Raw genomic sequence first — 57,671 nt, forward strand, 5'->3', positions numbered from 1 at the left:
TCGAGCAGCCCGTCGACGGCATCGTCCAGGTCGGTCAGGTGTGCTGCCACCTGACCGACCTCTCGAACCCCGCCTGTCGAATGCATGTTCGAATTATAGTGCGGGGCACCGACAAGGAATCGCGCAACACATCATCCGAGGTCGCGGGCGGTCCGAACGACACTGCGCGGACTAGCCTCGATCACAGGAGGCCGCGCGACGATGCTGCACGTCTCCCTGCTGGGAGAACAGGCGATCACCGACGACGCGACCGGCACCGAACCGGTCCGGTCGCCGCGTACCCTTGCGCTGCTCGGGTACCTCGCCGTCCACGCGGGCGTTCCGCAGGCACGTCCCCACCTTGCCGCCGTGTTCTGGCCGGACTCGGCGGACGGACAGGCACTGACGAACCTGCGCCGCGAGTTGCACCACCTCCGCCGAGCCCTCGGCGACGACAGCGGCCTGCTCGTCAGCCCCCGGGATCTGTGCTGGCACGACAGCCCGAGTTGCCTGGTCGACGTGTGCACGTTCGAGAACGAACGTGCCGCGGCCTTCGCGGCGGAGGCGGGCGGGGACGAGGCTGCGGCGCTCGAGCATGCGGACCGCGCCCTGGCCGCGTATCGGGGACCGCTGCTGCCGGGGCTGTACGAGGACTGGGTCCTCGAGCTGCGCGCCGATCTCGAGGAGCGGTGTGTGAACCTGTGCGACCTCGTCTGTCACCAACGCGTGCACCGCGGCGACGGCACGCAGGCGACTGCCGCCGTCCGGCGTCGGATTGCGTTGCGGCCGTTGGAGGAGTCCGGCTACCGCACCTTGATGGAACTGCAGGCCGACCTCGGCGATCGGGGCAGCGCCGTCAGCACCTACCACCGCTGCGCGTCCGTCCTCGAGCGCGAACTCGGGGTCGGTCCGGACCCGGCCACCCGAGCGACCCTGCAGCGCGTGCTCTCGTCCGGCTCCGCTGCGGTACCGGTAGGCGGAGCGGGCGAGGTGCGCGCCGGCCACGCCGCGACCGCCCTGGTCGGACGGTCCCGGGAACTCGCCACGCTTCGGGCGCTGTGGCACGCGTGCATGACGGACGGGCCGCGCCTGGCCGTGATCCGTGGCGCAGCCGGTGTGGGCAAGACCCGACTGCTCACGGAGACAGCCGGGTTCGTCCGGACCCTGGGCGCGACGGTCGCAGGAACGCAGTGCTTCGGGACGTCGAGGCGGCTGGCACTCGCACCGGTTGCGGACTGGCTCCGGAACCCGGCGCTGCGTTCGAACTCGCTCGAGCCGCTGTGGGCCGCGGAGGTCAACCGACTGGTGCCTGCCGACGGCCGTCCGGCCGCGGCGACGCGGACCGGCACCAGCGGTGTCGCCGACGCCTGGCAGCGACAGCGGTTCTTCGAGGGGCTGGCCCGCGCACTGACCGCACGGGGCCGCCCGACGCTGCTGACCGTCGACAACCTGCAATGGTGCGATCCGGAGACGCTCGCCTTCCTCGCCTACTGCCTCGCGCTGGTCCCCGACGCTCCCCTGCTGGTACTCGGGACGATGCGCGACGAGTTGTCCGGCGGCGCCGGCGAGGCCGCGCAGTGGGCGACCGGCCTGCGGAACGCCGGCCTGCTCACCGACATCACGCTCTCCCCCTTGGAGATCGACGACACCGCACGGCTCGGCGAGTCCGTCTCCGGGCGCGAGTTCGGCGCGGACGACCGCCTCCTGCTGCAGTCGACCACCGGCGGCTTCCCGCTGTACGTCGTGGAGGCCGTGCGGGCCTCGGCCGACCACGACGAGCCTGCGCTGCCGGCCCGCGACCTCACGGCGGTACTGCGGCGGCGACTCGACCAGTGCGGTCCCTTCGCCCACGAGGTCGCGGGGCTGGCGGCCGCGGTGGGCCGGAACTTCACCCTCGAACTGCTCACCGAGGCCAGCGACCTCGACCCGGGTGAGGTCGTGCGGGCGGTGGACGAACTGTGGCGCCGACGCATCGTCCAGGAGACCGGCACCGGCTACGACTTCTCCCACGACCTGCTCCGCGACGCGGCGTACGCGCAGGTCAGCCCGCCGAAACGGTGGCTGCTGCACCGTCGCCTCGCCCAGGGGCTCGAGTTGCTGCACGCCGGCGACACGGACGCGGTCTCGGTGCAGCTCGCCGAGCAGTACGACCGCGGCGGTCGACCGGACCGCGCGGTGGTGTTCTACCGCCGGGCCGCCGTCGTCGCGTCCGAACGGTACGCCCACGAGGAGGCCATCCGGCTGCACCGGGCGGCACTGTCGATCGTGCGCACCCGCCTCGACGGCAACGAGGGCGAGCGACAGGAACTCGACCTGCTCGAGTCGATGGCGGCGCCGCTCAACGCCCGACTCGGGTACGCCTCGCAGGAACTGCAGCAGACCCTGGAACGCTCGCTCGAGCTGTCGGAACGCCTCGGACGCCCCGAGTCCGAACTGACCGCACTGGTCGGACTCTGGGCCTCCCGTTTCGTCCAGGGCCGGATCGCCGACGCCCACCGCGCGGCGAGCCGGGCGCTCGCCAAGGTCGGCCCCGATTCCGAGCTGGGCAGTTCCGCGCACTTCGCCTACGGCGGCTCCGCCCTGAGCCTGGGCCGACCCGACGAGGCGTTGCGGCACTTCGAGATTGCCGCGAAACTCGCGGGAGGGACACACACCTGGACCATCGGCACCCGGCCCGACGTGCACGGCAGTGCCTGGGCCGCACACGCCGACTGGCTGGTGGGCCGCGACGAGCAGGCGCTGGCGAGTTGCCGACGCGCGGTCGAGGTGGCCCGCACCATCCACCACCCGTACAACCTCGCGGTCGCGCTGGCCTACGCGGGGATCACCCACCAGCTTCGCGGGGACCTGCCCGCGCTCCGCGCCACCGTCGAGGAGTTGCGCGGGCTCTGCGACCGGTACGACTTCGCGTACTACCGCGAGTGGGGGCTCGTCCTGGACGGCTGGTCGAGTCCGGGCGGGTCCGGAGTGGACCTGGCCCGCGCGGGCATCGACAACCTCAAGGCCGAGGGGGCGTTCGCCCGCATGCCCTACTGGCTGTCCCTGCTGGCGGACGTGTGGGTGCGGGTCGGCCGGCCCGACGCGGCCCGAGGAGTGCTCGACGCGGCCCTGGTGGCCGCGCACTCCCGGAGCGATCTGTGGTGGCTGCCCGAGGTGATGCGGTTGCGGGCGGCATCGGACGAGCCGACGGTCGCGGCCGAACGACTCCGCTCGGCCGCCGCGCTGGCGGACACCCAGGGCGCTGTCGCGTTGCTGCGGCGCTGCGCGCGTGACCTCGCCGATCGAGGCCTCCCCGGGCCCGGTCCGACCCGAACGCCGCGGCCGAACGCTGCGCGAACGCCGCGTTCCTAGCGTTGACGGTGCGGACGTTCGACAGCCGGGCGCCGCGCCCGAAGGAGGGTTCGCCATGACCACCACACCAACCCGCGCGGACACCGCGCCGTTCGAGGCGCTCGGCGGCGTGCTGCGCGGCGACCTGATCACCCCGGACCAGGACGACTACGGCCAGGCCCGCGCCGTCTACAACGCCATGATCGACCGCAGACCCGCCGCCGTCGCGCGTTGCCGCGACGCCGCGGACGTCGTGGCATGCGTGCGTTTCGCGCGCGAGCACGGACTCGAGGTCGCGGTTCGCGGCGGCGGACACAATGCGGGCGGGCTAGGCGTGTGGGACGGCGCCCTGGTGATCGACCTGTCGGCGATGCACAGCGTCACCGTCGACCCCGGCGGCCACACCGTTCGCGTCGACGGCGGCTGCACGTGGGCCGACGTCGATCACGCGACGGTCGCATTCGGGATGGCGACGCCGTCGGGCTTCCTCTCGTCCACCGGGGTCGGTGGGCTCACCCTCGGCGGCGGCATCGGCTATCTGTCCCGGCGATTCGGACTGACCGTCGACAATCTGCTCGGTGCAGACGTCGTGCTGGCCAACGGCAGTCTGGTCCGGGCGGACGAACACTCGAATCCCGACCTGTACTGGGCACTGCGCGGCGGCGGCGGCAACTTCGGGGTGGTCACCTCGTTCACGTTCCGCTGTCACGACATCGGCGAGAACGGAGTCGTCGTCGCCGGTCCGGTGCTCTACGACCTCGCCGACGCCGCCGAGGTGATGCGGTGGTACCGGGAGCTGCTGCCGTCGCTGCCGGAGGAGCTGAGCGGATGGATCTCGCTGATGACGGTGCCTCCGGCCCCGCCCTTCCCGGAAGAGATCTGGGGCCGCAAGGCGTGCGGCATCATCTGGTGTTACACCGGCCCGCACGACGGTGCCGACGCGGCACTCGAACCGATTCGCACGCACGGTTCCCCGCTCCTGGTCGGGATCGGACCGATGCCGTTCAATGCGCTGCAGGGAGCCTTCGACGCCTTCTATCCGGCCGGGCTGCAATGGTATTGGCGGGCAGACTTCTTCAACGAGATCTCCGACGCCGCCATCGAGGTGCACGAGCGGTTCGGGGCGCGGCTGCCGACAGGGCACTCCACCATGCACCTGTACCCCATCGACGGTGCCGCTGCCCGGGTGCCGGACGACGCGACGGCATTCGCCTATCGCGACGGCGGTTGGGCAGGCGTGATCGTCGGAGTCGACCCGGACCCGGCGAATGCGGAGGCGATCACCGTCTGGGCCAAGGACTACTGGGAACACCTGCACCCGACGTCTGCGGGCGGGGCGTACGTCAACTTCCTGATGGACGAGGGCTCCGGTCGCGTCCGCGCCGCGTATCGCGACAACTACGACCGGCTCACACAGGTCAAACGCCGTTACGACCCGGACAACTTCTTCCACGTCAACCAGAACATCGACCCGGCGGCCGCGGAAGCCTAGTCGCCTCCTACGACCCCGAGTGGTGACCGAAGGCGTTCCGGCAGTACATGTTCGGCGCAGGGCGGCGGTACCCACCGACATCGATCGGTGCCTCGTCGTCCCCCGAGGCGAGTGGCGCGAGGGTCTCGCAATCCCCATGTCGGCGGCGGGATCTCGTGCGACCATGGCCGTCATGCCCTTTTCCGTCACACCCCGGCGCAGCGCCCCGACCGCCACCACCCCGGCCGCGAACGTCGAGACCCTCCCCCGCGTGTGCGTGATCGGTGCGGGATCGTCGGGCATCGCCGCGGCCAAGGCGCTGCATGTGGCCGGAATCCCGTTCGACTGCTTCGAGCAGGGCAGCGTGATCGGCGGCAACTGGGTCTACGACAACCCGAACGGGGTGTCCGCCTGCTACGAGACCCTGGAGATCAACACCTCCTGCCCGCGGATGGCGTTCTCGGACTTCCCGATGCCCGCCGACTATCCGCCGTACGCGCGGCACGACCAGGTCCGCGCCTACTTCGAGTCCTACGTAGAGCATTTCGGGTTCCGGCACACCATCACCTTCGGCACCACCGTCGAGCACGTCGAGCAGGCCCCGGACGGCACGTGGTCGGTGCGTACGACCGGCGCCGCCGGCGAGCGCGTGGAGAGCTACGACGCGGTGCTGGTCGCGAACGGGCACCACTGGGATCCCCGCTGGCCGGACCCCACTCCGGGGAGCTTCACCGGTGAGCAGATCCACTCCCACGACTACCGGTCCGCCGAGCAGCTCGACGGCCGCGACGTGGTGGTCGTCGGCATGGGCAACTCGGGTCTCGACATCGCGGTCGAGGCGTCCGAGGTCGCGCGCAGCACGTCGCTGTCGGTGCGGCGCAGCCACTGGGTGATGCGCAAGATGCTGCTCGGCAAGCCCGCCGACCGGTTCGTGATGCCGGGCTGGCTGCCGGGCTGGGTGATCTCGGCCGGGCTCCGCGTCAGCGCCCTCACGGCCGGTGACCTGACCCGCTACGGACTCCCGCGGCCGACACATCGGCCCGGTCAGGCGCACCCGGTGCAGTCCGAGCAGATCCGCGCGCGGCTGCGTGCCGGCGCGATCAGCCCGCGCCCGAAGATCGACCGGTTCGAGGGCGACACGGTCGTTTTCGCGGACGGGACCCGGTCCAGGGCCGATCTGATCGTGTGGGCCACCGGCTACCGGGTGAGCTTTCCGTTCTTCGACCCAGAGCTGGTCGCCGCCCCCGAGAACGACCTGCCGCTGTGGAAGCGAACGGTGCACCCGGACCTTCCCGGCCTGTACTTCGTCGGGCTGCTGCAGCCACTCGGCGCGGTGATGCCGCTCGCCGAGGCGCAGGGCGCGTGGATCGCCGAGACCCTCGCCGGCCGGTACCGGCCTCCGTCCGATGCCGAGATCCGGTCGCAGATGACGGCGGAGCACGATCGCGCCAAGCGGCGGTTCTACAGCTCGCCGCGGCACACCATGGAGGTCGACTTCGAGCACTACCTGTGGAGTCTCGGGCGGGAGCGCAGACGAGGCGCCCGCCGCGCCCGCGTGGCGGGCTGACCGTGCTCGGCGGCCGGCACCGACCACGGTCGGCTCAGTCGACCCTGCAGCAGTTCGGGTCCAGGACCAGGCGGAGCGCATCGAGCGAGGCGACCCGGGCGCGATAGAAGACGTTCATCCCACGGCGGGTCGGTTCGACCATGCCCGCCTTCTTGAGCTGCCCGAGGTGGTGGCTGACCGTCGATTCGGCGAGGCCGACGCCGGTGGCCAGGTCGCAGGTGCAGACCTCGCCGCCGTCGGCCGTGAGCAGGATGGACATCAGCTTGATCCGGACCGGATCGGCCAGAGCCTTCAGGCGGAGCGCGACCTCCAGCGCCGCGTCGTCGCTCATCGGCGCGGCGGACACGGGCGCGCAGCAGATGGGAGCGCTCACGTCGACGATCGGCAGGGCCTTGGGCATGAACCCGACACTACCAACCTTCTTGACTTATGTCGAAATAGTGGGAGGCTGTAACCGTCCCAATTCGATATAAGTCACACACCTGGAGAGCCGTCATGTCACGCGCCCAGCTCGCTCTCAACGTCGACGACCTGCAGCAGGCCGTCACCTTCTACTCCAAGCTGTTCAACACGGAGCCGGCAAAGCTGAAGCCCGGCTATGCCAACTTCGCGATCGCCGAACCCCCACTGAAGCTCGTGCTGCTCGAGAACCCCGGTCAGGGCGGCACGATCAACCACCTCGGCGTCGAGGTCGAGTCGTCGACGAAGGTGCACGAGGAGATCGCCCGCCTGACCGGGGAAGGCCTGTTCACCGACGAGGAGATCGGCACCACCTGTTGCTTCGCCACCCAGGACAAGGTGTGGGTCACCGGTCCGGCGGGTGAGAAGTGGGAGGTCTACACCGTTCTCGGCGACTCCGAGACCTTCGGGTCGAGCCCGCAGCACCTCGACGTCGAGGCCGAAGGCGGCGTGTGCTGCGGAACCGCCGCGGCCGAGGAGGACGCCCCCGCGGGATCGTCCTGCTGCTGACACCTCTCGAGATTGCCGTCGAGGGCTCCCGCGTCAGGCGGTGGCGGGGACGAGTTCCGCGATCAGGGCTTCGACGCGGGAGCGGATCTCGTCCCGGATCGGCCGGACCGCCTCGACGCCCTTGCCCGCGGGGTCCTCGAGCGCCCAGTCGCGGTAGCTGACGCCGGGAAACACCGGACAGGCGTCGCCGCATCCCATGGTGATCACCATGGTCGACGATTCGACGGCATCGGGCGTGAGGATCTTCGGCGACTGCGCGGAGATGTCGATGCCGACCTCCGCCATCGCCTCGACAGCCGCGGAGTTGATCGTCTCCGCGGGCGCGCTGCCGGCCGAGCGCACCTCGACGGAGTCCCCGGCGAGGTGGGCGAGGAATCCGGCGGCCATCTGGGAGCGGCCGGCGTTGTGGATGCAGACGAACAACACGCTCGGTGTCGTGGACATGAACGGTCCTTTCGGAGAAAGACGAACTCGGTCAGGCGGACACGGGGGTGCTGGTGAAGCGTTTGCGCAGGGCGAGCGAGACGTACACGAGCCCGACGAGGACGGGCACCTCGATGAGCGGGCCGACCACCCCGGCCAGCGCCTGACCCGAGCTCGCGCCGTAGGTGGCGATCGCCACGGCGATGGCGAGCTCGAAGTTGTTGCCTGCCGCGGTGAACGCGAGGGTCGTGGTGCGCTCGTAGCCCAATCCGATTGCGGCGCCGAGGAGGTAGCCGCCACCCCACATGATCGCGAAGTACGCCAGCAGCGGGATCGCGATCCGCACCACGTCCACCGGGCGAGAGGTGATCTGGTCGCCCTGCAGCGCGAAGAGCACGACGATGGTGAACAGCAGCCCGTACAGCGCCCACGGCCCGATGCGCGGGAGGAACTTGCTCTCGTACCACTCACGGCCCCTGGACTTCTCCCCGTAGCGGCGGGTCAGGAAGCCGGCGAGCAGCGGGATGCCGAGGAAGATCGACACCGACTTCGCGATCTGCCACGGCGAGGTGTCGATGCTGGTCTGTTCCAGTCCGAGCCAGCCAGGCAGGACGGAGAGGTAGAACCAGCCGAGGACGGCGAACATGACCACCTGGAACACGGAGTTGATCGCCACCAGCACCGCGGCGGCCTCGCGGTCCCCGCAAGCGAGGTCGTTCCAGATGATCACCATCGCGATGCAGCGGGCCAGGCCGACGATGATCAGCCCGGTGCGGTATTCGGGCAGGTCGGGCAGGAAGATCCAGGCCAGGGCGAACATCAGCGCCGGGCCGAGCACCCAGTTCAGCAGCAACGAGCTCACCAGGAGCTTACGGTCGCCGGTGACGGTGTCGAGGCGGTCGTAGCGGACCTTCGCCAGCACCGGGTACATCATGATCAGCAGGCCGAGGGCGATCGGCAGCGAGATGCCGTCGATCTGCACCCCCTCGATCGCGGTGTTCAGTCCGGGGATCCACCGCCCGAGCAGCAGTCCCGCGACCATGGCCGCGCCGATCCAGGCCGGCAGGTAGCGGTCGAGAGTGGAGAGTTTGCCGATGACGGCGGGGCGTTCGGGTGTGGTCGTCTCGCTCACGCGGAAACCTCCGCACACGCCGAGGAGGCGGCGACCGGTGCGCGGTCGGTGAGCAGCACCGCCGACAACTGTTGCAGCGCCGAGGGAATCACCCAGTAGTAGACCCAGGTGCCCCGGCGTTCGCAGTCCAGCAGGCCCGCCTCGCGCAGCACCTTGAGGTGGTGCGAGATCGTCGGCTGCGACAGGTCGAACGCCGGCGAGATGTCGCACACGCACGCCTCGCCGCCGGCATGGCTGGCGATCAGGCTCAGCAGGCGCAGCCGCACCGGGTCGCCGAGCGCCTTGAACATCCTGGCCAGGTCACCGGCCCAGTGCTCGGTCAGTGGTTCGCGCACCAGCGGCGAGCAACACTGCTCGCCGCCGCCGGTCTGCTGATTCGACATGTGTCGATATTGACAGATATCGAAACACGAGTCCAGGACGAGGCATGCCGACCCCTTGCAGCCAATTACTCGTCGACGTATATTCGTAGACGAGTAATCGAGCTGAGGGGTCACCGTGCCGAAACCGCGCAAGGTCGCAAACCTGCTGGCCCTGGCCGTGCTGGCCACGGTCTACCAGCGGCCGATGCACCGCTACGAGATGGCCTCGATCATGCGCGAGCGCGGCAAAGACCAGGACATGGACATCAAGTGGGGCTCGCTCTACACCGTCGTCCAGAACATGGAGAAGCACGGATTCCTCGAGGCGGTCGGCGTCACCCGCGCGGGCTCACGGCCCGAGCGCACCGTCTACCAGATCACCGACGCGGGCCGCGAGGAACTGATCGACTGGGCGCGCGAGCTGATCTCGACACCCGAACCGGAACACCCGAGGTTCGCCGCGGGGCTGTCCGTGATGGCCTCCCTCGCACCCCAGGAGGCGATCGCCCTGTTGGCGTCCAGACTCGACCGCCTCGAACAGTCGATCAGCACGCAACAGGCGGCAATCGCCTTGCACGGCCAGGAGATCCCCCGCCTGTTCCTGGCGGAGAACGAGTACGGGCTCGCCATGACCGTGGCCGAGGCCCGGTGGGTGCGCGCGTTGCTCGCGGAACTCACCTCGGGCAGCTACCCCGATCTGGACGCCTGGCAGGCCTGGCACGCCACCGGCGACCTCCCGCCCGAACTGACCGAGATCGCCGAGAGGGGGTCGCTCCCGGACCAGTGACCAGACCTGGCCCCGGCGGGGTGCTGCAACACCGCCGCCGGGACCGTTTCCTCGAACCGACGCCTGGTGAGAGACGAATCCGGCCACGAGGTGGCAACCAAAGAATAGCCGGATTCACTCCCTCCGGGTGACCCGCGACGACCGTCGCGGCACACCACACAGGAGCAGAACCATGTCCGCAGCCAGAACCGCCCTCGTGATCGGCGGTGGCATCGCCGGCCCCGTCACCGCTACCGCCCTCCGGATGGCAGGCATCGACGCAACCGTCTGCGAGGCGTACCCCGCCGAGTCGAACGGAATCGGCGGCACTCTCGCCCTTGCGCCGAACGGCCTTGCCGCCCTTCGCATCCTCGGCGTCGACGATTCCGTACGCGCCATCGCGACCCCCATTCCGTCCACCGCGATGACCGTCGCCGGCCGCAGCCTCGGCGCCATGCCCGCCCTCGCCGACCTGCCACCGCTGCAGGTGGTCGAGCGCGGCGACCTGCACCGCGTCCTGCACGACCGCGCGGTGGCGGCCGGCGTCGGCTTCGAGTACGGCAAGCGGCTCGTCGGCGTCGAGGACACCGCCGCCGGCATCATCGCCCGGTTCGCCGACGGAAGTTCCGCGGCCGCGGACGTCCTGATCGGCGCCGACGGGGTCCGTTCCACCGTTCGCACCCTGATCGACCCGGACGCCCCCGGTGCGGGCCACACGGGGATGCTCGGCTTCGGTGGCGTCGCCGACGTCGACCTCGACACCGAGCCGGGCACCATCACCTTCGCGTTCGGCAGGCGGGCCTACTACCTGTACTGGCCGTTGCCCGGCGGAGGCGTCGCCTGGGGCGCGAATCTGCCGTCGCCGCAGTACCTCACCCTCAGCCAGGCACGGGGGATTCCCGCCGAGGACTGGCTGCGCACCCTGCGCGAGACCTACGCCGGCGACGAACCGGGCGGCGTGCTGGCCGAACGCACCAGTGCCGACTCGCTGCAGGTGGTCGGCGCGTTGCACATCATGCCGCCGGTCCCGCACTGGCATCGCGGCCGGATGGTGCTGGTCGGCGACTCCGTGCACGCGCCCTCGAACAGCACCGGTCAGGGTGCTTCGCTGGCGATCGAGAGCGCGATCCAGCTCGCCCGGTGCCTGCGTGACCTGCCCGACCCCGCGGCGGCGTTCGCCGCGTACGAGGGGCTGCGCCGGTCCCGGGTGGAGAAGATCGCGGCGCGAGGCGCCAAGATCAACCACTCCAAGACACCGGGGCCCGTGGGCCGACGGCTGATGCCCCTGCTGCTCCCTGTCCTGTTCAAGACCATGAACCTGGAGAAGACCCTGGGCGTCGAACAGCGCTATCGCATCGGCTGGGACGAGCCGGTGTCCTCCCCCGCGCTGGTTCCCTAGTCCGCGGCACCGGGTTCCGGTCGCACCGACTGCCGGGCCGCGCGGGCAAGCACCTGCGGCCCGGTGGTCAGCGCCCGCCGCCAGGGCGCGACCCCCTCGATCTCGACCTCTATCGACAGGCTCAGCACGGTCCGGATCAACACGATCATCCCGAGCACGGCAGCGTCCGTCAGCGACGGCGTGGACGTGACGGTCTTGACGATGTCGGCGGCGACCAGCAGTTCGAGGCCGAGCAGGATTGCTCCGCCGAGCGATTCACGCAAGGTCCGGAATGCCCGCGAGCCTTCACCAGTTCGCTTCCACGTCAGCCCGGCGAGCAGGAACGCGAACACGAACCCCACGACCATCGACAGGACACCGAGCACCTCGAAGGCCTGGGTCGCCCACTCGAAGAACCTGTTCGTCTCCATTCGGCGAGTATTCCTGCCGGGGTGCTGTCGTGCAGTACGGGGTCCCAACCCGCCGACAGTCGCCGATTACGGATGACGGTTGCGGCGGCGCCGGTGGTGTGCAGTTCAGTGCAGCGACACACCCAGCAGGGCGTCCACCGCATCCGCGAGCAGCCCGGGTGCCGCCGCGTCCGAACCGCCGTGCTCGACCGCGCGGGTGGCCCAGCCGTCGACCGCGTCGAGCGCCTTCGCGGTGTCCAGGTCGTCGGCCAGGTGCTGCCGCAGCCGGGCGACGGTGTCCTCGGCCGACTGCGCGGTCGGCCGCGCGGCCGCGCGACGCCACAGGTCGAGTCGTCGCTCCGCGGTGGCGAGCACCTCGCCGGTCCACGCCCGGTCGGTGCGGTAGTGGCCGGAGAGCAGGCCGAGGCGGATCGCCATCGGGTCCACGCCCTCGCCGCGCAGCTTCGAGACGAAGACCAGGTTGCCGCGACTCTTGGACATCTTCTCGCCGTCCAGGCCGATCATCCCGGTGTGCACGTAGTGCCGCGCGAAACGGCGTTCGAGCACAATCGATTCCGCGTGCGCGGCGGAGAACTCGTGGTGCGGGAAGATCAGGTCACTGCCGCCGCCCTGCACGTCGAACCCGGATCCGATGCGGTCCAACGCGATTGCCGAGCACTCGATGTGCCAGCCCGGCCTGCCGGCGCCGAACGGTGACGGCCACGACGGCTCGCCCGGCCGCTGCGCGCGCCACACCAGGGCGTCCAGGCGGTCCTGCTTGCCCGGCCGGTCCGGGTCTCCGCCGCGCTCGGCGAAGAAGCGCTCCATGGTCTCGCGGTCGTAGCCGGACTCGTAGCCGAACTGCTCGGTGGCGTCGGCGCGGAAGTAGACGTCCGGGTACTCGGCGTCGTCGACGATGTACGCCGCCCCGGCCGCGAGCAGCTTCTCGACCATCTCGACGACCTCGTTCACCGATTCCACCGCACCGATGTAGTCGCGCGGGGGCAGCACCCGTAGGGCCTCCATGTCCTCACGGAAGAGGGCGGTCTCGCGCATGCCGAGGACGACCCAGTCCTCGCCGTCCCGGTTCGCGCGCTCGAACAGCGGGTCGTCGACGTCGGTCACGTTCTGCACGTAGTGCACCGCGTGCCCGGCGTCGCGAAAGAGCCGGTTCACCAGATCGAAGGCCAGATAGGTTGCGGCGTGACCGAGGTGGGTGGCGTCGTACGGGGTGATCCCGCACACGTACATCGTGGCCGTCTCGCCTGGCGTCACCGGCCGGACCCGACGATCCGCCGTGTCGAACAGCCGCAACGGCGGCCCCTGACCGGGAACGGACGGAACGGCTACTTCGGACCAGGACTGCATGCCACCGAGCCTATCCGAGCGCTGAAACGGCGACCCGCAGGCGTCGGGTTGAGACCGATGGACTCCGAGCCGTCAGGTTCGACGCTCGAGGCGGGCGGCGAGCACGGGACCGATCACGGCCAGCGACGACGGCTCGATCATCTCGTTGTGCCCGCAGTCGACCGGGCACTCGTCGATCGCGCCGGTGACGAGGTGCCGCCACTCCTGTGCCGAGCGGTCGGCGCCTCCCTCCTGCCCGCGCTGCGCCGGGAACACCAGGATGTCGCCGTCGAACACGCCCGGCGCGAAGCGGTGCACCAGCACTCGCGAGTGCGCGTATCCGTCGTTGATCCGCTCGAGGTGCGCCGCGGTGATCCCCCCGCTACCGAGGAACTCGCCGAGCATGCGCGCCGCGGAGTCGTAGGTCAGGTCTCGATGCTCGTCGGGCGTACCGACGTCCAACCCGAGACCGCGCAGCAGGTCCGCGAGCTCGAGCCGTCCGAGCAGGGGGTCCGAGCCGTCGTCCGGGTAACTGTCCATCACCGCCAGGGTCGAGACGGACTCACCACGGCGCTGCAGCTCGACGGCCATCGCGTGCGCGAGGACGCCGCCGAGGGACCAGCCGAGCAGGTCGTACGGCCCCTCGGGGGCGATCGCGCGAATCTCGTCGACGTACCGACGCGCGAGCTCCTCGATCGATCCGTAACCCGGCCCGCCGGTGATCGCTGGCAACTGCAGGCCGAACACGGGGCGTTCGGCGGGTAGGTACCGGACCAGTCCGGCGTACCCCCAGGACAACCCGATTCCGGGATGGACGCAGAACAGGGGGCGGCCGGTTCCGGCGCGGCGCAGCGGAATCACGACGTCGAGGGCCTCCTCGACACCGGCTGCCGTCGCGCCGATCCGGCCTGCCATCCCGGCCGGCGTCGGATCCAGGAAGAGCATCTGGAGCGAGACGTCCCGTCCGAGGCGCTGGCGGAGGTCGGTGACGACGCGGGTCGCCAGCAGCGAGTTGCCGCCGTGGTCGAAGAAGCTGTCGTCGGCGCCGATCCGTTCCACCCCCAGCACCGCGGCGAACGCACCGGCGACGGCCGTCTCCACCGGACCGGCAGGTTCCCGGAACTCGGCCGACGTGAACGTCGGCGTCGGGAGGGCGTCCCGGTCGAGTTTGCCCGTCGGGGTGGACGGGATCCGGTCGAGCACCGTGACCGAGGCCGGGACCATGTGGCTCGGAAGTCGCTGCGCCGCAGCGCGTCGGAGCTCGTCGGGCTCGAGGTGCGCGTCCCCGGTCGCGTGCACGTACGAGCACAGCAGCGTGTCGCCCGCCGGTCCGGTGCGTGCGATCGTCACCGCGAACCCGACGCCCGGCTGCGCGGTGAGCACGGCGTCGATCTCGGCGGGTTCGACGCGGAAGCCGCGCACCTTCACCTGGAAGTCGCTGCGGCCGACGTACTCGAACGTGCCGTCGGTCCGTCGACGGACCAGGTCGCCGGTGCGGTAGATCCTCGCGCCGGGCAGGCCGAACGGGTCGGCGACGAAGCGGCCGGCGGTCAGCGCAGGCCGCCGGTGGTAGCCGCGGGCGAGGGCCGATCCCGCGATGTACAGCTCGCCCACCACACCGCAGGCCACCGGGTGCAGGCGCGCGTCGAGCACCAGCTCGGACACACCGCGGATCGGTCCGCCGAGCGTGATCGGCGCACCCGGCACCATCGGGGCGCTGATGTTCGACATGATCGTCGTCTCGGTGGGGCCGTACGCGTTGAGCATGGTGCGGCCGGGCGCCCACCGCGCCAGCAGGTCCGGGGGGCACGGTTCGCCGGCGACGACGAGGGTCCGGAGCGCGTCGAGCCCGTCGGGATCCATCGATGCCAACGCGGTCGGGGTCACGAATCCGTGTGTGACGCGACCGGTTTCGAAGGCGGCGGCCAGCTCGGCGCCCCCGAGGACGTGCGGCGGGACGACCACCATGGTCGCGCCGGCGCACAGCGCCATCACGATCTCGAACACCGATGCGTCGAAGCTCGGCGACGCGAAGTGCAGGGTGCGGGCATCGTCAGTGACGTCGAGGCGGGCACGTTCCTCGGCGGCGAGGTTCGCCAGACCCCGGTGGGTGAGCACGACGCCCTTCGGGATGCCGGTCGACCCGGACGTGTAGATCAGATACGCGGGGTGGTCGAGGTGCACGGGCCGGATCCGCTCGGCGTCGACGATCGCCGCGTCCGACATGACCGCGACCACCTCAGTCGTGTCGGGATCGTCGAGCACCACCCAGTCGACGTCGTCGGGCAGACGATGCCGCTCCTCGTCGACGGTCACCCCCAACACCGCGCCGGAATCGCCGAGCATGCGCTCGATCCGCCCGGCCGGGTAGCCCGGGTCGACCGGCAGGAACGCGGCACCGGTCTTCGCGACCGCCCACACCGCGAGCACGGACTCGAGCGACCGCGGCAACCCGAGCGCGACGTAGCGCTCCGGACCGGCGCCGCGGCCGATCAGCATCCGCGCCAGCCGGTTCGACCGCCGGTCCAGCTCCCCGTACGAGACCAGAGCGCCGTCGCAGGCGACCGCGATCGCATCGGGATCGTGTCCGGCCTGGGCCAGCAGTTCCGGCATCAACATCTCCGGGGCGTCGGGGCCGCCGTGCGCCGGGGCGAGGCCGCGCAGTTCGTCGTCGCGCAGGATCGCGATGTCGCCGACCGCGCAGTGCGGATCGGCGAGCGCGGATTCGAGGACCCGGAGGAATCGTTCGGCGACACGGCGCACCGTCGCGGCGTCGAACAGGTCCGTCGCGTACTCGATGCTCCCGGCGATGCCGGCCGGGGCGCCCGAGTCGTCGAACCGCTCGGCAAGCACGAACTCGAGATCCTCCTTCACCACACCGGAGGGCGCGGCGAGGCCCTCGACCGCCAGGCCCGGCAGATCGAGGCGCGCCCGCGTGTCGTTCTGGAACTCCAACGCCACCTGGAAGATCGGCGAGTACGCCGTCGAACGCGGCGGATCGAGCGCCTCGACCACCCGCTCGAACGGAATGTCGGCGTGCCCGAAGGCGCCGAGGTCCGCCTCCCGCACGACGGCCAGCAGATCGGCGAACGACTGCGCGGGATCGATCCGGGTGCGCAGCGCCAGCGTCCCGACGAGCATGCCGACCAGGTCGTCGAGCGCCGGTTCGCCCCGGCCCGCGACCGGGGTGCCGATCACGATGTCGTCGGTGTCGCCGAGGCGGCTCAGCAACACCGCGAGGGCGGCGTGCACCGTCATGAACACGCTCGTCTGCTGATGCCGGGCGAACTCCTCGAGCCTGCGGTGCAGCCGCGGCTCGATCGCGAAACCCGTTCGGGCGCCGCGGAACGACTGCTGGAGGGGGCGCGGGCGATCCGTCGGCAGGGCCAGCAGTTCCGGCGCTCCCCCGAGCGTCGACGTCCAGTAGTCGAGCTGCCGCGCGGCCACCGACCCGGGGTCGTCGGCGTCGCCGAGCAACCGGCGCTGCCACAGCGTGTAGTCGGCGTACTGGACCGCGAGCGGCGGCCACTCGGGCGCGCGGCCCGCCGCCCTCGCGGCGTACGCGCGGACCAGGTCCCGGGACAGCGGGCCCGTCGAGAACCCGTCGACAGAGATGTGGTGCGCCACCAGTACCAGGACGTGCTCCTCGACACCGAGCTCGAACAACGCGCCGCGGACCGGCACCCGGGCGGTGACGTCGAACCCGGCGGACACCTCGGCCTGGATGCGCCGGGCGAGCTCGTCCTCGTCCGGGACCGGTACCGGCCGCAGGTCGGGCGCCGCCTCGGCCGCCGGGCGAATCTCCTGCACCGGGCCGACGCGTCCGGTCGGGAAGACGGTCCGCAGCGACTCGTGCCGGTCGACGACGTCGGCCAGGGCCGCATCGAGGGCCGGGGCGTCGAGCGCGCCCGACAGGCGCACCGCCAGCGGGACGTTGTAGGCGGGCGAGGTCGGGTCGAACTGGTTGATGAACCACATCCGCTGCTGCGCCGCCGACAGCGGAATCTCGTCCAGCCGTTCGGCCGGCTCGAGGTCGGGGCGACCGGACGCGCCCCTCTCCGCGTGCTCGATGTGCTCGGCGAGGGCCGCCGCCGTCGGTGACGTGAAGAGCGCGCGCACCCCGAGATCGATGCCGAGTGTCTCCCGGAGCCGGGCGACCACGCGCGTCGCGGACAGCGAATTGCCGCCGAGTTCGAAGAAGTCGTCGGCGGTCCCCACGCGGTCCACCCCGAGCACGGTCGCGAACACCTCGGTCACCGCCTCCTCCACCGGGTTGGTCGGCGACCTGAACACCGTCGGGGTGTGGCCGAACCCGGGGTCGGGCAGCGCGCGGCGATCGAGCTTCCCGGTCGGGGTGAGCGGGATGTCTCCGAGCACCACGATCGACGTCGGCACCATGAATTCGGGGACCTGCGCGGACAACCGGGCCCTGAGGTCGTCGACGGAGACGTCCCGGCCGTCGGCCGCGGCCACGTAGGAGACCAGCATGGTGTCGCCGCCCGGACCGGGGCGGCCGAGTGTGGCCGCGAACCGCACGTCGGGATGCGCGGCGAGCACGGCGTCGATCTCACCGAGTTCGATACGGAAGCCCCGGACCTTCACCTGGAAGTCGCTGCGCCCGCGGTACTCGAGCTTCCCGTCCCGGGTCCACGCCCCGACGTCGCCGGTGCGGTACATCCGCTCGCCGGCCGCGCCGAACGGGTCGGCGACGAATCGTCCGGCGGTGAGGCCGGCCCGCCGGTGGTAGCCGCGCGCCAGTCCGGGACCGGCGATGTAGACCTCCCCCTCGACGCCCGCCGGCACCGGCCGCAGGCGCGCGTCGAGCACCAGCTCGGTGACGCCGCGGATCGGCCCGCCCAACGGGATCGGCACGACTCCCGGCACGCAGTCCTCGATGTTCACGACGATGGTGGTCTCCGTCGGCCCGTACACGTTGACCATGCGGTGTCCCGGCATCCAGTCCGCGATCAGTTCCGGCGGCCACGCCTCCCCGCCGACCATCACACACCGCAGGTCGTCGAGCCCGCTCGGATCGATCGAGGCGAGGGCGGCCGGCGTGATGAAGGCGTGGGTGACGCGCTGGTTCTTCAGCACCGCGGCCAGATCCGCGCCGCCGTAGACCGCGCGGGGCGCGATCACCATGGCCGCGCCCGCCGCGAAGCACAGCAGGTACTCGAGCAGCGAGACGTCGAAGCTGGGCGACGAGAAGTGCAGGGTTCGGGAGTCCGCGGTCACCGCGCACCGGTCCCGCTGCTCGTCGGCGTAGTTCCCCAGGCCCCGATGGGTCAGGGTGACCGCCTTGGGCCGTCCGGTGGAGCCGGACGTGTAGATCAGGTACGCCGGATTGTCGATCCGCAGGGGCGCCGTGCGCTCGGCGTCGGTCACCGGCGCCGCCGACCGGGACGCACAGTCCGCCGCGAATCCGGGGTCGTCGAGCGTCAGCCACGGCAGGGTGTCGGGCAGCCGGTGCCGGTGCGCCGCGACGGTGAGCCCCACGCCGGAGCCGGAGTCGGCGAGCATGTGCTCGACCCGCTCCGCGGGATAGTCCGGGTCCACCGGGACGAACGCGGCGCCGGTCCGGGCCACCGCCCACATCGCGAGCACCGACTCGACCGAACGCGGTATACCCAGCGCCACCGAGGTTTCCGGCCCCGCTCCCCGGTCGATCAGTGCGCGCGCCAGGCGATTGGACCGGGCGTCGAGGTCCGCGTATGTGACCTCGCGCCCGTCGGCGACGAGTGCGACCGCCTCCGGGTCGCGGGCGGCCGCCTCGGCCAGGATCGCCGGGAGCGTACGGGCGGCGCTGCGCGGGCCACCCCGCACCGGCGCCAGCGCCCGGCGTTCGTCCGCGGTCAACAGGTCGAGTCCGGCCAGGCGCCGCCGGGGATCGTCACCGATCGCACGCAGCACGTGCAGCAGCCGGCCGGCGGCATCGTCGACCACGGCCTCACCCAGGAGGTCCGGGCGGAACTTCATCGTCAGGCGCAGACGGTCGGTCGCGGACGCGACCACGCTCAGCGGGTAGTGGGCGGAGTCGCGGACCTCGATACCGATCAGCCGCATCCCCGAGATGTCGTCGTCCGGGGAGAGCTCACCGCGCACGGGATAGGACTCGAACACGGTCAGCGTGTCGAAGCCGGCGCCCGGTCCCACCGCGCGCTGGATGTCCGTGAGCCCGACGTGGTGGTGATCGAGCAGCGATGACTGCTCCGCCTGCACCCGATCCAGCAACGCGCCCAGGGTTTCCGCGGGATCGAGTCGGACCCGGACCGGCACCGTGTTGATGAACAGACCGATCATCGATTCGATACCGGGCACGTGCGGGGGCCGCCCGGACACGGTGGCGCCGAACACGACGTCGTCGCGTCCGGTGATCAGTCCGAGAACGATCGCCCACCCGACCGAGACGACGGTGTTGAGCGTCAGTCCGCGCTCCTGCGCGAGGGCCCGCAGGCGCTCGGTCGCCGCGACGTCCAACTCGTACGGCACGTCACTCGACGGGGTGTACTGCGCGGTCGTGGCGGATGCGTTTCGGACCAGCAGCGTCGGCTCGTCCTGCCCGTCGAGGGCATCGGTCCACGCGCGCAGCGCGGCCGACCCGTCCTGCCGCGCGAGCCATTCGAGATAGTCGCGGTGGGGGTGCACCCGAGGCAGCGCGGAGGCGTCGACGTCGGCCGCGTAGAGGATGACGAGCTCCTCGAGGAGCAGCGGCGTCGACCACCCGTCGAGCAGGATGTGGTGGGTGGTCAGGATCAGCCGGCTGGTGCCACCGGGCATGCGCACCAGCCGGATTCGCAGCAGTGGCGGCGATGCCATGTCGAACGGGTGGGTGCGGTCCTCGGCCAGGATCTCCCCGAGCCGCTCCGCTGCCGCCGGCTCGGTGGACGCGCGCAGGTCGGTCTCCGTCCACGGCACGACCACGTCGCCGGTGACGATCTGCACGGCCTCCCCGTCCGGCGCGCGCACGAACGCCGTGCGCAGGTTCGCGTGCCGGTCGAGCAGGGCCTGCACCGCGCGGTGCAGGCGCAGCGAGTCCACCTCGCCGCCCAGGGTGAGGATGAGCTGCACCAGGTACGCGTCCACCGAGGCATCGGCGAGTTCGGCGTGGAAGAACATGCCGCGCTGCATCGGAGTCAGCGGCCACACGTCGGACAGCGACGGGAACCGGTCCTCGAACCGCTCGACCGCCGGCTGGTCCAGGTGCACCAGAGCCAGATCCGACGGCGTCCGCCCGCCCGCACCCGGCGCGCTCGCCTGCGCGACCACCGCCCGCGCCGCGACGACCCACTCCCGCGCCAGCCGTTCCACGTCCGCGGTATCGAGCACGCGGCGCGGGTACGCCCAGGTCGTCTTGATCCGCGGCCCGTCCGGCCCGGGCACCGTCACCGCGTTGACGTCGATCGCGAATGCCACCGGCAGGTTCGCCGCGACGGCATCGTGGAGGCCGGAATCCGTTATCGGAAGCCAGCTTCCGTCACCGCCCGGATCGGAGCCGGCGTCGAGTCGACCGAGGTAGTTGAAGCTGATCTCCGGCCCGGGCAACCCGCTCAGCGCGGCGCGGGTCTCGCCGCCGAGGTACCGGAGCAGGCCGTACCCGATTCCGTGGTCGGGCGCCGCGCGCAGCTGCTCCTTGACCGCCTTCACCGCCGCGCCCGCGGCGGCGCCACCGCCGAGGGCCTCGTCGACGTCGACGCCCGACAGGTCCAGCCGCACCGGGTGGATCGAGGTGAACCACCCCACCGTGCGGGACAGGTCGGCGCCGGGCACCACCTGGGACTCCCGGCCGTGTCCCTCGAGCGCCACCACCACGTCGTCGGTGTCGACGCCGCGGCCGCGCCGCCAGGCCGCGAGCGCGAGGGCCAGCGCGGCGAGCAGTCCGTCCTCGACCACGCCGTGGAACACCCGCGGCACCGTCGTCGTCAGCCCCGAGGTCACGTCGGCAGGCAGCTCCACCTCGACGCGCTCGAGGGTGCCGGCGATGTCGACCGACGGATCGAGTTCTCCCGCGGCGCGTCCCACCGATGCTCGGGAGACCGTCGACCCCCACAGGTCCAGCTCGCCGGCGCGCTCCCGCGCCGCCCCCACGAGCCCGTCCGCCCACGTCCGCATCGAGGTGCCGATCGCCGGCAGATCCGGCTGCGCGCCGTCGGCGGCCTGCGCGGCGGCGAGCGCGAGGTCGGGGATCAGGATCCGCCACGAGACCCCGTCGACGACGAGGTGGTGGGCGACGACGAGCAACCGTGCCGCGTCTCCCCCGACCAGGTGCACGAACTGGATCATGGTGCCGGACTCCGGATCCAGCAGATCCGCGGCGGATTCCACTGCGTCGCGGGCGGCCGCGGTGAAGCCCCCTCCTGCGACGCTGTCGACCCGGACCCGGCGCACGATCGAGTCGGCCGGCACCGACCCGGGCGGTAGTACCTCGAGCCGCCACCCGGACTCGGAGCGGGCGACCGGGCGTAGCCGGGACCGCAGCATGTCGTGCCGGTCCAGGACCGCGCCCACCGCCCGGGTGAGGGTGTCGCCGTCGATTCCGGCGGGCATCGCGAGCAGGACCGACTGCGAGTAGCGACGGAAGTCGCTACCACCGTGTGCGCTCGACCGCTCGACCAGCCAGCGCATGATCGGGGTGAGGACGACGTCGCCGACGCCGCCGCCCGGCAGTTCCGGCAGCACGACGACGTCATCGGTGTCGGTGAGGTCGGCAACCTCGGCGAGACCGGCGACGGTGCGGCGCTCGAACACGTCGCGCGGCGTGAACGTCACCCCCGCGGCCTTCGCCCGCGACACCAGCTGGATGGACATGATCGAGTCGCCACCGAGCCCGAAGAACGAGTCGTCGACACCGACCGTATCGACACCGAGAAGCTCCGCGAACAGTCTCACCAGCAGGCGTTCGGTCCCGGTGCCGGGTGCCCTCCCGCCCCCGCCCCCGGGTCGCGGTTCGGGTAGCGCGGCGCGATCGAGCTTGCCGTGCGCGGTGATCGGGAACTCCGCGAGGACCGTGGTCACGGACGGCACCAGGTACGCGGGCAGCCGACTGGCGACGGCCTCGGTGACCGAGGCCGGATCGAGGGCGGCACCGGGCTCGGGGACCACGTAGGCGACCAGGCGGGCGCTGCCGTCGGCCGGCCCGGGCCGCGCGAGCACCACCGCGGACGCGACGCCAGGAACCGCGGTCAGCGCCGACTCGACCTCGCCCGGCTCCACTCGGAATCCGCGGATCTGGACCTGGGAGTCGCTGCGCCCCAGGAACTCGAGCTCACCGTCGGAGGTCCAGCGGGCCCGGTCGCCGGTGCGGTACATCCGACCGGCGGGCTCGAACGGGTCCGCGACGAAGCGTCCAGCGGTCAGTCCGGGCCGTCCCCGGTATCCCCGTGCCACCTGCGTGCCCGACACGTACATCTCGCCGGCCACCCGGAGCGGCGTGGGACGCAGTCGCTCGTCGAGCACCCACACCCGCACTCCCGGAAGTCCGTGACCGATCACCGATCCGGTGGGGCGCGGCCCGGTGACCGCCGCGACGTCGATCGTCCGCCACGTCACGTGCACGCAGGTCTCGGTGATACCGAACATGTTCACCAGAGCAGGTGCGGTGACGCCGTGCCGCTCGACCCATCCCGCGAGGCGGGAGACGTCGAGCGCCTCGCCGCCGAACACCACCCAGCGCAGCGCCAGGGTGCCGTCGTCCGCCGCGGCATCCGCCCGCGCGAACTGATGGAAGGCCGAGGGAGTCTGGCTCAACATCGTCACCGACTCCGCCACCAGGAGGCGCCGCAGCTCGTCGGGGGAACGCGCGGTGTCGTGCCCGACGACAACCAACCGGCCGCCGAACCCCAAGGCGCCCCACAGTTCCCACACCGCGAAGTCGAACGCGAACGAGTGGAACATCGTCCACACGTCGGCCGCGCCGAAGCCGAGCACGGCGCGGGCGCCGGTCAGCAGCGTCACCGCGTTCCGATGGGTCACCGCGACACCCTTGGGTCTTCCGGTCGAACCCGACGTATAGATCACGTAGGCAACGGAATCGGCGTGCAGCGGACCGGTACGGTGGGCGTCGGTGACCGGCGCGGGGCTCCGGGCGTCGAGCTGTGCACGCATGTCCGGGTCGTCGAGACGCACCACCGGCGCACCGGCGACCGGAACCTCCGGCACGCTCGCGTCGACCAGCACGCAGGCCGGTGCCGCGTCGCCCAGCAGGAACCCGATCCGCGCCGCCGGGTACGTCGGGTCCACCGGCAGGTAGGCCGCACCCGACCGTGCGACCCCGACGAGCGCGGCTACCAGGTCCGCGGAACGTTCCATCATCACGGCGACCACCGACTCCGGGCCGATGCCGCGGTCGATCAGCCAGCGCGCCAGCCGGTTCGAACGGTCGTCGAGCTCGCGATAAGTCACCGGCACGCCGGCGGCGACCACGGCGATCGTGTCCGGATCGGCGGCGACGGCCGCTGCGAACAGGTCCGGCAGTGTCTCGTAGGCCGTCACCGCCGGCAGGGTCCCGTCCGCCTCGGCTGCCGACAGCCTCAGATCCGCCGGCACCGGGCCGGATGCGCGCTCCGCCGCCTCCTCGCGCGCGTGGGGGCCGGCAACCTCGATGTCGCCGACCGGGACGGATGGATCGGCCGCGACGGCCTCGAGCACGCGGCCGAACATGTCCCCGAGCGCCGTCGCGGTGGATTCGTCGAACACGTCCGATGCGAACAGCAGCTCGCCCGCCAGTCCCGCCGGGGCCCCGGCTTCGTCGAGCCGCTCACCGATCCCGAACTGGAGGTCGAACTTCGCCTCGCCCGTCTCGACGTCGAGCACCTCGACCGTCAGTCCCGGCAGCCGGACGCGGGGGCGCTCGACGTTGCGGAACTCGAGCATCACCTGGAACAGCGGCGCGTGCGACGTCGACCGTGCCGACGCCGACCGCTCCACGAGCCGCTCGAACGGCACGTCGGCGTGCGCGAATGCGTCCACGTCCGCGTCCCGCGTCCCGGCGAGCACCGCGTCGAACGGTGCCCCCGGTTCGACCTCGGTGCGCAGTACCAGCGTGTTCACGAACATGCCGACCACGTCGTCCAGTTCGGCCTCGCCGCGCCCGGCGACCGGGGTACCGATCACGACGTCCCCACCGGCCCCCACTCGGGACAGCAGTGCCGCGAGCGCGGCGTGCACCACCATGAACACCGTCGAATCGTGCCGGCGGGCGAGCTCGACGAGCCCGCGGTGGACGCCGGCATCGACCGAGAGCCCCACCCGCCCGCCGCGCGTCGAGCGCCGGACCTCGCGCGGGCGGTCCAGCGGCAACCCGGTCACCGGCGGCGCCCCCGACAGTCGGTCCTCCCACCAGGCGAGTTCGCGGGAGACGCGCGAGTCCGGATCGTCCCGCGACCCCAGCGCCTCGTGCTGCCACACCGCGAAGTCCGCGAACTGGACGGGCAGCGGCTCCCAGTCCGGCGCGGCGCCGCCGACCCGAGCCGTGTACGCCGTCGCGACGTCCCGGGCCAGCGGGCCGATCGAGTAGCCGTCGGCGACGATGTGGTGGACCACCAGCACGAGCACGTGCTCGTCCGCTGCCGTGCGCAGCAGCCGCACCCGCACCGGAACCTCCTGCGCCACATCGAATCCCTCGCGCACGATCGCACCGACGCGGGCCGACACCCGGTCCGCCGCCACCGGTTCCGGCGTCAGGTCGCCGACCACGCCGGGCGCGGGCACCGCGACCTGGGCAGGCCCGGCGGCCGGCTGTGACGGGAACACCGTCCGCAGCGTTTCCTGACGCTCCACCACGTCGACCAGCGCCCCCCGCAGGGCCGACGCGTCGAGGCGCCCCGAGAGCCGCAGCACCAGCGGCACGTTGTAGGCGGCCGACGCCGGATCGAACTGGTTGACGAACCACATGCGTTCCTGGGCCGGGGACAGCGGGACGCGGTCCGGCCGGATGCCGGTGCGCAGCCCTTCCACGGGTGGTGCGGTGCTGCTCACACACCGAGGCGCGAGGGCGGCCGGGGTCCGGCACTCGAACAGGTCGCGCACCCCGATCCTGCAGTCCAGGGCGCGGTTGATGCGGGCCACGGCCCGGGTCGCGCTCAGGGAGTTGCCGCCCTGCGCGAAGAAGTCGTCGTCGGCTCCCACCCGGTCGATGCCGATCACCTCGCCGAACACGGCGACCAGACGCGCCTCGGTGGCATTGCCCGGTTCCCGGAACTGCGTGGTCAGCGAGTCGAAGTCCGGTGCGGGCAGCGCAGCGCGGTCCAGCTTGCCTACCGGGGTGAGCGGCACGGTACCCAGCACCGTCACCGTCGTCGGCACCATGTGTGTGGGCAGGAGCCGGCCCGCACGCTGCGTCAGGTCCGCGACGTCGACGCCGTCCGCGGAAGTCGGCACGACATACGTCACCAGCATCGGGTCGCCCGCTTCTCGTGGCCGGGCGACCGTGACGGCGAACCCGACCGCCGGGTGTGCGGCGAACACCGCGTCGATCTCCCCGAGCTCGACGCGCAGCCCCCGCACCTTCACCTGGAAGTCGCTGCGGCCCAGGTAGTCGAGCGTTCCGTCCGGCCACCAACGGACGACGTCACCGGTGCGGTACATCCGGTCGCCGGGCGCGCCGCGCGGGGCGGGCACGAATCGCGCCGCGGTCAACCCGGCCCGGCGATGGTATCCGCGGGCCAGCCCCGCTCCGGCGATGTACAGCTCTCCTGGCACGCCGGCCGGGACCGGGCGCAGGAAGCCGTCGAGGACGAACACGTCGGTGCCGCGCACCGGGCCACCGATCGGCACCTTCGCCCCGGGCACCAGGGGTGCGCTGATCGTCGTGAGGACCGTCGACTCGGTCGGCCCGTACCCGTTGAGCATCGTTCGTCCCGACGCCCAGTCGGCCACCAGTTCCGGACCGACGGCGTCGCCCGCGACGACCAGCACGTCGAGGGTGTCCAGACGCTCGGGCTCGACGGTGGCGAGGGCCGCAGGTGTGATGCAGGCGTGGGTTATCCGCTCGCGGCGCAGCAGTCCACCGAGGTCGGCCCCGCCGTACACCTGCGGCGGCGCGATCACCAGGCATGCGCCCTCGGTGGCGGCCTGCAGCAGCTCGAGGACCGAGACGTCGAAACTCGGTGAGCACACGTGCAGGCAGCGTGCCGTCGCGGGAATCGCGTAGCGGTCGCGTTGCGCGGCGAGCAGGCTCGACAGGCCGCGGTGGGTGACGCTCACGCCCTTCGGCCGGCCCGTCGATCCCGACGTGTAGATCAGGTACGCCACGTCGTCGACGCGCAGGGGACTCGGCCGCTCCGCATCGACGGCACCCGTCGGAAGCGCGGCCAGATCCGCCTTGCAACCGGGATCGTCCACCACCAGCCAGCGCACGCAATCGGGCAGGTGGTCGCGGTCGGCGCCCAGGGCGAGCCCGAGCTCGGCGTCCGAGTCGGTGAGCATGTGCTGCACGCGTTCGCGCGGGTAGGTCGGATCGACCGGGACGAAGGCCGCACCGGTCTTCGCCACCGCCCACACCGCCGTCACCGACCGCACCGACCGCGGCAGTGCGATCGCCACCGCCGCGCCCGGCCGCGCACCCGCTCCGATCAGATACCGCGCCAACCGATTCGACTCCGCGTCGAGGTCCCGGTACGACAGCCGCGTGTCCCCCGAGTCGACCGCGACACCGTCTGGCCCGACCGTGGCGCCGGCGGTGAGAATGTCCGGCAGCAGGCGCGGCGGGCTCGCCGCGCCGCCCCGAATCGGGGAGGCGGAGTCGTGCTCGGACGCGGACAGCAGGTCGACCCCGGCGACAGGTAGCGCCGCCCCCCGTGACACGGTCGCCAGCGCCCGCCGCAGCCGGTCGCCGATCGATTCCACCTCGACCGGGTCGAACCGGTCGGGCCGATACTTCAGGGTCAGTCGCAGGCGGTCGTCCACGCGCGCCAGCACGGTCAGCGGGTAGTGCGTGGCGTCGAAACCCTCGACACCGGTCACCCGTAGTCCGGCGATGTCGGTGTCGCGCGCCAGCGCCGATCGGTCGACGGGGTACGACTCGAAGACCGTCAGGGTGTCGAACCTCGCCGCCGAACCCACCTCCCGTTGGATCTCGGCGAGCCCGACGTGGTGGTGGTCGAGCATCGCCGCCTGCTCGGACTGCACGCGGCTGAGCAGCTCGCCGACGCTTTCGCGGGGGTCGAACGAGATCCGGACCGGCACGGTGTTGATGAACAGGCCGATCATCGACTCGATGCCGGGCACCTGCGGCGGACGACCCGACACCGTCGCACCGAACACCACATCGGTTCGTCCCGTCTGGGCGCCGAGCACCAGCGCCCAGGCAACCTGCACGGCGGTGTTGACCGTCACTCCGCGGTCGCGCGCCGCCACCACCAACGCCGCGGTCTCCTCGGCGGTCAGTGTCAGCCGGACCTCCCCCGGTTCGGCCGGACTCACGACGCCGTCGAGCGGAGCCTGCGGAGCGAGCACAGGCTCGTCCGGTGCCACCAGCAGCGTCGGTCCGTCGACGCCGGCCAGGCCCCGGCGCCACGCCGCGACGCCGGCTTCGCGGTCCTGCGCGATCAGCCACGCAAGGTAGTCGCGGTAGTCGCCTGCCGGCGCCGGCGGCAGCTCGCGGTCCGTGACGTCCGACGGCTCGCCGACGGCGGCGTACAGGGCGAGCAACTCCTCGAGCAGCAGCGGCGTCGACCAGCCGTCGAGCAGGATGTGGTGGTGGGTGAGCAGCAGTCGGTGCTCCAGCGCTCCCGTCCGGATCAGCCTGAAGCGCAGCAGCGGAGCGCTGTCCATCACGAACGGTGTCGACCGGTCCTCCGCGAGCAACGCCCGCCAGCGTTCGCGGATCTCCGGCCCGTCGAGGCCGGACAGGTCGATCTCGCTCCACGGCAACGAGACTCGGCCCGCCACCACCTGGTAGACCTCGCCCGCGTCGTCCTCCACGAAACTCGCCCGCAGGTTCGGGTGGCGATCGAGCAGAGTCCGCGCCGCCCGGCGCATCCGCTCCCGCGACGGTCGGCCGTGCAGCTCGACGACGAGCTGGACCGTGTACGCGTCCACGGAGCGCTCCGCGAGACGGGCATGGAACAGCAGTCCCGACTGCAGCGGGGTCAGCGGCCAGATGTCGGCCAGCCCGGGTCGGCGGGCCTCGAGTGCGTCGATCGCCGACTGGTCGAGCGGGACGAGATCGACGTCCGACGGGCTGAGCCCGCCGGCACCGGGGGTGTGGGCGTACGCGGCGAGCGCGCGCAGCGCACCATGCCACAGGTCGACGAGCCGCTGCACGTCGTCGGTGTCGAGCACCCCGGTCGGGAACGTCCAGGACGATTGCAGGACTGCACCTCCCGGCCGCGGCACGACCCCCGCCGCGACGTCGACCGCGGCCGTCACGGGCACCCGAGGATCGTGATCGCCGCCGAGCCCGTGCCCCGGGGTGGGCAGCCATGCCTGCGAATCCTCGCCCGCCCACGCGGTGACGCGCCCCAGGTAGTTGAAGACGATCTGGGGCTCGCGCCACCCGCGCACCCGCGCACCGGTCGGCCCGGCGACGCCGCGGAGCAGCCCGTACCCGATTCCCCGGTCCGGGATCGCCCGCAGTTGCTCCTTCACGAGCTTGACCGCCGCACCTGCCGCCGCTCCGCCGGCGAACGCCTCGCCGAGGTCGATCGACGACAGATCCGGGCGCACCGGCGACAGCGTGGTGAACCAGCCGACCGTGCGGGTCAGGTCCGCGCCGGGCACCACCGACTCCTCCCGCCCGTGACCCTCGACACCGAGCAGGACGTCGGAGCGCGGGGCACCCCGATCGGCGCGCCAGCGGACCACCGCCATCGCGAGGGCCGTGAGCAGTCCGTCCAGCGCGGCGGCGTGGAGCGACTCCGGCAGCACGGTGAGCACGGCCGCCGTGACGTCGGGCGGCGCCTCGCACGTGAGCACCTCGGTCGTGGCGGCAACATCACGCACGGGATCGAGCGGTCTCGACCCGATCGTCGGGTCGTCGCCCTCCAGGATCTGCTCCCACATCGGCAGTTCGTGGACTCGCTGCGGGGCAACGTCTTCCAGCGCAATGGCCCATCGTCGCATCGAGGTGCCCACGGGCTGCAACTCGGGCACACGGTCCTCCGATGCCTGCGCCCACGCCGACGCCAGGTCGGGGACCAGCACGCGCCACGACACGCCGTCGACGACGGCGTGGTGGACGACCAGCAGCAGCCGTCCGGTGCCTGCCGGGCCGTCGAACCACACGACCTGCACCATCCTGCCGGCGGCGGGGTCCAGGCGGTCGGCCGCCGCGTCCGCCGCCGCATCCGCGCGGACGTCGAACGCCGCGTCGTCGACCGAAGCCACCTCGACCCGCGTGAGCACGTCCCGGGCGGTGACGCCGCCGACGTCGGACACCGTCATCCGCCAACCGGGGCGAGCGGAGCGACGGGGGGTGTCACCGGGGCGAGCGGAGCGACGGGGGGTGTCACTGCCGGGGCCGCCGTCGGGTGCGAGCCGGGCCCGGAGCATGTCGTGTGTGTCCAGGACGGCCTGCACCGCGACCTCGAGCGTGGCGCGGTCGACGCCGTCGGGCAGCGCCAGCAGCACCGACTGGAAGAACCGGTCGATCCGGCCGGCGCTGCGGCGGAGCATCCACGCGAGGATCGGGGTGAGCGGCACCTCCCCGACACCGCCACCGGGCAGCTCCTCGAGGATCGGCGGGCCGGCGGCGGCGCGCGAGTCGGCCACCGCGGCGAGCCCGGCGACGGTCGGATGATCGAACACGTCCCGCGGCGTGAGAGCGAGCCCCGCCGCCTTCGCCCGCGCCACCAACTGGATCGACATGATGCTGTCGCCGCCCAGGCCGAAGAACGAGTCCTCCATCCCGACCGTGCCGAGGCCGAGCACCTCGGCGAACAGCAGTCCCAGGTTCTCCTCGGCCGCACCCGACGGCGCCCGGCCTGCCGACACCCCGGCCCCGAGATCGGGCATCGGCAGCGCCGCCCGATCGAGCTTGCCGTGCACGGTCGTCGGCAGCTCGGGGAGCACCACGATGTGCGCGGGAACCATGTACCCGGGCAGCCGCGCGGCGAGGACCTCGTGCAGGCGTGCCGTGTCCACCATCGCCCCGGCGGCGGGCACCACGTACCCGACGAGCCGGTCGGCCCCGCGCCCGACCGCGCGCACGTCGGCCACCGCCAGAGCGACGGATCCGTCTGCCGTCAGGCACGATTCGACCTCGCCGAGCTCGATGCGACTACCGCGCACCTTGACCTGCATGTCGCCACGGCCCAGGCACACCAGCCGACCATCCGCGGTCCAGCGCACGAGATCCCCCGTGCGGTACATCCGTTCGCCGGGATCCCTACCGGGTTCGGCGACGAACCGGCCGGCCGTCAGCCCCGGACGCCGGTGATAGCCGCGGGCCAGCGCCGGGCCCGCGAGGTACAGCTCGCCGGGCACCCCGACCGGTACCGGCTGCAGCCTGCGATCGAGCACTCGCACACGGAAACCCGGTCCCGGACCGCCGATCGTGACGGTGTCGCCCGGGGTCAGCGGATCGCTGATGCTCGCCGCGATGGTCGCCTCCGTCGGTCCGTACCCGTTGTACATCCGCCGTCCCGGCGCCCAGCGTGCCACCACGTCGGGCCGGCACGCCTCGCCGCCCGACAGCACGCACACCAGGTCGTCGAGTCCGGCCGGGTCCGTCGCGGCGAGCGCGGTCGGAGTGAGGAAGCAATGGGTCACGCGCTCGGCCGCGAGCAGGTCCCTCAGCTCGTCGCCGCCGAACACGCTGGGCGGCGCGATCACCAGAGTTCCGCCCACACCGAACGCGAGGAGGAACTCGAGGATCGAGGCGTCGAAGCTCGGCGACGAGCAGTGCAGTGCCCGGGACCGCGGCGTCGTCCGGAACCGCCGCTGCAGGTGGTCGGCGAACACCGCGAGCCCGTGGTGAGTGACCGTGACGCCCTTCGGGATTCCCGTCGACCCGGAGGTGTAGATCAGGTAGGCGGCATGGTCGAGCCGCAGCGGGGCGGACCGCTCGTCGTCCCGGATGGGTGTCACGGCGGTCAGGTCGGCGGTGAGTCGGTCGACGTCGAGCACCCACCAGCACGGCCCGTCGGGCAGGAAGTCCCGGGACTGCGCGACGGTGAGTCCGAGAACCGCACCCGAATCGCCCAGCATGAACGCGATCCGCTCCGCGGGGTGCGCCGGGTCGACCGGAACGAACGCGGCCCCGGCCTTCGCGACGGCCCACAGGCCGATCACGTACTCGACACCCCGGGGCATTCCCAGCGCCACCACCGACCCGGGTCCGGCACCCGCGTCGATCAGGTCGCGAGCGAGCCTGGTCGACACCCGGTCGAGGTCGCGGTACGAGATCTCGTGGCCGTCGAATCGGATCGCCGCCGCGTTCGGGTCGAGCGCCGCGCCCGCCGCGAGCATCTCCGCCAACGTGCGCGGCGGCGCGCCCGGCTCGCCGCGCACCGGGGTCAGCGCGACCCGCTCCGCGCCGTCGAGGATGTCGATGTCCGCGACCGGCATGTCCGGGGCCTCGGCCACCGCCGCCAGGATCCGCAGGAACCGGTCGGCGAAGGTCCGCACGGTGGCCCCGTCGAACATGTCGGTGGCGTACACCAGGCCGGCAGACATTCCGGCCGGACTGCCGGCGGCGTCGAACTCCTCGGCTGCGGTGAGCTGGAGGTCGAAGTTGGCGGCCACCTCACCGGAGTCGAGCGGCTCCACCCGCAGATCGGGCAGCTCGAGTTCCGGCCGGGTGATGCTCCGGAACTCGAGCATCACCTGGAACAGCGGCGTGTGCGCGGACGAACGGGGCGGGTCCAGCGCCTCCACGACCCGCTCGAACGGGATGTCCGCGTGCATGAATGCGCCCAGGTCCGTCTCCCGGACCCGGCGGAGCAGCTCACCGAACGAGCGCGCGCCGCCGACATCGCTGCGCAGCACGAGGGTGCCCACGAACATCCCGACCAGGTCGTCGAGGGCCGCGGACCCGCGGCCGGCGATCGGGGTGCCGACCGCGATGTCCTCGGTGCCGGACAGCCGGGACAGCAGGGCGGCCAGAGCCGCATGCACCACCATGAACACGCTCGCATCGTGGCTGTGGGCGAGCGCGATCAGGCTCCGGTGCAGCCGCGCGTCGACCGCGAACTCCACGCGCCGACCCGACAGCGAGCGGACCGCCGGTCGGGGCCGGTCGCTCGGCAGGTCCAGCACCTCGGGCAGGCCCGACAACTCCGCGGTCCAGAAGTTCAGCTGACGGGCGAGCGGGGAGGACGGGTCGTCCTCGCTACCCAGCCATTCGCGTTGCCACAGTGTGTAGTCCGCGTACTGTGCGGCCAGCGACGGCCACCGCGGCGCGCCGCCGGACCGGTGGGCCACGTACGCGGCGGCGACGTCCCGCGCCAACGGGTTCAGCGAGAAGCCGTCCGCGAGAATGTGGTGCAGCACCACGGTGAGCACGTGGTTCGTCTCGTCGACCCGGAAGAGGCAGGCCCGCAGCGGGACCTGCTCCGCGACGTCGAAGCCCCGTGCCGACATCGCCCGCACCCGGGCGCGCAGATCGTCGGCATCGAGTACCCGGACGATCTCGAGTCCCGGCTCGGCGAGCTCGGCGGGAAGTATCCGCTGGCACGGCCCGTCGTCGGTGAGCGGGTAGACCGTGCGCAAGGATTCGTGCCGGGCGACGACGTCGCCGAGCGCGGCTCGCAGTGCCGGGGCGTCGAGGTCGCCCGACAACCGCAGCGAGAACGCGATGTTGTAGGCCGGGGACTGCGGATCGAACTGGTTGACGAACCACATCCGCTGTTGCGCCGGGGACAACGGGATCCGGGCCGGCCGGGCGCGCGGACCCAGTGGGGGCCGGCGCACCCCACTGCCTTCCCCGCCGACCCGCCGGGCGAGCTCGGCGACGGTGGGGCCGTCGAACACGTCCCGGATGCCGAGCGCGGCACCGGTCGCGTCGTTGATCCGGGCGACGAGTTGCGCCGACACCAGCGAGTTGCCGCCGAGCGCGAAGAATCCGTCGTCCGCTCCGACCTGGTCGACCCCGAGCAGATCGGTGATCACACCCGCCACGATCTCCTCGACCGGGTTCCGCGGCGCGACGTAGGAGTCCGCGGCGGCACCCGGGGCGGGCAGGCTCGCGCGGTCGAGTTTGCCGTGCGCGGTGACCGGAATCCGGTCCAGGATCATCACCGTCGACGGCACCATGTACCCCGGAAGCGACCGGGCGACGGACACTTTCACCTCGTCCGGATCGAGGATCGCACCGGCGTCCGGGACCGCATATCCCACCAGCCGGATCCCGACGGGCCCCTCGTCCGCGACCACCACCGCGGACGCCACCCCCGGCACCGCCGCGAGCGCCACCTCCACCTCGCCCAGCTCCACCCGGTATCCGCGCACCTGCACCTGGTGATCCGCGCGGCCCGAGTACTCGAGCGTCCCGTCCACCCGCCACCGGCCCAGATCGCCGGTGCGGTACATCCGGGTGCCGGACCCGGACGGGTCTGCGACGAACCGCGCCGCGGTCTCCCCGGCGAGACGCGGGTAGCCCCGCGCCAGCTGCACTCCCGACACGTACAGCTCCCCCACCACACCGGGAGGGACGACGTGCAGCCGCTCGTCGAGCACGCGCACCCGCAGCCCCGGGAGCGCGCGGCCGATCGGCGACCCTCGGCCGGAGCCGCCCGACACCCTGGTCAGCGGGGCGTGGGTCACGTGCACGCACGTCTCGGTGATCCCGTACATGTTCACCAGCCGCGGCGCCGAATCCCCTCGGCGCGCGAACCATCCGGTGAGCCGCCCCGGATCCAGCGCCTCCCCGCCGAAGATCACGTGCCGCAGCCGCAGCACCGCGGCGTCTCCCTCGTCCGCGCGAGTCCGCTCGGCGTCGGCCAACTGGTAGAAGGCGCTCGGGGTCTGACACAGGACCGTGACCGCCTCGTCCTGCAACAACTGCAGCAGCTGGCGTGGCGAGCGCGCGGTGGTGGGGTCGACCAGCACCACGGTGCCGCCGTGGATCAGCGCGCCCCACAGCTCCCACACCGCGAAATCGAAAGCGTACGAATGGAACATCGTCCAGACGTCGTCGCCGCCGAACCCGAACAACTCCTGCGCGCCGGCGAACAGTGCGGTCACGCTGCGGTGCGAGACCGCCACTCCCTTGGGCCGACCGGTCGACCCGGACGTGTAGATCACGTACGCGAGCGAGTCCGGGTGCAACGGCGCGGTCCGGTCGGCGTCGGTCAGCGGCGCCGGCGACAGCTCCCCGATCGCTGACGCCACCGCGGGGTCACCCAGGTCGACCACCGGAATGTCGTTGCGACGCAGGGACGAACCGCTCGCGGCGCCGTCGACCAGGACACACGCCGGAGACGCGTCGGCGAGCACGTATGCGATGCGGTCATCCGGGTAGCCCACGTCGACGGGGACGTAGGCGGCACCGGCCGCGAGGACCGCGAGCAACGCGACCGGCAGTTCGTCCGAGCGCGTCATCGCGACCGCCACCAGCGTCGACGGTCCCACACCGCGGCCGATCAGCAAGCGGGCCAACCGGTTCACACGTTCCGCGAGGTCGTCGTACCGGATGCGGGTACCCCCGACGACGACCGCGCACGCGGCCGGGCAGCGAGCCACGGAGCTCGTGAACAGCTCCGGCAGGGTCGTCGACGGGGCCGCGCGACCGGGCAGCTCCCGCGCGCCGAGCCCGCTTTCCCGCTCGTCGGTGATCACGATGTCGCCCACCACCGCGGTCGGATCGGTGGCCGCCGCGGCGAGGATCCGGACCAACCGTTCACAGATCCCGGCGGCCGTGGTGCGGTCGAACAGGTCGGTCGCGAACCGCAGTGTCGCGGACAGGCCGGCGGCGCGACCCGAGTCGTCGAACCGTTCCCGCACTCCCAGCTGCAGGTCGAACTTGGCGACACCCGGGTCCACCTCGGTCGCCTCGGCGGACAGTCCCGGCATCGTCACCGTCGTCGGCTCGCCGTGCTGGAACTCGAGCAGCACCTGCACCAACGGCGCGTGGGTGGGTGACCGGTCCGAGGCGAACTCGTCGACGAGCCGTTCGAACGGCAGGTCGGCATGGGCGAAGGCGCCCAGGTCGGTCTCGCGGACCTGGGCGAGCAGGTCAACGAACGTGGTCTCGGGCCGGACCGCGGCTCGCAGGACGAGGGTGTTGACGAACATGCCGACGAGGTCGTCCAGTTCGGGTTCGCCGCGGCCGGCGACCGGTGTGCCCACGGCGACGTCGGGCCCGGCGCCGAGCCGGGCCAGCAACACCGCGAGCGCGGCGTGCAGGACCATGAACAGCGTGCAGCCGCGCTCGCGCGCGATCCGGACGAGGGCTCGGTGGATCACACCGTCGACGTCGAACTCGATCCGGCCGCCGGACGCGGTCGCGCGCAACAGCCGGGGACGGTCGTGCGGTAGCGAGATCGCCGCCGGGAGATCGGCGAGCCGGTCACCCCAGTAGGCGAGTTGCCGGGCGGCGAGCGACTGCGGATCATCCTCCGCCCCGAGCACATCGCGCTGCCACAGGGCGTAGTCGGCGTACTGCAGCGGCAGCGGATCCCACTTGGGTGCGTGCCCGTCCACCCGCGCCGCGTACGCCACCGCCACGTCACGGGCCAGCAGCTCGACGGATTGCCCGTCCGCGCAGATGTGGTGCATCACGACGGCGAGAACGTGGCGCCGCGGCCCGGTCCGGAACAGCACGATTCTCAGCGGAACCTGCTCGCGGACATCGAAACCGGCGGCGGCCGTCGCCGCCACCGACTCCCGCACCCGCTCCGGGTCCACGACGACGGGCGTCAGGTCCACCACCGCGTCCGGCGTCGGCAGGATCACCTGGTACGGGCCCCGCGCATCGGCCGGGAACACCGTCCGCAGGGCCTCGTGCCTGTCGATCACGTCACTCAACGCGGTGCGCAGCGCCGCACGGTCGAGCTCGCCCGTGAACGTGACTGCGAACGGAATGTTGTAGGCCGGCGACGCGGTGTCGAACTGGTTCACCAGCCACATCCGCTGCTGCGCCGGGGACAGCGGCAGCCGGTCCGGGCGGTCCCGCGCAACCAGCGGGGGCCGGTCCCGCGCCGGCCGGGCGGGGTCGGCGTTCTCGAGGATCCGGTCGACGTGCTGCGCCAGTCCCGCCACCGTCGGTTCCGCGAACAGGTCACGCACGCTGAGCCGCACCGGCCATGCCGCGTTCACCCGCCCGGTCACCCTCGTGGCGACCAGGGAGTCGCCGCCGAGGTCGAAGAAGCTGTCGTCGGCACCGACCCGGGCCTGCCCCAACAGGTCCGCGAACAACGCCGCGACCGTCCCCTCCGTCGGAGTGCGCGGCGCCCGGTACTCGGCGGTGGTCCCGCGCCAGTGCGCTTCCGGCAACGCCTGTCGGTCCAGCTTGCCCGCCGGGGTCAACGGCACCCGGTCGAGGACGACGATCGTCGCGGGCACCATGTGTGCGGGCAGCGACTCGGCGGCGTGCGCGAGGAGCTCGCCCTCGTCGATCTCGGCGCCGGCCGCGGGCAGCACGTAGCCGACCAGCACGAGGTCGCCGGAGGGACCGGATCGCCCGGCGGTCGCCGCGACGGCGACACTCGGATGCGCCCGGAGCACGGCGTCGACCTCACCGAGCTCGATCCGGAAGCCGCGGATCTTGATCTGGAAGTCGCTGCGGCCGAGGTACTCGAGCTCACGTCCATCCGCATTCGCGGCCGGGGCGCTCGCGCGAGCATGCCACCGCACCAGGTCGCCGGTTCGGTACATCCGCCCGCCGGTGGCGCTGAACGGGTCCGCCACGAAGCGGTCCGCGGTCTGTCCCGGCTGGTGGTGGTAGCCGCGGGCCAGTCCGTCGCCCGTCACGTACAGCTCACCCACCGCCCCCTCCGGCACCGGCTGCAGCCGCCGGTCCAGGACCATCTCACCGCTCCCGCGGGACGGTCCGCCGATGGTGACGGGGGCGCCGGGCCGCAACGTGGTGCTGATGCCGGCGACGACGGTGGTCTCGGTCGGGCCGTACGCGTTGAACATCCGGCGCCCCGCGCCGGCCCACTGCCGGACCAGCGAGGGCGGACACACGTCGCCACCGGTGACCACACACCCGAGCCGATCGAGTCCGGCGGGATCGACGGAGGCCAGCGCGGCGGGGGTGACGAACGCGTGCGTGACGCGCTCGCGGCGCAGCACGTCCGCCAGTTCCGCGCCGCCGTACACGTTCGGCGGGGCCACGACCATCGTGGCGCCCGCCCCCACGGCCATCAGCAGTTCGAGCACGGACGCATCGAAGCTCGGCGACGAGAAGTGCAGGGTGCGCGAGTCCGCGGTGATCGCGAACCGTTCGCGTTCCTCGGCGGCGAGGTTCGCCAGGCCACGATGGGTGACCACCACGCCCTTGGGCAGTCCCGTCGATCCGGAGGTGTAGATCAGGTAGGCCGCGTCGTCGAGATGCACCGGCCGGGTCGCCGCGACGCGGGAGACCGGGGGGTCCGGCTCCGCGATCGGGTCGTCGAGGACCAGCCACGTGGTGGTCTCGGGCAACCCGTCGCGGTACGAGCGGACGGTCAGGCCGAGCGCGGCGCCGGAATCGGAGAGCATGTGCTCGATCCGGTCTGGCGGGTAGTTCGGGTCGACGGGCAGGAAGGCGGCCCCGGTGCGAGCGACCGCCCAGATCGCGGCCACGGACTCGGCCGAACGCGCGATCGCCAGGGCCACAACGGAATCCGGTCCGATTCCGTGAGCGGACAAGCGCCCGGCCAGCCCGTCGGCGAGTTCGTCCAGGTCACGGTAGGAGAGGGTGCGCCCGTCCGCGACGACCGCTGCGTGGTCCGGATCGACGGCCGCGGCGTCGGCAAGGATCCGGGCGAGGGTCCGCGGGGCGACGGCGCCGCGTCCCGTCACCGGCGTCAGCGCCGCGGCTTCCGCAACGCCCAGGATGGGCACGTCGCCGACCGGCCGGTCCGGATCCTCGGCGACCCCGGCGAGCAGTCGCTCGAACCGGTCGATCAAGGCGGTGACGGTGCGTTCGTCGAGCACGGTGCTGTCGTAGCTGAGGCGTGCGTCGATCCCGGCGGGCGCGCCGCGTGCGGTGAAGCGCTCGGTGAGTTCGACGGTGAGTTCGGTGGCGTCCGGAGCGATCGAGGCGGAGTCGGCGGTGTGGACGTCGAGCGTCACACGCGGACGGGGCGCGCCGAGCGTCTCGACGACGCGCTCGAACGCGGTCTCCTGATGGGCGAAGGCGCGGCGCTCGCGTTCGCCGGTCTCGTGCGCCAGGTCGGTGAACGCGGCCGACGGGTCGATCGGAGTGCGCAGGGCCACGGTGTTGCGGATCGGGGTGGTGGCGGACCCGCCCCGGTTCGCCTCGAGCGACTGGCCGGACCGCCGCGACACCGGTGCGGCGACGACGATGTCGTCGATGTCGGTGAGCCTGCTCAGGACCGCGGCCAGGGCCGTGTGCAGCATGGTGAACGGCCCGACGTCCAGGTCGTGGGCGAGCGCCGTGGCCGCCGCGTGCAGGCCGGGGTCGAGCGTGCGGGTGACCGCGCCCCGCCCGGGGCCGACGGGTGGCGCCGGGCCGGCGCTCGGCAACACCGCCGACTCCGGCTGCCCGGCCAGCTCCTGCGCCCAGAACGCCAGCTCGGCACTCTCGCGCAGCATGCGCGCCCCGATCCGGGCCGACTCGGCGTGCACGTCCGCCAGCGCGGTGGTCGGCTCGGCGACGAGCAGGGCCTCCACGAGTTCGACGAAGCGCCGGTGATGCGTCCGCAACTCGTCCTCGGCGTATCTGTTCGGGTTGCCGCGGAAGTCGACGAGGGTGCGGGCCGGCGAGCCGCTCTGGTAGATGTTGACCAGCAGGTCCTGCACGGGCCCGGAGGTCACGATGTGGTACTCGCCGACGATCGACCCGAGCGTGATCTCCTGACGGAAGAGCATCACGTTGACCATCGGCCCCGCCAGCCCGCGCCGCGCACCGGTCAACCCGGCGTCGCGCCGGATGTCCTCGAGGCTGCACCGCTGGTGACGCAACGCACCCATCAGTTCCAGCTGCGCCCGCCGGACGAGGTCGGCGACGGTGTCGTCGGGGTCGACGGTGATCCGGAGCGGGGCGACATTGACGAGCATGCCGCCCGAGTGCTGCAACGGCGCGGTGGTGCGCGCGGACACCGGCACGTTCACCAGGACGTCGCGGCTGCCCGTCATCCTGGACAGGTAGCAGGCGAACCCCGCGATCAGCAGCGCCGCGGACGTGGCGCCGACCCGGGCGTCGGAGGAATCCAGCCGATCGAGAGCCGCGTCGGTCAGCTGCGCGCTCTCCAGCCGGCTACGGGCCGCCGCCGGGCCGTCCCGGCGGGCGAGCGTGGAGCCGGCCTCGATCCCCCGCACGTGCTCGGCCCAGTACTCGCGGTCGGTCTCGAACCGGCGCGACGAACGGTACTTCTGATCCAGCTCGTAGAGCGTGCGCAGGTCGAGGGCACGGTTCGGTTCCGGATCGACGCCCTTCGATGCGGCGGTGTAGAGGGCCGCGATGCGGTTCACCATCGTCATGCCGCTGTAGCCGTCGAGTGCGACGTGGTGAATTCGCGTGTACCACAAGTAGTCTCGGTCGGCGACCTGGAGAATGGTCATCTCCACCAGTCGGTCCCGCGTCAGCTGGATCGGGGTGACGTAGTCGTTGTCGATCCACGTGTGCGCCGCTCCGAGCGGGTCCTTCTCCTGACGGAAGTCGAACAACTCGATCGAGGTGTCGATGGAGTGGTCGACCACCTGGCTCGGTTCCCCACCGGAGTCCACCAGACGCAGGAACGGCGACTGGAACTCGCGGGCCGCGGTCACCGCCGCCGAACGCAACAGGTCGAGGTCCACGTCGCCGTGCAGTTCCACGTACTGCGCGATGAAGATCGGGGCCGTCGGGCTGAGTTGTTGACCGAACCACACACCCCGCTGGACCGCCGACAGCGGGAACGCATCCGACGAACCGTCCGGTTGGTGTGCAGCGGCCTGCGGCCGGACGTCGTCCTGGTCTGAATCAGTCGATGAAAGTTCTTTCATACGAATCCTCGACAGCGGGTTTCGCTTCATTATCGACGTGTCGCGCGCTGTCTGCTCAGGGTAGCGGCAGCCGACGGTCGCCGTAGCGGGTTCGCCGAGTCCGCAGAGCCGGTGCGTCGTTCCGGTGCCGACGCGGCGGGTTCGACCGGCGACCCGCACGCGCCGTTTTCAGAAGGCGGGCCACGGGATGCGGCGGTGCCCCGACGGCAGCGGCATCACCGGTTCGGCCAGCAGCCCCTCCGCCCGCGCGAGCAGCGCGTCGACCTCCGAGACCGTCACGTACTCGCCGAGTCGCTCGCCGAACTCCCCGCGCAGCGAGCGCGCCAACGCCTCGACGGCGACGAGCAGGTCGCCGCCGACGCCCTGTCCGGCCCAGCCCCACAGCACGGTGCGCAACTTGTCCTCGGTGTGCAGGCAGATGCCGTGGTCGACCCCGTAGACGGACCCGTCGGTCCCCTCCAGCGCGTGCCCGCCCTTGCGGTCGGCGTTGTTGAGGAGGACGTCGAGCACCGCCATCCGTTGCAGCCGCGGGTCGTCGGCGTGGATCAGCGCGACCTCCTCGCCCTCGCCGTCGTAGGCACGCAGCACCTGGAACCAGCCTTCCGGCACCTGGTCCGGCGGGCACACGTCCACCAGGTCGAGCCGCTCGCCCAGTTCGCCGGTCGGTTCGGGGGTGTCCACCCAGAGCTGGACCATGCCGGGACCGTAGGGGCCGTCCCGCAGTATCGTGCGCGGGATCACGCCCCAGCCCAGCTCCTCCGAGACCAGGTACGACGCGACCTCGCGGCCGGCGAGCGTGCCGTCCGGGAAGTCCCACAGCGGTCGTTCCCCGCGCACCGGCTTGTACACGCAACGCAGGCTTCGACCGTTCGCACTCGCCTCGCACACCAGGGTCGCGTTACTCGCGGTCACTATGCGGCCGAGCACCGTCAGCTCACCGGTCGCGAGCAGGTCGGGATCCTCGATCTCGATACGGTCGGCGGTCAACGGCTAGTTCTCCTCGGCGGTTTCGTCGGCCCGACCGAAGGTCGCGCCGCGCCGGTAGCCGTTGGTCCGGATGCACATGTGTCCCTCGGGTGAGAGCGGCTCGCCGCACAGCGGGCACGGTGCCCGGCCCGCGGAGATCACCCGCTCCGACCGCAACGCGAATTCGCGAGCCTGCTCCGGCGTGAGGAACACCCGGACCGCGTCCGGACCCTCGTCCACGTCGTCGAGCACCACGGACTCGTCGACCTCGGACTCGCTCACCGCCAGCAGTTCCACCACGACCGCACCCGCGTCGGAGTCCCAGCCGAGACCCATGGTGCCGACCCGGAACTCGGCGTCCACCGGCATCACCAGCGGGCTGGTGTCCTCGAGGTCCGATTCCTCGGGCGGGATCGCGGTACCGAAGCGGCGGTGCACCTCGTCGAGGAGCAGGCCCATGCGGTCCGCGAGAACCTGCACCTGCTGCTTCTCGAGCGCGACGCTCACCACGCGCGACTCGTGGATCGCCTGGAGGTAGAACGCCCTGTCACCGGGCTCCCCGACGGTTCCGGCGATGAATCGATCGGGGGTGCGAAATACGTGAATTGCGCGGGACATCTACACCTCCACCTGGTCGGATCGTCGTCTCGAGGGTCTACCCGCTCTCATTATCCGCCCTTCCACCGGTTCCCACCTCACCGCCGGGCACGGCGTCCGAGGAGTCGACGCCGGCGGGCTTCGCGGCCGCGCCCCCGTTCAGGCTCGACAGGTCGGCGCCGGTGTCGTTCATGCGGAGCACGAACGGGCGTGTCGCGGTGTAGCGGATCACGCTGATCGAGGCGGGGTCGGCGACGATCCGCTGGAAGCCGTCGAGGTGCGTGCCGAGTGCGTCGGCGAGGACCGACTTGATGACGTCGCCGTGGCTGCAGGCCACCCACAACACGTCCTTGCCGTGTTCGGCGGCCAGCCGGGCGTCGTGCGCCCGTACCGCCGCGACCGCCCGGGCCTGCACCTGGGCGAGCCCCTCCCCGTCCGGGAAGACCGCGGCGGACGGGTGCTGCTGCACCACCTTCCACAGCGGTTCGTCGAGCAGTTCCTTGATCGGCCTGCCGGTCCAACTCCCGTAGTCGACCTCGACCAGCGCGTCGTCGGCGAGCGGGGCCAGTCCGAGCTTCTCGGCGAGCGGAGCGACCGTGTTCTCGCACCGCAGCAGGGGCGAGCGCACGATCGCCGCCACGTCCAGCCCGCCGAGCCTGCCCACGATCGCCTCGGCCTGTTCGCGTCCGCGGTCGTCGAGGTCGACGCCGGCGGTGCGTCCGGCGAGGGTGCCGGAGGTGTTGGCCGTGGACCGGCCGTGCCGGAGCAGGATCACCGTCATGGTGACCAGCCTAGGCGGCTAGGTCGCCGCGACGACGCCCGTCCCGAGCAACACCAGCAGGACGACTCCGACGATGATGCGGTAGCCGACGAACCAGTACATCGAGTGGTTGACCACGAAGCGCAGCAGCCACGCGATGGTGGCGTAGCCGATGACGAACGCGATGGCCGTCGCGACGATCAGTTGGGCGCCACTGGCATTGAGTCCCTCACCCGCCGGCTCGAACGCGTCGGGCAGGCTGAACAACCCCGCCGCGGTGACCGCGGGAATGGCGAGCAGGAACGAGTACCGGGCTGCGGCCTCGCGGGTCAGGCCGAGGAACAGTCCGGCGCTGATGGTGCCGCCGGAGCGGGAGACGCCGGGTATCAGCGCCAGCGCCTGCGCCGAGCCCATGACGATGCCGTCCTTCAGTGTCAGTTCCTCGATCGGCCTGCGCTTCCGTCCGTAGTACTCGGCGGCGGCGATGACCAGCGCGAAGACGATGAGCATGGTGGCGACCAGCCACAGGTTCCGGGCGCCGGTGCGCACCTGGTCCTTGAACACGAAGCCGAGCACGCCGACCGGGATGGTGCCGACGATGACGTACCAGCCCATCTTGTAGTCGTGCCCGCGTTTCGCGGGATCGCGCAGGCCGCGCAGCCAGGCCATCACGATGCGCGCGATGTCGCGCGCGAAGTAGACGAGCACCGCCGCCTCGGTCCCGAGCTGAGTCACCGCGGTGAACGAGGCTCCGGCGTCGTCCTGCCAGAACAGTTCCGAGACGATGCGCAGGTGCCCGGAGGACGAGATCGGCAGGAACTCGGTCAGGCCTTGGACGACGCCGAGGACGATGGCCTGCAACCAGGTCATCGACTCCCCGATCACCGGCCGGACCCGTCGTCGTCGATCGCGGTTGTCACGGACGCGGGTCGAAGAATCACGGACAGGACCGTACCCGGAGAGTCGCGGGGGCGCCCGGTGCGCGGCGGCACTACGCTCCAGAACTTGTGGTGATCGAACTATGAGGCAGCGCACCGTCGGCACGAGCGGGCTGCGGGTTTCGCGGGTCGGCCTCGGAACCCTGTCCTGGGGCCGGGACACCGACGGGGACGAGGCCGCGGCCCAGGTGCTCGGGTTCATCGAATCCGGTGGGACACTTGTCGATTCGTCGCCGTTCTACGGCGGCGGCACGGCGCAGCGGATCCTCGCCGAGCTGCTCGACGATGTCGTCCCCCGCACCGAGCTCGTGCTGAGCAGCAGTGGCGGAATCCACTGTGGCCGCGACGGCGTCGACTGCTCGCGCCGCGCGCTCATCGCGCAGCTCGACGCGACCCTGCGGGAACTCGGCACCGATCACCTGGACCTGTGGCAGGTGGCCACCTGGGATCCGATGACCCCGGTCGAGGAAGTCGCCTCCGCCCTCGAGTACGCGACCGCGACCGGCCGGGCGCGGTACGTCGGTGCCCGCGGCTACCTCGGCTGGCAACTCGCGACCGCGGCAGCGAGCGTGGACCTGGTCGCGACGCAGGCCGAGTACTCGCTGCTCGCCCGCGGCGTCGAGGACGAACTGCTGCCGGCGGCACTGCACCACGGGGTCGGGCTGCTGGCCGCGGTACCGCTGGCCGGCGGGGTGCTCACCGGCAAGTACCGCGACGGGATCCCCGCGGATTCGCGCGGGGCGTCGGAGACGGGCGCGGAGTCCGTCGCGGCGTACCTGACCGACGCCACCGCACGAGTGGTGGACGCCGTCGTCACCGCCGCGGACGGTCTCGGCGCGTCGCCGCTGGCGGTCGCGCTGGCGTGGGTGCGCGACCGGCCGGGCGTGGCGAGCGCGATCGTCGGCGCCCGCGACTACGCCCAGCACACCGGGGTGCTCGCCGCCGAGGAGCTGGAGCTGCCCGCCGCCATCGCCGCCGCCCTCGACGACGTCAGCGCCTGACCGCGCCGATCCCTCGTTCGCCGTCGCTCGGTGCGCCTACCCTGAGGAGCGTGCAGGCGCAGGAGCAACGCCGAAGGTTCGCCCACGCCCGGGTGGCCCGGCTCGGCACGGTCACCGCCGAGGGTCGTCCGCATCTGGTCCCGGTGGTGTTCGCGGTCGTCGACGACGTCGCCTACTCGGCGGTCGACGACAAGCCGAAGTCGACCCGGCGCCTGCGACGCCTCGACCACGTCGCGGCGACCGGTCGGGCGAGTCTGCTGGTGGACTCGTACGACGAGGACTGGACCCGACTGTGGTGGGTTCGGGTGGACGGCGCGGCCGACGTGGTGGACGCCACTTCCGCGACCGGCCGGGCCGGCGTGGACGCCCTCGTCGACAAGTACTCCCAGTACACGGACATGCGTCCAACTGGGCCGGTGATCGTGGTGCGGATCGAGCATTGGTCCTCGTGGTCGGCCCGCGACACCCCACGCCCAAGGGCAGGCTAACCTAGTGTCCGGCCAGTCACATGCGGCCACACGACGACAGAGGGGACGAGAGATGACAGCGCTCGATTCGGCAGAGACGACAGCACCCGGCCTGGCCGAACGGATCCGGACCCAGACGGACGCCGCGCACCGCCAGACCGAGCAGTCCCGCTTCGTCGGCGACCTGTTGGCGGGCAAGCTCACGCCGGCCGGGCACGCCGCGCTCCTCGCCCAGACCTACCTGATCTACCTCGCCCTCGAGGAGGCCGGTCGCGCGCAGGCCGCGCACCCGATCGCCGCCCCCTTCATCGGCGACGAACTGCTCCGCACCGAGGCACTCGAGGCCGACCTCGAATTCCTGCTCGGCCCCGACTGGCGGTCGCAGGTGACGGCCCTGCCCGCGACGACGCGTTACGTCCAGCGGCTCGAGGAGATCGCGTTCGACTCCCCCACCGGGTTCGTCGCGCATCACTACATCCGCTACATGGGTGACCTGTCCGGCGGTCAGATCATCCGCCGGATGCTCGAGCGCGCCTACGGGTACACCACCGACGGCCTGCGCTTCTACATCTTCGACCAGATCGAGAAGCCGAAGCTGTACAAGGACGCCTACCGCGCCAAGCTCGACGCGGCCCCACTCTCCGCAGAGGACCAGCAGCGCCTGATCGACGAGGTGAACCTGGCGTACCGGCTCAACGGCGACCTGTTCGCCGACCTGGAGGCAGACATCGACGCCTACCTGGTGAAATGAGCCGGCCGCACTACCGCACGCTCGCCCGGGTGGCCGCCCTCGCGGTCACCGCGGCGGTCGCCCTGACCGCGTGCGGGTCCGCCGACACACCGGACGGCGCGGGCGTGACCGGCCGCCACACGGCGACCCTCGACAGCCTCGACCCGCAGCCGATCGCCGAGCACCCCGCGCCCACGCTGCCGGTCACCGTGCGGAGCTTCGACGGGGTCGACGTCACCGTCACCGACACCAGCCGCATCGTCGCCGCCGACCGGTACGGCACCCTCACCGAGACCGTGTACGCGCTGGGCCTGGGCGACCGTCTCGTCGGCCGCGACACCGCCGCGAAGTTCCCCGCGGTCGAGTCCATTCCCAATGTGACGCCGTCCGGGTCGTCCCTGTCCGCCGAGGCAATCCTGGACCTGCACCCGACGGTCGTGCTGACCGACACCAGCATCGGTCCGCGAACGGTCCAGGACCAGCTCCGCGCGGCCGGGATCCCGGTGGTCTACTTCGACCCGACCCGCACCCTGGCCGGCGTGCCCGGCCAGATCCAGGCCGTCGCCGACACGCTCGGCGTACCGGACCAGGGCCGGGCGCTCAGCGATCGGACCGCCGCCCAGATCGCCGCCGCGCGCGCGATGGCACCGACCGGCGCGACGCCCCCGAAGATCGCCTTCCTGTACATGCGCGGTCCGGCGATCACCATGCTGGCCGGTCCGGGGTCCGGGGCGGACTCACTGATCGAGGCGCTCGGCGGTGTCGACGCCGGCACAGCGTCCGGCCTGACCCAGCAGTTCACCCCGATCACCAGCGAGGCGCTCATCGCCGCGGCGCCCGACGTGTTCCTCATGATGACGAACGGGCTCGACTCGATCGGTGGGCTCGACGGGCTCGCGAAGATCCCCGGTGTCGCACAGACGCCGGCCGGTAAGAACCAGCGGGTCGTCGACATGCAGGACGGGGTGCTGCTCAGCTTCGGCCCGCGCTGCGGCGACGTGCTGAGCGCGCTGTCCACCGCCCTCTACGGGCCGCCGACGCAGTGACCGCCGCGACCACCAACAAGCCCGCCAAGCCCCGCGCCCGGGTCAACGGCACCGCGGTGCTGATCGTCCTCGGCCTCGGACTGGTCGCGCTCGCACTCGTCTCCGCCTGCGTCGGTCAGGTCCCGACCTCGCCCGCCGAGGTGCTCGGCAGCGTGGCGCACCGGATCGGCCTCGACCTCGGGCCGATGCCCGCGCACCCGGCGGGCGAGGTGACGCTGTGGCAGGTCCGGTTCCCCCGGGTGGCACTGGCGATCGTGGTCGGCGCCGGCCTGGGCTGCGCCGGTGCACTGCTGCAGGGCGTGTTCGCCAATCCGCTGGCCGAACCCGGAGTGATCGGCGTGTCCGCGGGCGCCGCGGTCGGCGCGAGTGCGGTCATCGTGACCGGCGGCGCGTTCGTCGCGGGACCGGCGATCGCCGCCGCGGCGTTCGTCACCGGCCTGATCACCACGACCCTGGTGTACCTGCTGGCCCGTTCGGAGGGCCGCACGGAGGTGGTGACGCTGGTGCTCACCGGCGTCGCCGTCAACGCGTTCGCGGGCGGCCTGATCGCCTTCTTCACCTTCGTCGCGGACCCGGCGGCCCGCGACCAGATCGTCTTCTGGCAACTCGGCAGCCTCAACGGCGCCACCTGGAATGCCGTCGCGGTGGTCGCCCCGATGGCCGCGGTCGGCATCGCCGCGACCATGGTGCTGGCACCGAAGCTGGACCTGCTGGCGCTCGGCGAGAGCGCCGCCGCGCACCTCGGCGTGAACGTCGAGCGCCTACGGCAGATCGCGGTCGTGCTGGTCGCGCTGCTGGTGGCCTCCTCCGTCGCCTTCACCGGGATCATCCTGTTCGTCGGCCTGGTCGTACCGCACCTGATGCGGATGATCGTCGGACCGGGCCATCGGCTGCTCATCCCGGCCAGCGTGCTGTGCGGCGCGATCGTGCTGCTGGCGGCCGACCTCGGCGCGCGCACGCTCGTGCCCAACGCCGACCTGCCGCTGGGCATGCTGACCTCGCTGGTCGGCGGCCCGTTCTTCTTCTGGATGCTGCGCCGCACCCGGCGCACGCAGGGAGGTTGGGCATGAGGCCGGCGTTGGCCGCACGCGTCCGGAGTGTGCTCGTGCGCGAACTCCCGGTACCGGAGCACGCCGAGCCGGGCACGGTGAGCATGCGCGCGGTCGAGGTCTGCGTGGACCGCGGCGACCGGCGCGTGCTGGACGCGGTGTCGTTGGACGTGCGCCGCGGCGAACTGCTCGCCCTGGTCGGCCCGAACGGTGCGGGCAAGTCCACCCTGCTGGCCGCCCTGTCCGGCGACCACCTCGTCGCCGACGGCCACGTCGAGCTCGACGGCAGACCCGTGCGCGAGTGGACCGGCACCGAAATGGCAAGGCGCCGATCCGTTCTGCCGCAGCAGCACACGGTCGGGTTCTCGTTCACGGCGCGCGAGGTGGTGGAGATGGGACGGGCCCCGTGGGCCCGGACCGCCCGACGCGACGACGACGGGATCGCGGTACGCGAGGCCATGGCGGCCTGCGACGTCGAACGCTTCGCCGAGCGGCCCTTCGCGGCGCTGTCCGGCGGCGAACGGTCGAGGGTGGCGCTGGCCCGGGTGCTGGCCCAACGCACCGACACCCTGCTGCTGGACGAGCCGACGGCAGCCCTCGATCTCGGCCATCAGGAAGCGGTGATGGAACTGGCTCGCGATCGGGCCCGCGCCGGCGCCGCGGTCGTGGTGGTGTTGCACGACTTGGCGCTCGCCGCGGCCTACGCGGACACCGTCGCGGTGCTCGAGGGCGGCAGCCTGGCCGCCCTCGGCACCCCGCGGGACGTGCTCACCGAGGGCCTGCTCAGCCGCGTCTACGGCCATCCCGTGGAGGTACTCACCCACCCCGACACCGGCGCGCAGCTGGTGCTGCCGAAGCGGGCGGCGGGCTGGATGTAGTTCGCAGGCAGCTAGATCCCGTCGATGACGCCGCCGATGCGGCCGAGCAGTGCACGCAGCGCGCCCTCCTCGCCGTCCACCGGGCGGGCCTCGCCGACGGCGTCGCGCACCAACGCCGCGATGCTGCGTTCGTCGGTGAGGTCGATGTCGTTGACGGCGCGCTCGGCGACCGCGACCACGTCGGACTGCTCCGGCACCTCGGTGTCGAGATCGTCGCGGTACACCTCGACGTGGAGGGTGCTGCCGCGCACCCGGAACACGAATGCCTGCCCCTCCGCGTTGCGGCCGAACCCGTGCGCGTGTGCCCCCACCGACAGGTCTTCGAGCACGAAATCGTGTGCGTCGCCTTCGCCCATGTCCGATCCTTCCCTCACGAATGTCGTGGACCGGCCCCCCATGCGTTACCAACGGTAACCCGCAATTTGCCCGAATGTCCTACTCGATTTCGGCCTGCAGAACCGGATCAGGGATGCTAGGGGGCGGACATGGTGGACCCCGGACCGCCCAGCGCGTTCGCGACGGTTCCGGGCCACGAGGCGGCAACAGAGGAGACGTACATGCGGGGACCGGCTGCGCGCACCACGACCGTTCTGGCCGGAGCGCTGTTACTGCTGGTCACCGGCTGCTCGTCGAGCGGCGACAACGACAAGGTCCAGACCATCGAGCCGGCCACCGCGGCAGCGTCTCCCGCGACCGCGGCGGCACCCGCGGGGAACGTGGTCTCCCTGGCCGCCGCCGACGTCGCGGCCTCGACCTACGACGGCACCACCGACACCGTGGCACTGCTCACACCCGACGCGAAAAGTCTGCTGGTGGTGCCCGCGGCCGTGGGCACCGTGCCGGGAACGGCCGACATCGATCTCAGGACCGTCGCCCTGCCCGGCGGCGTCGCCTCGCTCAGCGCACCCGTGGACGGCACCGTCGCGGTGCCCGCCGGCCGCGCGGTCGTCCGGGTGAACCTCGCCAGCGGCGAGACCACCACCACTCCCGTCGACGGCGACGTCCAGTCGGTCGCGCTGCTCGGCGACGGCAGGCTGGCGGTCGGCACCGCGGACGGTTCGGTGCGCGAACTCGACGCGAGCGGCACCGAGACCCACCGCGTCACCGGACTGGTCTCGGTGGACGCGCTCGGGGTCACCGGCGACCAACTCACCGCGCTCGACCGCAGGCAGACCTCGGTCACGGACGTCAAGCTCGCCGACGGGCGTCTCGGGATGGCGCTGCGCGCCGGCGAGGGCGCCACCAACCTGGTCACCGACCACGTGGGCCGGGTGCTGGTCACCGACACCACCGGCGGGGAACTGATCTCGCTGACCACGGATCCGCTGATGATGCACCAGCGCTACCCGGTCCCGAACTCCCCGTACGCCATCGCGGTCGACGAGACGACCAACCTGGTGTGGGTGACGGTCACCGGAACCAACGAGGTGATCGGATTCGACCTGTCCAGCGGGATCCCGGTCGAGAAGCACCGCTACCCCACTGTCCGGCAGCCCAATTCGGTCGCGGTGGACGGCAAGACCGGTGCCCTGTACGTCGCCTCGGCGGCGGGTGACGGTCTGCAGCGAATCGACACCCGGGGCCAGTGACGCCCGTGCGCCCCGCGACAATCATTCACCTGCCCGGACCCGGACTCTAGGGAGAACCGTTGTACCGCCTGCTGCTACGCCTGATGTTCCTCGTCCCGCCGGAGCGCGTGCACCACATCGCGTTCGCGGCGATGCGCCTGGTGACCGTGTTAGGTCCGCTGCGCGCGCTCGTCGCCCGCGTGCTGACCGTGCCGGACCCGATCCTGCGGACCCGGGCGTTCGGGGTGGACTTCCCCGCGCCGCTCGGCCTGGCCGCCGGGTTCGACAAGGACGCCACCGGGGTGAACGTGTGGGGCGCACTGGGATTCGGATTCGCCGAGGTCGGGACCGTCACCGCCCAGGCCCAGCCCGGTAATCCGGCACCGCGACTGTTCCGCCTCCCCGCGGACCGCGCCCTGCTCAACCGGATGGGCTTCAACAACCACGGGGCCGGGCACGCGGCCAACCAGCTGCGCCGGCGCGAGACCGGGCTGCCGATCGGCGCGAACATCGGCAAGACCAAGATCGTGCCCGCCGCCGACGCGGCCGCCGACTACGCCGCCAGCGCCCGGCTGCTCGGCCCCCTCGCCGACTTCCTGGTGGTCAACGTCAGCTCGCCGAACACCCCGGGCCTGCGCGACCTGCAGGCGGTCGAGTCGCTGCGCCCGCTGCTGGCCGCCGTGCAGGAGTGCGTCGACGTGCCGGTACTGGTGAAGATCGCGCCGGACCTGTCCGACGAGGACGTGGACGCGGTCGCCGATCTCGCGGTGGAGCTGGGCCTGGCAGGCATCGTGGCGACCAACACCACGATCTCGCGTGCCGGCCTGCGGACGCCCGAGCAGGAGGTCGTCGCGCTCGGTGCCGGCGGCGTGTCCGGCGCCCCGGTGGCCGACCGGTCGCTCGAGGTGCTGCGGCGGTTGTACGCGCGGGTCGGCGACCGGCTGACGCTGATCTCCGTCGGCGGCATCGAGACGGCCGATCAGGCGTGGGAACGCATCCTCGCCGGCGCCTCGCTGGTACAGGGGTACACCGGCTTCATCTACGGCGGACCGTTCTGGATGAAGCGGATCCACGAGGGCATCGCCGATCGGCTACGCGCCGGCGGCTACGCATCCCTCTCCGACGCGGTGGGCGCCGAGACCCGCGCCTGAACATCCCCACACCTTGATTCAACGGGGGTTGATTCAACGGGATCCGATTGAATGGGGGTTCATGGTCCGGTCTCCGGTCGGAAACGGACCATGAACCCCCATTCAATCCGTGTGGCCCTCGGCGCGTGTGGTCAGTGACCGAAGGTGGCGGTCAGCGTCGCGCGGGCGATCGCGTGGCCGAACAGGTTGAAGCCGAGGAACGCCGGGGTGGAGTTCGTGTCGAGGCCCTCTATCGTCTCCACGCTGACCGCGTGCACGGCGAAGATGTAGCGGTGCGGGCCGTGACCGACCGGCGGGGCCGACCCGAGGTAGCGGTGACCACCGCCGTCGTTCTTGAGGGTCACGGCGCCGTCCGGCAGTCCCGCGCCGGTGCCGTCGCCCGCGTTGGCGGCGAGCGAGGTCACCGAGGCGGGAATGTTCGCGACGGCCCAGTGCCAGAAGCCCGACGCGGTGGGCGCGTCCGGATCGAACATGGTCACCACGAAGCTCTTGGTCTCGGGTGGGAAGCCCGACCAGGACAGCTGCGGGGAGATGTCCTCGCCGCCCGGCACGCCGAAGATGCCGCTGCGCTGGGCGGGCGGGACGGTGCCGCCCTCGGTGATGTCCTGCGAGGTCAGTTCGAAGGTCGGCAGGTCCGGCAGCGGTCCGTACGGGTCGTGCGACATGGGAGTCCTTTCGGTCGAGGGGCGGGGTTCGGCCCGACGGACGGGGTCAGCTGTTCGCCAGGAAGTGCTCGAGCACCCGCGTACCGAACTTTAGTGCGTCCACCGGCACGCGCTCGTCCACACCGTGGAAGAGCGCGGTGAAGTCGAGTTCGGGCGGCAACTGCAGCGGCGCGAAGCCGAAGCAGCGAATTCCCAACTTGGCGAACGCCTTTGCGTCCGTCCCGCCGGAGAGCATGTACGGCACGGTGCGCCCGTTCGGGTCGTTCGCGAGGATCGCCTCGTTCATCGCGTCCACCAGGCGCCCGTCGAAGGTCGTCTCGTACGAGTCGAGGTTGGTGATCCACTCCCGCGTCACGTCGGGGCCGATAAGCTCGTCGACCTCCCGCTCGAACGCCTCCAGCCGGCCTGGCAGCACCCGGCAGTCCACCACCGCCTCGGCGGTCTGCGGGATGACGTTCGCCTTGTACCCGGCCCGCAGCATCGTCGGGTTCGCGGTGTCGCGCAGGGTGGCGCCGATGATCCGGGAGATGGTGCCGAGCTTCTCCAGGGTGCCGTCGATGTCCGGGGAGTGCGGGTCGAACTCGACCCCGGTCTCGGCGGTCACCGCACCGAGGAACTCGGCCACCGAATCCGGCACCACCAGGGGGAACGTGTGCCGGCCGAGCCTGGCGACCGCCTCGGCGAGAACGGTGACCGCGTTGTCCTCGTGCAGGAACGAGCCGTGGCCGGCCCGCGCCTTCGCGGTCAGCCGCATCCAGCCGAGCCCCTTCTCCGCGGTCTCGACCAGGTACAGCCGCGCGTCGCTGCCGTCCGGGCGGGCCACGCTCAGGGAGAAGCCGCCGACCTCCCCGACCGCCTCCGTGACACCCTCGAACAGGTCCGGCCGATGCTCCACCAGCCACTGCGACCCCCACGTGCCGCCCGCCTCCTCGTCCGCCAGGAACGCGAACACCAGATCGCGCGGCGGCACGGTGCCCTCGGCCTTGAACTGCCGGGCCAGTGCCAGGGTCATCCCGACCATGTCCTTCATGTCGATCGCGCCGCGGCCCCACACGTAGCCGTCCTCGACCGCACCCGAGAACGGGTGCACACTCCAGTCCGCCGGCTCGGCGGGCACCACGTCGAGGTGTCCGTGGATCATCAGGGCGCCGCGCGACGGATCCGCGCCCCGCAGCCGGGCGAAGACGTTGCCGCGGCCCGGTTGTCCGGACTCGACGTACTCCGTCTCGTAGCCGACCTCCGCGAGCCGGGCGGCCACCCACTCCGCGCAGTCACGTTCACCCTTGGTGGTCGCGAGGTCGCCGGTGTTGGAGGTGTCGAATCGGATCAGCGCGCTCACGAGGTCGACGACCTCGGATTCGGCGCGGCCGGGAACGGAATTCACAGTGTCATCGATGTCGGGCACTCCCCTTTCCTACCACCGAGCATCGTCGAATTTCGGTCCGACGGGCCGACTCCTGCGTCCCTCACCTGCACAGACGACGCGATTTTGGCCTTTGGCCCGGTCTGGGTTAATCTTTCCCAGCACGCAGCGAGCAGGCGGGCGAGATCGAAGAGTGTGCAAGCGCGAGTGGCGGAATGGCAGACGCGCTAGCTTGAGGTGCTAGTGTCCTACTAATGGACGTGGGGGTTCAAGTCCCCCCTCGCGCACTCTGAGTTGAGACAGACGACGAAGGCCCCGGATTTCGATCCGGGGCCTTCGTCGTCTGTCGTTCCTGTTGTCGATGACCTACATCTTCTACCGGTCAGTGCGCCTTGGCCGCCAACCGCTCCGCCGACACCAGTTCCCGCGTCGCCAGCTCCTTCGCACATGCGAACAGCGCCCCGACCGCGCTGATTCTCGGGAAGGTCAACCCGGTGTGTCCGACGTTGTCGTGTTCGTCGTCGCCGTCGTAGACGACGGTGGCCCCGCGCAGCAGCCACCGTTTGACGTCGGCGACCGTCGGAATCTCCCCGGTGGTGCGCAGGTGGAAGGACTGCAACAACGCCACCACCCCGGCCGTGACCGCCGTCGCCCGGCTCGACCCGTACTGGATGGACTCACCGGTGTCGTTGCGGATGCCCGCGGAGGTGACGGGCGATCCCGGCGCGAAGATGTCGGTCGCGCACGGACCGCCGACCTTGTGGTGCAGTCGCTGCGAGAACGGCGTCAGCCGGTCCGGCAGGGTGGAGAACGCCTTCGCCCCGTCCGGATATCGGAACGGTCCCTCGTCCGCGTCGTACACCGCACCCACACTCAGGGTCTGGCGGAAGATCGCCGGATAGCTCATGCCCTGTAGCCCGCCGTGCGCGTGGTACTCGTTGCCGGCGCAGACGCAGCAGGCGACGCCGGCGTCGGTCAGTTCCTGCAGCAGCGCACCGATGGAGTCGCCCGGCAGGTCGGTGTCGGTCGCCCTGTTGTCGGCCGCACCGAGCGACATGCACACAGCGGAGATGCCCAGCGGTCTCCGGTGATCGAGTACCCAGTCCAGCCCGCGCGCGACGTCGGCGAAGCGACCGCGACCGTCGTCGCCGAGTACCTTCAACGGCACGATGCGCGCGTTCGGTGCGACCCCGGTGTGGATGCGGCCCGCGCAGACGATGCCCGCGACGGCCGTCCCGTGCCCGTGCCGGTCTGTCGGGTCCGCGGGGTCGCCGCCGTTGTCGGCGGTGAAGTTGCGACCCGGTGCCACCCGGCCGGCGAAATCCACATGACTGCCGCGCAGCCCGGTGTCCAGGACGGCGACGGTGACACCCGAACCGCCCACGTTGAAATCGCGGCGCGCCTCGGGCGCGCGAACCAGCAGGTCGATGTCCGTCAGTTCCGGCAGGTAAGGGCCGTCCTTCTGGACCGGCAGCTCGACCGCAGCCACCGATTCGGCATGCAGGAGAAGCTGGGTGGTGCCCTGACTCATGGCCTTGTCGTTCATGATCGTGGCCTTTCGTACTGTCGGACGCCACGCGGTCAGACCCCACGATCGAGTACTCGCGGGAAGCGGGCGTTGCGGTCCGACGGATCCCCCGACGCGTCAAATTTTCCTCGCCCGGCGGCGTGATGTCACCAGCGGAGACGGCCGAATCGGCTGGTTGTGGCCAATTCGGTAGAATTCGTCGCGACCAGCACGACGAGATCAGGACTGAGCTACCAACCAATGGCACAACCAATGACAGGTATCGATCCCGCCGACCTGGAAACCTGCATCCGCGTCCTCGCCGAGGCTGGCGACCTCGATGCGGATCATCCCGATTCACAGGCCCTGCAGCGCGCCAGCGGCAAGATGTTCAAGCAGCTCAAGCGCCGACGGCGGATCGCCGCGCGCGACGCCATCTCCAACGCCGATCGCGAGGTCGTCGCCGCGACCGCCACCGGTTCGCCCGACCGCATCGACGACGAGACCGCGGGTGTGCTGATCTCCTCGCCCACCGTCGGCTCGAGCGCGGGCACCCTGATCCGCCCGCGGCCCTGCTACATCTGCAAGCAGCGCTACACGGTGGTCGACGCCTTCTACCACCAGTTGTGCCCCGAGTGCGCGGCGAGCAGCCACGCCAAGCGGGACGCGAGCACGGACCTGACCGGTCGCCGAGCGCTGCTCACCGGCGGACGCGCGAAGATCGGCATGTACATCGCGCTGCGCCTGCTGCGCGACGGCGCGCACCTGACCGTCACCACCCGCTTCCCGAACGACGCCATCCGGCGGTTCAAGGCGATGGAGGACAGCGCCGACTGGATCCACCGCCTGCGGGTGGTCGGCATCGATCTGCGCGACCCGGCGCAGGTGGTCTCGCTCGCCGACTCGGTCGCGGCGCAGGGCCCGCTGGACATCCTGATCAACAACGCAGCGCAGACCGTCCGCCGGTCGGCCGGCTCCTACTCGGCGCTGGTCGAGGCGGAGTCCGGGCCGCTGCCCGCGGGCGAACTGCCGGACGTGGTGACCTTCGGCAAGACCAGTGACGCGCATCCCGCTTCGCTGGCCAGTTCGCTGCCGATGGCGTCGCAGTCGATCGTGCATCAGGTGACCGAGCTCGCACTGGTCGCGGGTTCGGCTACGCCCGAACGCATCTCGCAGGGCATCGCGATCGACGCGGGCGGCCTTGTGCCGGACATCGCGCACACCAACAGCTGGGTGCAGACGGTCGGCGAGGTCGACCCGATCGAACTGCTCGAGGTGCAGCTGTGCAACTCGGTGGCGCCGTTCATCCTGGTGGACCGGCTCCGCCCGGCGATGGCCGCGTCGTCCGCGCGCCGCAAGTACGTGGTCAACGTCTCCGCGATGGAGGGCCAGTTCTCCCGGGCGTACAAGGGTCCGGGTCACCCGCACACCAACATGGCCAAGGCCGCGCTGAACATGCTCACCCGGACCAGCGCCAAGGAGATGCTCGAGCAGGACGGCATCCTGATGACCGCGGTGGACACCGGTTGGATCACCGACGAACGCCCGCACTACACCAAGCTGCGCCTGGCCGACGAGGGTTTCCATGCCCCGCTGGACCTGGTGGACGGCGCTGCCCGGGTGTACGACCCGATCGTGCAGGGCGAGGCGGGCGTGGACCTGTACGGCTGCTTCCTCAAGGACTTCCAGCCCTCACCCTGGTGACCGCACGGCGTCACCGCCGCCGCGAGTTCCCGAATGGCCCATTTGGTCACCTCGAGCGACCGAATGCGCCATTCGGGAGCAGCGGGCGGGGCGTGGACGTGACGGACGGTCACACCTAGGGTTGACGCCATGACCCGCACTCGTGAGCTCGACGTCGTCGTCTACGGCGCCACCGGTTTCGTCGGCAGGCTCACCGCCGACTACCTCGCCCGGCACGCACCGCAGGGCACCCGCATCGGACTGGCCGGACGCTCCCGCGACCGGCTCGAGCGCGTCCGCGAGGGGCTCCCGGGCGCCGCCGAGTGGCCGATCCTGGTCGCCTCCGCCGACGACCCGGACTCGCTGACCGCGCTGGCGAAGGCCACCCACGTCGTGATCACCACGGTCGGCCCGTACGCCAAGTACGGCATCGACCTGGTCCGCGCCTGCGCCGAGGCGGGCACCGACTACGCGGACCTGTCCGGCGAGGTGCTCTTCGGTCGCGAGTCCATCGACCGCTACCACGAGACCGCCGTCGCGACGGGTGCCCGCATCGTGCATTCGTGCGGATTCGACTCCATCCCTTCCGATCTCGGCGTTCACGTGCTCTACGAGCAGGTCGCCGCGGACGGGGAGGGCGAGCTCACCGACACCACTCTGGTGGTCAGCTCGTTTCGCGGCGGGGTCAGCGGCGGCACCATCGACTCGATGCGGGGCCTGGTCGACACCGTCACCAAGGACAAGGCGGCCCGCCGGATCGCGGCCGGGCCGTACTCGCTGAGCCCCGATCTCGCCGCCGAACCCGACCTCGGCCGTCAGTCCGACGTCGACCTGGTGAAGGGCTCGGACATCGCGCCCGGGCTGAAGGGCCGCACCGCACCGTTCGTGATGGGCTCGACCAACACCCGCGTGGTGCGCCGAAGCAACGCGCTCCGGAACTGGGCCTACGGCAGGACCTTCCGGTACCGCGAGGTGATGAGCGTCGGCCAGTCCCCACTCTCCCCCGTGCTGGCCGCCGGTGTCGCGGCCGGACTCGGCGCGCTGATGGCGGGGCTCGCCTTCGCGCCGACGCGTTACGTCCTCGACCGGGTGCTGCCGAAGCCCGGCGAGGGGCCGAGCGAGAAGACGCGCAACGCGG

General features: G+C 71.6%; 31 protein-coding genes and 1 tRNA gene (1 of these 32 running past the window's edge). 17 read left to right on the top strand and 15 right to left on the bottom strand.

What is annotated here, in order from left to right:
• Nucleotides 1–201: 201 nt before the first annotated feature.
• From ACFVH2_RS21685 to ACFVH2_RS21695, 3 genes are all read left to right on the top strand, one after another.
• The gene (locus ACFVH2_RS21685) at nt 202–3,330 is read left to right on the top strand and encodes an ATP-binding protein (RefSeq protein WP_378425419.1); all 3,129 of its coding nucleotides are present in this window, start codon (nt 202–204) and stop codon (nt 3,328–3,330) included.
• A gap of 55 nt (nt 3,331–3,385) precedes the next feature.
• Nucleotides 3,386–4,801, top strand: coding sequence for an FAD-binding oxidoreductase (locus ACFVH2_RS21690; RefSeq protein ID WP_378425421.1), 1,416 nt, complete (start codon nt 3,386–3,388; stop codon nt 4,799–4,801).
• A gap of 172 nt (nt 4,802–4,973) precedes the next feature.
• Nucleotides 4,974–6,347 carry a flavin-containing monooxygenase gene (locus tag ACFVH2_RS21695; RefSeq protein ID WP_378425423.1) on the top strand — a complete coding sequence of 458 codons (1,374 nt, stop codon included), beginning with the start codon at nt 4,974–4,976 and terminating at the stop codon, nt 6,345–6,347.
• 34 nt (nt 6,348–6,381) lie between these two features.
• On the opposite strand, the gene ACFVH2_RS21700 is transcribed toward ACFVH2_RS21695, so the two are convergent.
• Nucleotides 6,382–6,747, bottom strand: a complete 366-nt coding sequence (locus ACFVH2_RS21700) for an Rv2640c family ArsR-like transcriptional regulator (protein ID WP_378425425.1) — start codon at nt 6,745–6,747, stop codon at nt 6,382–6,384.
• Between the two features lie 95 nt (nt 6,748–6,842).
• Between ACFVH2_RS21700 and ACFVH2_RS21705 the strand changes: the two genes are divergently transcribed.
• Complete coding sequence (locus ACFVH2_RS21705) at nt 6,843–7,316, top strand: ArsI/CadI family heavy metal resistance metalloenzyme (protein WP_378425427.1); 474 nt, start codon at nt 6,843–6,845, stop codon at nt 7,314–7,316.
• Nucleotides 7,317–7,349: 33 nt separating this feature from the next.
• Here the strand turns inward: ACFVH2_RS21705 and ACFVH2_RS21710 are convergent, their stop codons facing one another.
• The 3 genes from ACFVH2_RS21710 to ACFVH2_RS21720 are packed head-to-tail and all read right to left on the bottom strand — an operon-like array spanning nt 7,350 to nt 9,254.
• Complete coding sequence (locus tag ACFVH2_RS21710) at nt 7,350–7,760, bottom strand: arsenate reductase ArsC (protein ID WP_378425428.1); 411 nt, start codon at nt 7,758–7,760, stop codon at nt 7,350–7,352.
• 31 nt (nt 7,761–7,791) lie between these two features.
• Nucleotides 7,792–8,871 (bottom strand): ACR3 family arsenite efflux transporter, encoded by a 1,080-nt coding sequence (arsB, locus tag ACFVH2_RS21715; RefSeq protein ID WP_378425430.1) that lies wholly within the window; start codon nt 8,869–8,871, stop codon nt 7,792–7,794.
• Nucleotides 8,868–9,254 (bottom strand): ArsR/SmtB family transcription factor, encoded by a 387-nt coding sequence (locus ACFVH2_RS21720; protein ID WP_378425432.1) that lies wholly within the window; start codon nt 9,252–9,254, stop codon nt 8,868–8,870. The genes arsB and ACFVH2_RS21720 overlap by 4 nt, the downstream gene beginning before the upstream one ends.
• A gap of 115 nt (nt 9,255–9,369) precedes the next feature.
• Between ACFVH2_RS21720 and ACFVH2_RS21725 the strand changes: the two genes are divergently transcribed.
• Nucleotides 9,370–10,020, top strand: a complete 651-nt coding sequence (locus ACFVH2_RS21725; protein ID WP_378425434.1) for a PadR family transcriptional regulator — start codon at nt 9,370–9,372, stop codon at nt 10,018–10,020.
• A gap of 172 nt (nt 10,021–10,192) precedes the next feature.
• Entirely contained in the window at nt 10,193–11,398 is a 1,206-nt protein-coding gene (locus tag ACFVH2_RS21730) for an FAD-dependent monooxygenase (RefSeq protein WP_378425436.1), read from the top strand.
• On the opposite strand, the gene ACFVH2_RS21735 is transcribed toward ACFVH2_RS21730, so the two are convergent.
• The 7 genes from ACFVH2_RS21735 to ACFVH2_RS21765 all read right to left on the bottom strand — a co-directional run bounded on the left by ACFVH2_RS21735 (nt 11,395) and on the right by ACFVH2_RS21765 (nt 43,369).
• Complete coding sequence (locus tag ACFVH2_RS21735; RefSeq protein WP_378425438.1) at nt 11,395–11,808, bottom strand: DUF1622 domain-containing protein; 414 nt, start codon at nt 11,806–11,808, stop codon at nt 11,395–11,397. The genes ACFVH2_RS21730 and ACFVH2_RS21735 overlap by 4 nt on opposite strands.
• A gap of 105 nt (nt 11,809–11,913) precedes the next feature.
• Nucleotides 11,914–13,155: a cysteine--1-D-myo-inosityl 2-amino-2-deoxy-alpha-D-glucopyranoside ligase gene (mshC, locus tag ACFVH2_RS21740; protein ID WP_378425440.1), complete on the bottom strand. Its 1,242-nt coding sequence runs from the start codon at nt 13,153–13,155 to the stop codon at nt 11,914–11,916.
• A 72-nt stretch (nt 13,156–13,227) separates the two neighbouring features.
• Nucleotides 13,228–40,164, bottom strand: a complete 26,937-nt coding sequence (locus ACFVH2_RS21745; protein ID WP_378425442.1) for a non-ribosomal peptide synthase/polyketide synthase — start codon at nt 40,162–40,164, stop codon at nt 13,228–13,230.
• A 168-nt stretch (nt 40,165–40,332) separates the two neighbouring features.
• On the bottom strand, nt 40,333–41,136 hold the full coding sequence (locus ACFVH2_RS21750) for an SCO1664 family protein (protein WP_378425492.1): 804 nt from the start codon (nt 41,134–41,136) through the stop codon (nt 40,333–40,335).
• A gap of 18 nt (nt 41,137–41,154) precedes the next feature.
• Complete coding sequence (locus tag ACFVH2_RS21755) at nt 41,155–41,748, bottom strand: DUF3090 domain-containing protein (protein WP_378425444.1); 594 nt, start codon at nt 41,746–41,748, stop codon at nt 41,155–41,157.
• Between the two features lie 37 nt (nt 41,749–41,785).
• The gene (locus ACFVH2_RS21760; protein ID WP_378425446.1) at nt 41,786–42,508 is read right to left on the bottom strand and encodes a histidine phosphatase family protein; all 723 of its coding nucleotides are present in this window, start codon (nt 42,506–42,508) and stop codon (nt 41,786–41,788) included.
• 18 nt (nt 42,509–42,526) lie between these two features.
• Entirely contained in the window at nt 42,527–43,369 is an 843-nt protein-coding gene (locus tag ACFVH2_RS21765) for an undecaprenyl-diphosphate phosphatase (protein WP_378425494.1), read from the bottom strand.
• A 139-nt stretch (nt 43,370–43,508) separates the two neighbouring features.
• On the opposite strand from ACFVH2_RS21765, the gene ACFVH2_RS21770 reads away from it, so the two are divergent.
• From ACFVH2_RS21770 to ACFVH2_RS21795, 6 genes are read left to right on the top strand one after another with little or no spacing between them, the layout of a single operon-like run.
• Nucleotides 43,509–44,426, top strand: a complete 918-nt coding sequence (locus ACFVH2_RS21770; protein ID WP_378425448.1) for an aldo/keto reductase — start codon at nt 43,509–43,511, stop codon at nt 44,424–44,426.
• Between the two features lie 50 nt (nt 44,427–44,476).
• Nucleotides 44,477–44,914 carry a TIGR03668 family PPOX class F420-dependent oxidoreductase gene (locus ACFVH2_RS21775; RefSeq protein WP_378425450.1) on the top strand — a complete coding sequence of 146 codons (438 nt, stop codon included), beginning with the start codon at nt 44,477–44,479 and terminating at the stop codon, nt 44,912–44,914.
• A 52-nt stretch (nt 44,915–44,966) separates the two neighbouring features.
• On the top strand, nt 44,967–45,644 hold the full coding sequence (locus ACFVH2_RS21780) for a heme oxygenase (biliverdin-producing) (protein WP_378425452.1): 678 nt from the start codon (nt 44,967–44,969) through the stop codon (nt 45,642–45,644).
• Complete coding sequence (locus tag ACFVH2_RS21785) at nt 45,641–46,669, top strand: hemin ABC transporter substrate-binding protein (protein WP_378425453.1); 1,029 nt, start codon at nt 45,641–45,643, stop codon at nt 46,667–46,669. Before ACFVH2_RS21780 ends, ACFVH2_RS21785 begins: the two co-directional genes overlap by 4 nt.
• Complete coding sequence (locus ACFVH2_RS21790; protein ID WP_378425455.1) at nt 46,666–47,739, top strand: FecCD family ABC transporter permease; 1,074 nt, start codon at nt 46,666–46,668, stop codon at nt 47,737–47,739. Before ACFVH2_RS21785 ends, ACFVH2_RS21790 begins: the two co-directional genes overlap by 4 nt.
• The gene (locus ACFVH2_RS21795; protein ID WP_378425457.1) at nt 47,736–48,596 is read left to right on the top strand and encodes a heme ABC transporter ATP-binding protein; all 861 of its coding nucleotides are present in this window, start codon (nt 47,736–47,738) and stop codon (nt 48,594–48,596) included. The genes ACFVH2_RS21790 and ACFVH2_RS21795 overlap by 4 nt, the downstream gene beginning before the upstream one ends.
• An 11-nt stretch (nt 48,597–48,607) precedes the next feature.
• Here ACFVH2_RS21795 and ACFVH2_RS21800 read toward each other — a convergent pair whose 3' ends face one another.
• Entirely contained in the window at nt 48,608–48,952 is a 345-nt protein-coding gene (locus tag ACFVH2_RS21800; protein WP_378425459.1) for a hypothetical protein, read from the bottom strand.
• Nucleotides 48,953–49,153: 201 nt separating this feature from the next.
• Here ACFVH2_RS21800 and ACFVH2_RS21805 point away from each other — a divergent pair, with 201 nt between their 5' ends.
• Together ACFVH2_RS21805 and ACFVH2_RS21810 are read left to right on the top strand one after the other, a co-directional pair.
• Nucleotides 49,154–50,185, top strand: coding sequence for a hypothetical protein (locus ACFVH2_RS21805; protein ID WP_378425496.1), 1,032 nt, complete (start codon nt 49,154–49,156; stop codon nt 50,183–50,185).
• A gap of 59 nt (nt 50,186–50,244) precedes the next feature.
• Nucleotides 50,245–51,315, top strand: a complete 1,071-nt coding sequence (locus ACFVH2_RS21810) for a quinone-dependent dihydroorotate dehydrogenase (protein ID WP_378425461.1) — start codon at nt 50,245–50,247, stop codon at nt 51,313–51,315.
• Nucleotides 51,316–51,446: 131 nt separating this feature from the next.
• Here the strand turns inward: ACFVH2_RS21810 and ACFVH2_RS21815 are convergent, their stop codons facing one another.
• Nucleotides 51,447–51,980, bottom strand: coding sequence for a YbhB/YbcL family Raf kinase inhibitor-like protein (locus ACFVH2_RS21815; protein WP_378425463.1), 534 nt, complete (start codon nt 51,978–51,980; stop codon nt 51,447–51,449).
• A gap of 46 nt (nt 51,981–52,026) precedes the next feature.
• A complete protein-coding gene (locus ACFVH2_RS21820; protein WP_378425498.1) occupies nt 52,027–53,376 on the bottom strand; it encodes a M20/M25/M40 family metallo-hydrolase in 1,350 nt (449 codons plus the stop codon).
• A gap of 168 nt (nt 53,377–53,544) precedes the next feature.
• Between ACFVH2_RS21820 and ACFVH2_RS21825 the strand changes: the two genes are divergently transcribed.
• A tRNA-Leu gene (locus ACFVH2_RS21825) sits at nt 53,545–53,630 on the top strand.
• 95 nt (nt 53,631–53,725) lie between these two features.
• Here ACFVH2_RS21825 and ACFVH2_RS21830 read toward each other — a convergent pair.
• The gene (locus tag ACFVH2_RS21830; RefSeq protein WP_378425465.1) at nt 53,726–54,889 is read right to left on the bottom strand and encodes a S8 family serine peptidase; all 1,164 of its coding nucleotides are present in this window, start codon (nt 54,887–54,889) and stop codon (nt 53,726–53,728) included.
• Between the two features lie 234 nt (nt 54,890–55,123).
• Here ACFVH2_RS21830 and ACFVH2_RS21835 point away from each other — a divergent pair, with 234 nt between their 5' ends.
• On the top strand, nt 55,124–56,554 hold the full coding sequence (locus ACFVH2_RS21835; RefSeq protein WP_378425466.1) for an SDR family NAD(P)-dependent oxidoreductase: 1,431 nt from the start codon (nt 55,124–55,126) through the stop codon (nt 56,552–56,554).
• Nucleotides 56,555–56,683: 129 nt separating this feature from the next.
• On the top strand, nt 56,684–57,671 hold the 5' portion of the coding sequence (locus ACFVH2_RS21840) for a saccharopine dehydrogenase family protein (RefSeq protein ID WP_378425468.1). It continues 251 nt past the right edge of the window; 988 of the gene's 1,239 nt are visible here — the first part of the coding sequence; the start codon lies at nt 56,684–56,686; its stop codon lies beyond the right edge, outside the window.

The organism is Rhodococcus sp. NPDC127527 (assembly GCF_042672245.1).
GTDB lineage: Bacteria > Actinomycetota > Actinomycetes > Mycobacteriales > Mycobacteriaceae > Rhodococcus_G.

What these genes read in the sequence shown, in the direction of transcription:
- ACFVH2_RS21800 (WP_378425459.1), bottom strand. Translation starts at nt 48,952, where the DNA reads ATGGGCGAAGGCGACGCACACGATTTCGTGCTCGAAGACCTGTCGGTG.
- ACFVH2_RS21805 (WP_378425496.1), top strand. Translation starts at nt 49,154, where the DNA reads ATGCGGGGACCGGCTGCGCGCACCACGACCGTTCTGGCCGGAGCGCTG.
- ACFVH2_RS21710 (WP_378425428.1), bottom strand. Translation starts at nt 7,760, where the DNA reads ATGTCCACGACACCGAGCGTGTTGTTCGTCTGCATCCACAACGCCGGC.
- ACFVH2_RS21780 (WP_378425452.1), top strand. Translation starts at nt 44,967, where the DNA reads ATGACAGCGCTCGATTCGGCAGAGACGACAGCACCCGGCCTGGCCGAA.
- ACFVH2_RS21815 (WP_378425463.1), bottom strand. Translation starts at nt 51,980, where the DNA reads ATGTCGCACGACCCGTACGGACCGCTGCCGGACCTGCCGACCTTCGAA.
- ACFVH2_RS21705 (WP_378425427.1), top strand. Translation starts at nt 6,843, where the DNA reads ATGTCACGCGCCCAGCTCGCTCTCAACGTCGACGACCTGCAGCAGGCC.
- ACFVH2_RS21720 (WP_378425432.1), bottom strand. Translation starts at nt 9,254, where the DNA reads ATGTCGAATCAGCAGACCGGCGGCGGCGAGCAGTGTTGCTCGCCGCTG.
- ACFVH2_RS21830 (WP_378425465.1), bottom strand. Translation starts at nt 54,889, where the DNA reads ATGAACGACAAGGCCATGAGTCAGGGCACCACCCAGCTTCTCCTGCAT.
- ACFVH2_RS21770 (WP_378425448.1), top strand. Translation starts at nt 43,509, where the DNA reads ATGAGGCAGCGCACCGTCGGCACGAGCGGGCTGCGGGTTTCGCGGGTC.
- ACFVH2_RS21745 (WP_378425442.1), bottom strand. Translation starts at nt 40,164, where the DNA reads ATGAAAGAACTTTCATCGACTGATTCAGACCAGGACGACGTCCGGCCG.
- ACFVH2_RS21690 (WP_378425421.1), top strand. Translation starts at nt 3,386, where the DNA reads ATGACCACCACACCAACCCGCGCGGACACCGCGCCGTTCGAGGCGCTC.
- ACFVH2_RS21695 (WP_378425423.1), top strand. Translation starts at nt 4,974, where the DNA reads ATGCCCTTTTCCGTCACACCCCGGCGCAGCGCCCCGACCGCCACCACC.
- mshC (WP_378425440.1), bottom strand. Translation starts at nt 13,155, where the DNA reads ATGCAGTCCTGGTCCGAAGTAGCCGTTCCGTCCGTTCCCGGTCAGGGG.
- ACFVH2_RS21795 (WP_378425457.1), top strand. Translation starts at nt 47,736, where the DNA reads ATGAGGCCGGCGTTGGCCGCACGCGTCCGGAGTGTGCTCGTGCGCGAA.
- ACFVH2_RS21685 (WP_378425419.1), top strand. Translation starts at nt 202, where the DNA reads ATGCTGCACGTCTCCCTGCTGGGAGAACAGGCGATCACCGACGACGCG.
- ACFVH2_RS21835 (WP_378425466.1), top strand. Translation starts at nt 55,124, where the DNA reads ATGACAGGTATCGATCCCGCCGACCTGGAAACCTGCATCCGCGTCCTC.
- ACFVH2_RS21700 (WP_378425425.1), bottom strand. Translation starts at nt 6,747, where the DNA reads ATGCCCAAGGCCCTGCCGATCGTCGACGTGAGCGCTCCCATCTGCTGC.
- ACFVH2_RS21755 (WP_378425444.1), bottom strand. Translation starts at nt 41,748, where the DNA reads ATGTCCCGCGCAATTCACGTATTTCGCACCCCCGATCGATTCATCGCC.
- ACFVH2_RS21730 (WP_378425436.1), top strand. Translation starts at nt 10,193, where the DNA reads ATGTCCGCAGCCAGAACCGCCCTCGTGATCGGCGGTGGCATCGCCGGC.
- ACFVH2_RS21760 (WP_378425446.1), bottom strand. Translation starts at nt 42,508, where the DNA reads ATGACGGTGATCCTGCTCCGGCACGGCCGGTCCACGGCCAACACCTCC.
- ACFVH2_RS21785 (WP_378425453.1), top strand. Translation starts at nt 45,641, where the DNA reads ATGAGCCGGCCGCACTACCGCACGCTCGCCCGGGTGGCCGCCCTCGCG.
- ACFVH2_RS21735 (WP_378425438.1), bottom strand. Translation starts at nt 11,808, where the DNA reads ATGGAGACGAACAGGTTCTTCGAGTGGGCGACCCAGGCCTTCGAGGTG.